At 38.0% G+C, this 57,671-nt stretch carries 56 protein-coding genes and 1 pseudogene (1 of these 57 running past the window's edge); 41 read left to right on the top strand and 16 right to left on the bottom strand.

Features of this window, described 5'->3' with window-relative positions:
* The 3 genes in view from CYP51_RS04965 to CYP51_RS04955 are tightly spaced (at most 11 nt apart) and all read right to left on the bottom strand, a layout consistent with a single transcriptional unit that may run on beyond the window.
* On the bottom strand, positions 1–390 hold the 5' portion of the coding sequence (locus tag CYP51_RS04965) for a molybdate transport repressor (protein ID WP_087576576.1). 72 nt of this gene lie to the left of the window's left edge; 390 of the gene's 462 nt are visible here — the first part of the coding sequence; it begins with the start codon at positions 388–390; its stop codon lies beyond the left edge, outside the window.
* Positions 391–401: 11 nt separating this feature from the next.
* Positions 402–836, bottom strand: coding sequence for a molybdopterin synthase catalytic subunit (locus tag CYP51_RS04960; RefSeq protein ID WP_103624601.1), 435 nt, complete (start codon positions 834–836; stop codon positions 402–404).
* Between the two features lies 1 nt (position 837).
* Positions 838–1,059, bottom strand: a complete 222-nt coding sequence (locus CYP51_RS04955; protein WP_087578320.1) for a MoaD/ThiS family protein — start codon at positions 1,057–1,059, stop codon at positions 838–840.
* Positions 1,060–1,142: 83 nt separating this feature from the next.
* Between CYP51_RS04955 and nspC the strand changes: the two genes are divergently transcribed.
* Entirely contained in the window at positions 1,143–2,282 is a 1,140-nt protein-coding gene (nspC, locus tag CYP51_RS04950; RefSeq protein ID WP_103624600.1) for a carboxynorspermidine decarboxylase, read from the top strand.
* Between the two features lie 78 nt (positions 2,283–2,360).
* On the opposite strand, the gene CYP51_RS04945 is transcribed toward nspC, so the two are convergent.
* A complete protein-coding gene (locus tag CYP51_RS04945) occupies positions 2,361–2,957 on the bottom strand; it encodes a DJ-1/PfpI family protein (protein WP_103624599.1) in 597 nt (198 codons plus the stop codon).
* A gap of 341 nt (positions 2,958–3,298) precedes the next feature.
* On the opposite strand from CYP51_RS04945, the gene CYP51_RS04940 reads away from it, so the two are divergent.
* From CYP51_RS04940 to CYP51_RS04900, 9 genes are all read left to right on the top strand, one after another.
* Positions 3,299–4,246, top strand: coding sequence for a formate dehydrogenase subunit gamma (locus tag CYP51_RS04940; protein WP_103624598.1), 948 nt, complete (start codon positions 3,299–3,301; stop codon positions 4,244–4,246).
* Positions 4,247–4,397: 151 nt separating this feature from the next.
* Positions 4,398–4,997 carry a sulfurtransferase-like selenium metabolism protein YedF gene (yedF, locus tag CYP51_RS04935; protein WP_103624597.1) on the top strand — a complete coding sequence of 200 codons (600 nt, stop codon included), beginning with the start codon at positions 4,398–4,400 and terminating at the stop codon, positions 4,995–4,997.
* On the top strand, positions 4,994–6,016 hold the full coding sequence (selD, locus tag CYP51_RS04930) for a selenide, water dikinase SelD (RefSeq protein WP_440588230.1): 1,023 nt from the start codon (positions 4,994–4,996) through the stop codon (positions 6,014–6,016). Before yedF ends, selD begins: the two co-directional genes overlap by 4 nt.
* Positions 6,017–6,107: 91 nt before the next feature.
* The gene (locus CYP51_RS04925) at positions 6,108–6,737 is read left to right on the top strand and encodes an NAD(P)H-dependent oxidoreductase (protein ID WP_103624596.1); all 630 of its coding nucleotides are present in this window, start codon (positions 6,108–6,110) and stop codon (positions 6,735–6,737) included.
* Between the two features lie 146 nt (positions 6,738–6,883).
* Positions 6,884–10,978, top strand: a complete 4,095-nt coding sequence (locus tag CYP51_RS04920; RefSeq protein WP_103624595.1) for a diguanylate cyclase domain-containing protein — start codon at positions 6,884–6,886, stop codon at positions 10,976–10,978.
* Positions 10,978–11,844 (top strand): ATP phosphoribosyltransferase regulatory subunit, encoded by an 867-nt coding sequence (locus CYP51_RS04915; protein WP_103624594.1) that lies wholly within the window; start codon positions 10,978–10,980, stop codon positions 11,842–11,844. Before CYP51_RS04920 ends, CYP51_RS04915 begins: the two co-directional genes overlap by 1 nt.
* Positions 11,845–11,846: 2 nt before the next feature.
* On the top strand, positions 11,847–13,097 hold the full coding sequence (locus CYP51_RS04910; protein ID WP_084041659.1) for an adenylosuccinate synthase: 1,251 nt from the start codon (positions 11,847–11,849) through the stop codon (positions 13,095–13,097).
* Positions 13,094–13,516 carry a flagellar export protein FliJ gene (locus tag CYP51_RS04905; RefSeq protein ID WP_103624593.1) on the top strand — a complete coding sequence of 141 codons (423 nt, stop codon included), beginning with the start codon at positions 13,094–13,096 and terminating at the stop codon, positions 13,514–13,516. The genes CYP51_RS04910 and CYP51_RS04905 overlap by 4 nt, the downstream gene beginning before the upstream one ends.
* The gene (locus CYP51_RS04900) at positions 13,516–14,079 is read left to right on the top strand and encodes a MotE family protein (protein WP_103588842.1); all 564 of its coding nucleotides are present in this window, start codon (positions 13,516–13,518) and stop codon (positions 14,077–14,079) included. The genes CYP51_RS04905 and CYP51_RS04900 overlap by 1 nt, the downstream gene beginning before the upstream one ends.
* 118 nt (positions 14,080–14,197) lie before the next feature.
* Here CYP51_RS04900 and CYP51_RS04895 read toward each other — a convergent pair whose 3' ends face one another.
* Entirely contained in the window at positions 14,198–15,199 is a 1,002-nt protein-coding gene (locus CYP51_RS04895; RefSeq protein ID WP_103624592.1) for a TerC/Alx family metal homeostasis membrane protein, read from the bottom strand.
* 17 nt (positions 15,200–15,216) lie between these two features.
* Entirely contained in the window at positions 15,217–16,416 is a 1,200-nt protein-coding gene (locus CYP51_RS04890) for a molybdopterin molybdotransferase MoeA (RefSeq protein ID WP_103624591.1), read from the bottom strand.
* Between the two features lie 135 nt (positions 16,417–16,551).
* Here CYP51_RS04890 and yedE point away from each other — a divergent pair, with 135 nt between their 5' ends.
* The 4 genes from yedE (at position 16,552) to CYP51_RS09895 (ending at position 20,001) form a co-directional block, all read left to right on the top strand.
* A complete protein-coding gene (gene yedE, locus CYP51_RS04885; RefSeq protein ID WP_103624590.1) occupies positions 16,552–17,610 on the top strand; it encodes a YedE family putative selenium transporter in 1,059 nt (352 codons plus the stop codon).
* A gap of 293 nt (positions 17,611–17,903) precedes the next feature.
* Complete coding sequence (locus tag CYP51_RS09905; protein ID WP_219809032.1) at positions 17,904–18,923, top strand: TonB-dependent receptor plug domain-containing protein; 1,020 nt, start codon at positions 17,904–17,906, stop codon at positions 18,921–18,923.
* A gap of 6 nt (positions 18,924–18,929) precedes the next feature.
* Entirely contained in the window at positions 18,930–19,745 is an 816-nt protein-coding gene (locus tag CYP51_RS09900) for a TonB-dependent receptor domain-containing protein (protein ID WP_219809033.1), read from the top strand.
* Positions 19,723–20,001 carry a TonB-dependent receptor domain-containing protein gene (locus tag CYP51_RS09895; RefSeq protein ID WP_219809031.1) on the top strand — a complete coding sequence of 93 codons (279 nt, stop codon included), beginning with the start codon at positions 19,723–19,725 and terminating at the stop codon, positions 19,999–20,001. The genes CYP51_RS09900 and CYP51_RS09895 overlap by 23 nt, the downstream gene beginning before the upstream one ends.
* An 89-nt stretch (positions 20,002–20,090) precedes the next feature.
* On the opposite strand, the gene CYP51_RS04875 is transcribed toward CYP51_RS09895, so the two are convergent.
* Complete coding sequence (locus tag CYP51_RS04875) at positions 20,091–20,921, bottom strand: peptidylprolyl isomerase (protein ID WP_103592840.1); 831 nt, start codon at positions 20,919–20,921, stop codon at positions 20,091–20,093.
* Positions 20,922–20,991: 70 nt separating this feature from the next.
* On the opposite strand from CYP51_RS04875, the gene gltX reads away from it, so the two are divergent.
* From gltX to CYP51_RS04845, 6 genes are all read left to right on the top strand, one after another.
* Positions 20,992–22,371: a glutamate--tRNA ligase gene (gltX, locus tag CYP51_RS04870; RefSeq protein WP_103624612.1), complete on the top strand. Its 1,380-nt coding sequence runs from the start codon at positions 20,992–20,994 to the stop codon at positions 22,369–22,371.
* Complete coding sequence (locus CYP51_RS04865) at positions 22,368–23,621, top strand: malic enzyme-like NAD(P)-binding protein (RefSeq protein WP_103624589.1); 1,254 nt, start codon at positions 22,368–22,370, stop codon at positions 23,619–23,621. The genes gltX and CYP51_RS04865 overlap by 4 nt, the downstream gene beginning before the upstream one ends.
* A gap of 90 nt (positions 23,622–23,711) precedes the next feature.
* On the top strand, positions 23,712–24,338 hold the full coding sequence (upp, locus tag CYP51_RS04860; RefSeq protein WP_004317747.1) for a uracil phosphoribosyltransferase: 627 nt from the start codon (positions 23,712–23,714) through the stop codon (positions 24,336–24,338).
* 9 nt (positions 24,339–24,347) lie between these two features.
* On the top strand, positions 24,348–24,854 hold the full coding sequence (locus CYP51_RS04855; protein WP_103624588.1) for a ribonuclease domain-containing protein: 507 nt from the start codon (positions 24,348–24,350) through the stop codon (positions 24,852–24,854).
* Positions 24,851–25,123, top strand: coding sequence for a barstar family protein (locus tag CYP51_RS04850; protein WP_103624587.1), 273 nt, complete (start codon positions 24,851–24,853; stop codon positions 25,121–25,123). Before CYP51_RS04855 ends, CYP51_RS04850 begins: the two co-directional genes overlap by 4 nt.
* On the top strand, positions 25,120–25,809 hold the full coding sequence (locus tag CYP51_RS04845) for an MqnA/MqnD/SBP family protein (protein WP_103624586.1): 690 nt from the start codon (positions 25,120–25,122) through the stop codon (positions 25,807–25,809). Before CYP51_RS04850 ends, CYP51_RS04845 begins: the two co-directional genes overlap by 4 nt.
* Before the next feature lie 31 nt (positions 25,810–25,840).
* Here CYP51_RS04845 and CYP51_RS04840 read toward each other — a convergent pair whose 3' ends face one another.
* The 3 genes from CYP51_RS04840 to CYP51_RS04830 form a co-directional block, all read right to left on the bottom strand.
* On the bottom strand, positions 25,841–26,473 hold the full coding sequence (locus CYP51_RS04840) for a DUF6803 family protein (protein WP_072593896.1): 633 nt from the start codon (positions 26,471–26,473) through the stop codon (positions 25,841–25,843).
* A 125-nt stretch (positions 26,474–26,598) separates the two neighbouring features.
* Complete coding sequence (locus CYP51_RS04835; protein WP_103583328.1) at positions 26,599–27,312, bottom strand: TorD/DmsD family molecular chaperone; 714 nt, start codon at positions 27,310–27,312, stop codon at positions 26,599–26,601.
* Positions 27,305–28,978: a 4Fe-4S binding protein gene (locus CYP51_RS04830; RefSeq protein ID WP_103624585.1), complete on the bottom strand. Its 1,674-nt coding sequence runs from the start codon at positions 28,976–28,978 to the stop codon at positions 27,305–27,307. Before CYP51_RS04830 ends, CYP51_RS04835 begins: the two co-directional genes overlap by 8 nt.
* Before the next feature lie 154 nt (positions 28,979–29,132).
* On the opposite strand from CYP51_RS04830, the gene selA reads away from it, so the two are divergent.
* The 16 genes and pseudogenes from selA to CYP51_RS04750 all read left to right on the top strand — a co-directional run bounded on the left by selA (position 29,133) and on the right by CYP51_RS04750 (position 46,782).
* Entirely contained in the window at positions 29,133–30,458 is a 1,326-nt protein-coding gene (gene selA / locus CYP51_RS04825) for an L-seryl-tRNA(Sec) selenium transferase (RefSeq protein WP_103624584.1), read from the top strand.
* Positions 30,455–32,275, top strand: a complete 1,821-nt coding sequence (selB, locus tag CYP51_RS04820) for a selenocysteine-specific translation elongation factor (protein ID WP_103624583.1) — start codon at positions 30,455–30,457, stop codon at positions 32,273–32,275. Before selA ends, selB begins: the two co-directional genes overlap by 4 nt.
* A 53-nt stretch (positions 32,276–32,328) precedes the next feature.
* Positions 32,329–33,069 carry a thioredoxin domain-containing protein gene (locus CYP51_RS04815; RefSeq protein WP_103624582.1) on the top strand — a complete coding sequence of 247 codons (741 nt, stop codon included), beginning with the start codon at positions 32,329–32,331 and terminating at the stop codon, positions 33,067–33,069.
* Between the two features lie 302 nt (positions 33,070–33,371).
* Complete coding sequence (locus tag CYP51_RS04810; RefSeq protein WP_009294906.1) at positions 33,372–33,578, top strand: twin-arginine translocation signal domain-containing protein; 207 nt, start codon at positions 33,372–33,374, stop codon at positions 33,576–33,578.
* An 11-nt stretch (positions 33,579–33,589) separates the two neighbouring features.
* Positions 33,590–33,850, top strand: a pseudogene (locus tag CYP51_RS10245) (hypothetical protein); the annotation flags it as partial.
* Positions 33,833–36,565, top strand: coding sequence for a formate dehydrogenase subunit alpha (locus tag CYP51_RS04800; RefSeq protein ID WP_258032793.1), 2,733 nt, complete (start codon positions 33,833–33,835; stop codon positions 36,563–36,565). The pseudogene CYP51_RS10245 and the gene CYP51_RS04800, both read left to right, overlap by 18 nt.
* Positions 36,566–36,576: 11 nt before the next feature.
* Positions 36,577–37,137: a formate dehydrogenase FDH3 subunit beta gene (gene fdh3B / locus CYP51_RS04795; RefSeq protein WP_103624579.1), complete on the top strand. Its 561-nt coding sequence runs from the start codon at positions 36,577–36,579 to the stop codon at positions 37,135–37,137.
* Between the two features lie 272 nt (positions 37,138–37,409).
* Positions 37,410–39,353 carry an FTR1 family iron permease gene (locus CYP51_RS04790; protein WP_103624578.1) on the top strand — a complete coding sequence of 648 codons (1,944 nt, stop codon included), beginning with the start codon at positions 37,410–37,412 and terminating at the stop codon, positions 39,351–39,353.
* Positions 39,354–39,373: 20 nt separating this feature from the next.
* Positions 39,374–39,895 (top strand): iron transporter, encoded by a 522-nt coding sequence (locus CYP51_RS04785; protein ID WP_009294901.1) that lies wholly within the window; start codon positions 39,374–39,376, stop codon positions 39,893–39,895.
* A gap of 51 nt (positions 39,896–39,946) precedes the next feature.
* Complete coding sequence (locus CYP51_RS04780; protein ID WP_103624577.1) at positions 39,947–41,326, top strand: Fe-S-containing protein; 1,380 nt, start codon at positions 39,947–39,949, stop codon at positions 41,324–41,326.
* Complete coding sequence (locus CYP51_RS04775; protein ID WP_103624576.1) at positions 41,323–42,615, top strand: ABC transporter permease; 1,293 nt, start codon at positions 41,323–41,325, stop codon at positions 42,613–42,615. The genes CYP51_RS04780 and CYP51_RS04775 overlap by 4 nt, the downstream gene beginning before the upstream one ends.
* On the top strand, positions 42,602–43,744 hold the full coding sequence (locus CYP51_RS04770; protein WP_103624575.1) for an ABC transporter permease: 1,143 nt from the start codon (positions 42,602–42,604) through the stop codon (positions 43,742–43,744). The genes CYP51_RS04775 and CYP51_RS04770 overlap by 14 nt, the downstream gene beginning before the upstream one ends.
* A gap of 1 nt (position 43,745) precedes the next feature.
* Positions 43,746–44,435 (top strand): ABC transporter ATP-binding protein, encoded by a 690-nt coding sequence (locus CYP51_RS04765; protein WP_054196145.1) that lies wholly within the window; start codon positions 43,746–43,748, stop codon positions 44,433–44,435.
* Positions 44,425–44,919, top strand: coding sequence for a TlpA family protein disulfide reductase (locus CYP51_RS04760; RefSeq protein ID WP_021090806.1), 495 nt, complete (start codon positions 44,425–44,427; stop codon positions 44,917–44,919). Before CYP51_RS04765 ends, CYP51_RS04760 begins: the two co-directional genes overlap by 11 nt.
* An 8-nt stretch (positions 44,920–44,927) precedes the next feature.
* A complete protein-coding gene (locus CYP51_RS04755) occupies positions 44,928–45,515 on the top strand; it encodes a hypothetical protein (protein WP_103624574.1) in 588 nt (195 codons plus the stop codon).
* A 19-nt stretch (positions 45,516–45,534) separates the two neighbouring features.
* Positions 45,535–46,782, top strand: coding sequence for a DUF2920 family protein (locus CYP51_RS04750; RefSeq protein ID WP_103624573.1), 1,248 nt, complete (start codon positions 45,535–45,537; stop codon positions 46,780–46,782).
* Positions 46,783–46,815: 33 nt separating this feature from the next.
* Here the strand turns inward: CYP51_RS04750 and CYP51_RS04745 are convergent, their stop codons facing one another.
* The 6 genes from CYP51_RS04745 to der all read right to left on the bottom strand — a co-directional run bounded on the left by CYP51_RS04745 (position 46,816) and on the right by der (position 54,151).
* On the bottom strand, positions 46,816–49,188 hold the full coding sequence (locus tag CYP51_RS04745; protein ID WP_103624572.1) for a tetratricopeptide repeat protein: 2,373 nt from the start codon (positions 49,186–49,188) through the stop codon (positions 46,816–46,818).
* Positions 49,188–50,432, bottom strand: a complete 1,245-nt coding sequence (serS, locus tag CYP51_RS04740; protein WP_103624571.1) for a serine--tRNA ligase — start codon at positions 50,430–50,432, stop codon at positions 49,188–49,190. The genes CYP51_RS04745 and serS overlap by 1 nt, the downstream gene beginning before the upstream one ends.
* 9 nt (positions 50,433–50,441) lie before the next feature.
* Positions 50,442–50,882, bottom strand: coding sequence for a hypothetical protein (locus CYP51_RS04735; protein WP_021090475.1), 441 nt, complete (start codon positions 50,880–50,882; stop codon positions 50,442–50,444).
* A gap of 12 nt (positions 50,883–50,894) precedes the next feature.
* Positions 50,895–51,857: a tryptophan--tRNA ligase gene (trpS, locus tag CYP51_RS04730; RefSeq protein ID WP_103624570.1), complete on the bottom strand. Its 963-nt coding sequence runs from the start codon at positions 51,855–51,857 to the stop codon at positions 50,895–50,897.
* Positions 51,858–52,260: 403 nt separating this feature from the next.
* Positions 52,261–52,782: a shikimate kinase gene (locus CYP51_RS04725; RefSeq protein WP_103624569.1), complete on the bottom strand. Its 522-nt coding sequence runs from the start codon at positions 52,780–52,782 to the stop codon at positions 52,261–52,263.
* Entirely contained in the window at positions 52,763–54,151 is a 1,389-nt protein-coding gene (gene der / locus CYP51_RS04720; RefSeq protein ID WP_103624568.1) for a ribosome biogenesis GTPase Der, read from the bottom strand. Before der ends, CYP51_RS04725 begins: the two co-directional genes overlap by 20 nt.
* 152 nt (positions 54,152–54,303) lie before the next feature.
* Between der and CYP51_RS04715 the strand changes: the two genes are divergently transcribed.
* The 5 genes from CYP51_RS04715 to CYP51_RS04695 form a co-directional block, all read left to right on the top strand.
* Positions 54,304–55,194, top strand: a complete 891-nt coding sequence (locus CYP51_RS04715; protein WP_072593874.1) for a DMT family transporter — start codon at positions 54,304–54,306, stop codon at positions 55,192–55,194.
* 10 nt (positions 55,195–55,204) lie between these two features.
* Complete coding sequence (gene kdsA, locus CYP51_RS04710) at positions 55,205–56,011, top strand: 3-deoxy-8-phosphooctulonate synthase (RefSeq protein ID WP_103624567.1); 807 nt, start codon at positions 55,205–55,207, stop codon at positions 56,009–56,011.
* Positions 56,001–56,330 (top strand): DMT family transporter, encoded by a 330-nt coding sequence (locus CYP51_RS04705; protein ID WP_103624566.1) that lies wholly within the window; start codon positions 56,001–56,003, stop codon positions 56,328–56,330. Before kdsA ends, CYP51_RS04705 begins: the two co-directional genes overlap by 11 nt.
* On the top strand, positions 56,327–56,650 hold the full coding sequence (locus CYP51_RS04700; RefSeq protein ID WP_103624565.1) for a DMT family transporter: 324 nt from the start codon (positions 56,327–56,329) through the stop codon (positions 56,648–56,650). Before CYP51_RS04705 ends, CYP51_RS04700 begins: the two co-directional genes overlap by 4 nt.
* A 12-nt stretch (positions 56,651–56,662) precedes the next feature.
* The coding region (locus CYP51_RS04695; RefSeq protein WP_219809030.1) for a hypothetical protein at positions 56,663–57,671 on the top strand (1,009 nt) is incomplete at its 3' end.

Below are 57,671 nucleotides of genomic sequence, written 5' to 3'. Positions count from 1 at the left end.
AAAAATGATGATCAAATCATCACCTAGTGGTTGCACTAATCCAAAGCAAGCATCTCTATCAAGACGGTTTTTCTTAAATTTCACGCTCAAAGTTTCAACTTTTTTCTTATCGCCAAAGCTCTTAATGGCGATCTCGTCGATATCCTTAAAGTAAAATTTTATGCTTTTTGAGCCTTTTGTGATGATAAATCCATCATCTTCAATACGTAAAAAGTTGTTTTGAAAAATTTTTCTAACACAAAAGAACGCTGAGAGAGCGCCAATGATGATGCCAAAGAGAGACGCTGTGCCAAGAGCTAGATAAAAGTAGCCAATGATGCTAAATATAAAAAGTCCAAGCCCAAAGGCTAGCGCCCAAAATACATCTTTTTTACTCTCTTTTGTTATCATCATTTTTCCTTTTAAGCTAAAATTCCAGCACCATTTATCGCTTGGCTGCGCTCTTTTGCATAAATTCTCTCGCCGTTTATGACGTCATATTTCCAGATCGGCGCATTGGCCTTAAAGTCCTCGACAAATTCGTTTATAAGCCTTAGCGCAACCTTTCTTTGAGGGCTCACAACGCCTGCAACATAAGAGCTCGTATGCACTGCCACATCGCCCTTTGAGTGAGCAAAAAGTACGTAGGCATTTTCTTTTTTGGCTCGCTCCTGCCAAGCATCTAGCCATTTTTTAAGGATCGGCTCATAAATATCAAAGCTAAGCGCCGAAATTCCGCCCTCTTCTCTTACTATGCCTACAAAAGTGATGAGCGCGCCGTAGTTTTTATCCTTAAACCTATCATACCACTCGTTTGTGATGCTTTGAACGTCCAAGCTTCCATTATAAATTTGCATCTTAGCCCCCACAAACTGGCGGCAAAATAGAAATTTTATCGCCTGATTTAAGAGCGAAATTTATATCACTTACGATCTCGTCATTTACGGCAACCGCACAGATATTTAGCCATTTTTTAAGCTCTTCTTTCTGGCTTAAAGCCGCTTTTACTTCGCCTAGATTTTTTGCTTCTACTTTTATATTTTCAAGCCCGATAGGCCCAAGAAATTCGATCTCTATCACGTTTTATCCTTTGAGATTTTTGCTGATTTTACTTAAAAATAAATTTAGATATACTTATTTAAAAATTTAAAAAGCGAGCAAAAATGAACGAAATTTTAAAGAGCATAAAAACTCCAGCTTACGTCTGCGAAGAGGCAAAAGTGCGTAAAAATTTAGAGCTTTTAAAATATGTCAAAGAGCAAAGTGGAGCTAAAATTTTAGTCGCACTTAAGGGCTTTGCATTTAGCGGAGTGATGGATATGGTTGGCTCTTATCTTGATGGTGCGACTTGCAGTGGGCTTTATGAGGCAAAATTTGCAAGTGAATACGTAAAAGGCGAGATTCATACTTATAGTCCAGCCTTTAAGGATGAGGATTTCGATGAAATTTTAAAAATTTCAAAGCACATTACATTTAACTCTTTTGCGCAGTGGCAAAAATTTAAGGGTATTGCCCTAGAAAATGGTATCATCTGCGGCCTGCGCGTAAATCCTGAAGTCTCACTAGCCCCAACTGACAGCTATAATCCATGCGGCAAATTTAGCAGGCTTGGCATCACAAGAGAAAATTTTAAGCCAGAGCTTCTTGATGGCATAAGTGGGCTTCATTTTCACGCACTTTGCGAGGAGAGTGCGAGTAGCTTACAAACCGTGTTAGAGGCATTTGAAGAGAAATTTGGGGAGTTTATACCAAAGATGAAGTGGATAAATATGGGCGGAGGACATCACGTCACGAGGGCTGATTACGACGTGGAGCTACTTATAAATATCATCAAACGCTTCCGCGAGAAATATGGTGTAGAAGTATATCTAGAGCCTGGTGAGGCTGTGGGCTGGCAGACTGGCTTTTTGATAAGTAGTGTGCTTGACATCGTGCATAACGAAAAAGATATCGCTATCCTTGACACATCAGCCGAGGCACACATGCCAGATACCGTGCTTATGCCTTACCGTCCAGCTGTTAGAGGCGAGAGTAAAAATGGCAAATTTGCTTATAGATTTGGCGGCAATACCTGCCTAGCTGGCGATATAGTAGGGCTTGAAGCGGGCGATGCGGAGTATAAATTTGATAGCGAGCTAAAAATCGATGACCGAGTCATCTTTGAAGATCAAATTCACTACACTATCGTAAAAAATACGACATTTAACGGCATAAAACTGCCAGATCTACTGCTTTTAAAAGAAAATGGCGAGATAAAGATGATTAGAGAGCTAGACTACGAAGAGTATAGGCGTAGAAACTAATAGCTGGTGTTGCGGCTAGTTTCTGGCTGCTAAATACTAAAAGCTCATTTGTATTTATATCTATAAAATTTTTACAGATTAGTATCCATAAATTTTGGCAAATTTGTCTATCTTTGCACTCTTTTGCCAGTTGTATTCGGTTTCATTTGCGATATTTTGAGCTAATTCTTTACCGAAATGATCACTTATGAAGCCAAAAGCCATGTCCATGCCAGCGGCTACACCTGAGGCGGTGTAGAATTTACCATCTTTTACCCACCTGGCGTGTGATTGCCATTTTACGGCATCACGGCACTGTTTTACCCATTCAAACGACTTTTTATTTGATGTGGCTTTTAGCCCATCAAGTACTCCAGTGCAAGCTAGCAAAGCTGAGCCAGTGCAGACACTAAGGCAAAATTTTGAAGCCAAAACACACTCTTTAAGATGTGATATAAACTCGTTGTCTTTTACTAAAATCCTTATGCCCTGACCACCAGGTACCAGCAAAATACTATTTTTTGGTAAAGTGACCAGCTTTTTTGTTTTTACTTCAAAGCCTTGCTTACTTTTTATTGCTTTACCATTAAACGATACAAAATTTAGATTTATTCCAGGTACTCTTGCTAAAAACTCTACAGGACCCATGAGATCAAGTGTCTCGTAATCATCAAAAAGAAGACAAAATAGATTCATCGCTCTGCCTTTTGGATAGAAATTTCAAAAATACTTTGATATTTTAGTTTAAATTTTTAAGAAATAAAGGGGAAAATATAAATTTTGAAAGAATTTTTATCTAAAAAATTGAGATAACTGAAAATTGTTTTTAAAATTTAGATAATAAATTTTTAGGTATATTCTAGTAAAAAATTAACAAAACTTAAATATATTTTATCAAATTATTAGTAATTTTTTTTACTAAGGTTTACTTGTGATTAGCTCTGATATAATAGCAGCTAAAACAGCATAACTATGTGATTTTAGCATATTTAACTAAAAGCTCAAATCATTAAGTTTTATGCAAATAAAGGAATAAAATGACGAGAATTCTTACTCTACTTTTTACATTGTCTGTTGCGGCAATGGCCATTGAGGGACCAACTGGCGTCAATCAATTTGACAGCACCATTTGGGCAGCACAGAGGATAGAAAATATCAAGCCTTATGAGCATAGCTGGGGGCCGATATTTACTTTTATCCAAGGTAATGATTATTTTGCAATAGCAGCACTTTCTATCATTTTGGCTGTTATTGGAGCATTTGCATTACACTTTTTAATCATTGGACCAAAACATTTTAGTCATGATGGTAAAAAGGTATTTGCTTTTTCATTGATCATACGTATAGCTCATGGTTTGGCAGCTATCTCATGGATCATTTTAGTGCCAACTGGTATCATCATTATGTGGGGTGCAGAGCTTGGCGGTGGAACATTTGTGCGTTTCTGTAGATACTTGCACGATACGGCAACTGTTATCTTTGCTGTTTCTGTGCTTCCTATGTTATTTACCTGGACAAAGAGAATGCTTCCGGCAATTTATGATATCAGATGGATGATGATAGTTGGTGGCTATTTATCAAAGAAAAAGAGACCTGTTCCGGCTGGTAAATTTAATGCTGGTCAAAAAGCATGGTACTGGATCGCTATCCCTGGTGGTATCGTTATGATAATTACTGGTGCGATTATGTATTTCTTAGACTTCAAAGAGCCAGCAGTTGCTTCTTGGTTTGGTCTTACACAAATTGATCTTTTAAGATACAGCGTAATTATCCATAACTGTCTTGGCATCGCATGTGCAGTATTTTTCTTGGTTCATATTTATATGGCAGCTATTGCTATTCATGGTGCTATTTGGTCGATGATTACTGGATATAAAGAGGAAGAAGAAGTTTATGTTCTTCATCACTACTGGTATCAAGAGCTCGTTAGAGAGAATAAAATTCCAGTATCTGATTATGAAAAGTCTTATACAAATTTAAAATAATTAACTTTACTCTGACCTTGCTAGTAAGCGGGGTCAAAGCTCTCTTTTATCTCAAATTTATACATTAAAATTTTTAAAATAATTAATATTTTTTTGGCTATAATCCAAACTAGTTTCAAGGTTTGAAATACTAATAGCAAAAGGAAAAATCATGACAACAATTGATTGTAGAAATTTAGAGTGCCCAAAACCAGTCATAATGACAAAAAATGCACTTGATAGTTTAAGTGAAGGCGAAAGCTTAGAAATTTTGGTAAATGCACTAGCCCCAAAAGAAAATATTTCAAGATTTTTAAAAAATCAAAATATAAACTTTAGCCTCGAAAGCAATGGCAACGAAACTAAAATTTTAGCTACAAAAGGTAAAAATGCGCTTGAGCTTACAAATTTTGATGAGTTTGTCTGCGACATAACACCAAAAAATAATAAAGTACTCTATCTAAATGAAGAGCGCGCGGGAAGTGGCGAAGTTGGCATAAATTTACTATCAAAATTCCTAGGAGCTTTTCTTCAAGTTGAGAAAAAACCAAAGATAATAATCTGCGTAAATAACGCTGTAAAGATGACAACAAATCGCTCACATCCAAGCTTTAAGCCGCTTAAAGATCTTGAAGCTGCTGGTGTTAAAATTTTAAGCTGCGGAAGCTGCTTGGAGGCTTATAAGCTAGTAAGCGATCTTGCGATTGGCGAAATTTCAAATGCTTATGAGATCATCGACATACTCTCAACTTACGAGCAAATCAAATTATGATCTATCACGACAAAAAGCTTACGCAGTTCGTTAGAGCCGCTGGTTGAGCTGCTAAGCTTGACCCGTCGGGTCTAAACAAAACGATTAGTAGTTTAAATTTATCTCATCCAAATCTGCTCTCAAGCACCAATTCTAATGAGGATGCGAGTGTCTTTAAAATTTCAAGTGATCTTGCACTTGTTCAAACTCTTGATTTTATAACGCCTGTGGTAAATGATCCTTTTATTTACGGTCAAATCGCTGCTGCAAATAGCCTAAGCGACGTCTTTGCAATGGGTGGTGAGGTGATAAATGCTCTAAATATCGTGGGTTTTGATAGCTGCAACTTGGCACCTGAAATTTTAGGTGAAATTTTGCAAGGCGGAGCCGATAAAGTAAAAGAGTGTGGTGGCATTATTGTTGGCGGGCATACGATCGAGACACAGCAGATGTATTATGGGCTTAGCGTCACTGGAAGGGTTCATCCTGATAAATTTTGGGCAAATAATACTGCCATAAATGGCAATGTTTTGATACTTACAAAGCCCCTTGGAAGCGGCATTTTAAGCACAGCAATAAAGGCTGATTTATTAAGCATGGAGCAGATAAAAGAGGCTGCAACTATCATGGCACAGCTAAATTTTTATGCATTAAAGGCACTTGATGACATCAAAGTCTACGGCGCTACTGATGTGACTGGATTTGGCTTTTTGGGACATTTAAGCGAAATGCTAAATGAAAAGATCAGTTTTGAAATTTATGAAAAAAACGTGCCAATCATTGCAAGCGCAAAGGAATTTGCAGATATGGGCATTATTCCAGAAGGAAGCTATAAAAACCGCGAATTTGCAAAGCATTTTGTAGATAAAGAAGCTGACATTTTACTATTTGACGCACAAACTTCAGGCGGACTTTTGCTTGCAGTTGGTGAAAAGGACGCGATGCTTGCAGTAAAGCGTTTAAAAGAAGTGGGTTATGAAAGCTCAGCTATCGTTGGCTCTGCGGTGCCAAAGAGTGAGTTTGGTATATTTTTAAGATAAATTTTTAAATAGCATGCTGTCTCATTGCGTTAGTAAAATCTTTTAATTTACTTAACCATTCTATAATTTCAAAAACTACAAAGGAGAGATGATGAATTATCTTGAAATTTTAAAATTTCGTCATGCTTGCAAAGTTTTTGACGAGAGCAAAAAAATCAGTGCTGGAGAGTTTGATTTTATACTAGAGGCTGGTAGACTAAGCCCTAGTTCAACTGGCCTTGAGCAGTGGGATATCTTAGTCGTTCAAAATAAAGAGCTTAGAGAAAAAATAAAAGCTCTTTCATGGAATCAAGCGCAAATCACATCTTGCTCGCATTTAGTTGTCGTTTTAGCTAAGATCAAAGAGGTAAAATTTGGAAGTGCATACGTTAATAAAATGATCGCTAGAAATACCAATAAAGATCCTGAAGCCATTGCTGCAAGGCAAAAATTTTACCATGACTTTTTGCTTGCAAATTTTAAAAATGATGATGAGCTAACATTTCAGTGGTCACATGAACAATGCATGATAATCGCCACAAATATGATGAATGCAGCTGCAAGTTTGGGCATTGATAGTTGCCCGATAGAAGGCTTTGATAGACATGCTTTAAATGAACTTTTAGGGCTTGATGAGAGCTTTCAAAGAGTGGCTATCATGGTTCCATTTGGCTACCGCCTAAATCCACAACCAAAAAAACTTCGCAGAGAAATTTCTGATATCGTTACTTGGATTTGTTAAGATATTTGAGCCAAATTTTAAATAAATTTTTGGCTCAATTTTAAATAAATCAATAAATTCTAAATAAATACTTACCTTTATAAACCCAAATCAAGTAAAAATGGGATAAAATCAGAGCCAAAACCTAAACTAACGAGGTGTCTATCGTGCTTGAGAAACAAAAAACCAGCCTTCAAATAGTAAAAATGTTTTATACAAAGTCTATTTTACTTTTACTCTCATTTATATTTTTAGCATTATTTGTAGTTTGTGCTGGTACGAACGATATAAAGTATGATCTTAGCTCAACTAATTCAAATATAAAATCATCAATCTCAAATAGCTTTTTTATAATAAAAAATGATCTATTTTTAAAATCAAAAATGGTTGAAGCAGGTCTTAGTGATATGCTATTTGATAAAAATTCAACAAAAAACGATCTTTATGTAGCTTTTTACGTTTTTGATAAAAATAGAAATTTACTCTATTCAAAGAGATTTTTAGGTGCTGATGACATGGCCGAAAAGGATCTATCGTGGCTTAGTTTAAACGAGGCAGATGCTGGGAAATTTACAGTATCAGATCGAGTCTATAAAAATAATCGTTTTAAAGATATTTATGCATCTTATGGACTAAAAAATGGAGGCAGTATTTTAGTTCAAATTGATATAAAATTTTTGCAAAGCTACACCAATGTAGATTACGATGATAAAAGTAAAACTTATGCTTATCTGGTAGATAAATATGGAAATTTATCAAGAGATGAGTTTTATAAAAAATTTGATGAATCGATGTTTTTACCTTATGTGAGTCTTGGCGATGAGTTTAAAGAGGATAAAATAATATTTTCTTTAAGCCATATGAGCTTTTATCTCATAAGCTATATGACAGAGTATAAAATTTTTGTTATTACCGCTTCAACGAAGCATTTTCATATCTTTATGCAGTTTGTGTTATTTTGGCTATCGATCTTTTGTTTTATATCTTCTTTGATTTTATGGGTTAGAGATGTGAAATTTATAAAAAATAGAATAATGCCAGCTTTAAAAGAGGTAAGAGATACTTTATATGGCAATGAATATGAGATAAGACGAAGCCTTAATGTAACAGAATTTGAAGATATAAAAAATGGAATAAACAAGCTAAAGATAGAAACCAAAAAAGCAACTGATGGGCTAGAAGAATACAAAAGTAGATTTGGCTATATTTTTGAGCAAAGCTTTTTGAAAATAGTAGTTTATGATGCTTATAGCGGCGATATTATTGATGCTAGTAATGCATTTTTATCTTCCGTTGGCTACACAAAAGATGAGATTATAGAGCTAAATTTAAATGATTTAATAGATGGTGATTTTGCATTGTTTATGCAAATGAAACAAGACGCTCAAAATAGCGATATGAGTTTTAAAATCAAGCTAAGAACAAAAGATGGCGGCACTAAAGAGGGATTTTTACAAGAGTCGCAGATCGAGCTAAGAGATTCTAGGCTAAATTTTATGCTTATACACGAGCTTGACGATGGAAAATTTACGAAAAAGGATAACGAAGCAATAAATGATTATTCGTTTTTATCGCCAAATGTAATAGCAGAAGCATTAAGTAGCGATCCATTTTCTATCGTAAGAAGTACGCAAAATATCGATAATGTCTTTAAAGTCCCACAAGATAATAAGCTTATAAATTTAAAAAATCTAATAAGCCCTGAAAGTTTAGATGAGTTTGCTGTAAATGTTTCTAATGAATCTAAAAAATTCTTTGAAAATGGCGGCAAAAATAGCGAAATCAATCTCGTAGCCAATATGCAAACAAATGAAAACAACAAAACGCCATTTAAGATAAAAGTAAAATTTATAGATAATGGTGCTGATAAAGAGCAAAAAATCATCTACTTTTTTAATGACTTAAGTGATATAGCAAAGTTACAAGAAAAATATGATGCTGAATTAAAATATTTTCAAAGCATACTTTGGGCAAGCCAAGCGCTTGTCTTTTCATGGGATAAAAAAAGCGACACGCTTTATATCCCAAATGCTATTGCCAAGTCGCTCGGATATGCATTAAATGGGGATATGAGTATAAATTTTGAACGTGCGAAAACTATATTTGTAGATGAATTTGTAAGCTTTAAGGACTTTTTTGATCTTATAAAAAAAGATGAAGTATATGATGGCGAAGTGCGTTTTTATAGGGCTGATAAAGAGATTATTTATGTGAGGATTAGAGCAAAAGCAATAGCTTTTTATGATGGTGAAGCAAGCGTCATAAAGGGCACAATGCAAGATCTTAGTGTGCAAAATAGCTTTTTTTCTTATCAAGACCTTTTAGCAAAAATTTTCTCATACGCAAAAGAGCAAATTATTATGCTTGATGATGAGTTTAGAATCATAGATGCTAATGACGCTTTTTTCGATACGCTTGACATTTCTAGAGATAAAAATTTTATAGAGAAAATTTACTCAAAAGATATAATAAATTTTAAAAACGGACTAAAAGATATTAAAGATGAAATTTTAAATTCACTTAAAATAACTGGCTTTTGGCAAGGTCTTATTCATGATGTTCGAAGCAGAAATAGACTCGAAGTCATAAGTATAAGCAAGCTTTTAAACGCGTTTGGCGATCAAGAGGGATATATTTTATTAGCTTCAAGCGCAAATGATGATTGCTACAATAAAGAGTACCTCGAATTTATCGCGTATCACGATACGCTAACTGGGCTGCCAAATAGATTTTTGCTTTTTAATAAGCTAGAAAATCTACTAAAACAAGCGAAAAAAAGTTTAAAAGTAGCAGCCTTTTATGTCGATTTCGATAATTTTAAATCGATAAATGACGGATACGGACATCAAGTAGGCGATAAAATCCTAATAGAAATTTCAAAAAAAATAGATGAAATTTTCCCAAAACAAGGGATATTTGCAAGAATAGGCGGGGACGAGTTTATAGGTGCTATGCCTTATGAAAATTTGGGAGAAATTTACGAAACTGCTGAGAACATCTTAAGAGTGGGTCAGGGTAAAATTTCTATTGATGATGATGAGAAAAAACTTAGCGTAAGTATTGGTATTAGTTTAAGTAGCGATGCACTTAGCGTTGATGATCTAATTGAAAGAGCTGATTGGGCTATGTATCAAGCAAAGCTTAATGGAAAAAATAAATATTATGTATTTAATTCTAAAAAAGATACATATTTTAAAAATGAATATAGAGATGACTCAAAGATCATTGAAGCTATCGATGCTGGCGAGATGTTCTTACTATATCAGCCTGAGATTGATATAAAAAGCGGGGAAGTTAGCAGCTTTGAGGCATTTATTAGATGGAAAAATGGCGATAAGATATTAAGGCCATCAGACTTTTTGCCGCTTGCAAAAGGCTCAAAAGCAGTTGTTGCTATCGCATTATTTACACTAAAAGATGCTTTAAAAGCTAGGGCTGTATGGCTAAAAGAGGGAATAAATGCAAAAGTTAGAGTAAATTTATGCATTAAAAAGCTAATGACCTCTGAGTTTTTTGAGAAATTTAAAAAGCTTTTAGAAGATGAGCAACTAGACGCTAATGGGCTAATCATAGATATCGTTGACTCTGCAAGTGGCGTAAATTTAGATGATGTTGTTAGATATATCGATGCTTATAAGGAGCTAGGCGTTAGCTTTTCGCTTGATGATTTTGCGTCTTATTCGGGCTCAGTAGAAGCGTTAGGTATGTTAAAAACAAACAGATTTAATATAGATAAAAGATTTTGCAAACAAATTTTTGACTCAGTAGAAGCGCTAAAGACCATACGCATGATAAAGTATGTATCAGATACATTTGATTTTGATGTCATGATAAAAAATTTAGAAGATAAAAGCATGCTTGAAATTTTTGTCGGATTTGGCTTTAGTAGATTTCAAGGACGGCTTTTTGCGCCAGAGCTTAGCCTGGATGATGTGCTCAAATTTAAATTTGCTCTATCATCTCCGCTAAATGTAAGAAATTTTCAAGATGATGAGAACTACAATATGCTTTGCAAAATAGTAGGCGTAAAAGAGCTTATGACTCGTTTGATAAATTTACTTAAATGCGATGAAAAAATAAGCGAAAAATTAAAAAGCAAAATAGCAAATCAAGTAGATGATATCAGAATAATAAATAAAAAATTAGCTGAAATTTTAGATACGATCCTTGTAAAAATAGACAAAGAGAACGTAATAAATTTAGCTAATGAGGCAATTTTATTATGCGATGATGATCTAAATTTGAGTGGAGCGAATAAATAATGAATGAAAATGCTTTAAATGTTTATGAGCATGAAATCCCAAATGGAAGCAAGCTATACTTTGCCAGTAGCGCAAAGCTAAAGAGGCAGATCGAGCAAAAAGCTAGTGAAATTTTAGAAAATGAAGGCTTTAGCGAGATCGTAACACCATTTTTCTCATATCACCAGCATTTAAGTGTAGATGCGACAAATCTTTTGCGTTTTAGCGATAGCCTAAATCACGAAATAAGTCTAAGAGCTGATAGTACGGTAGATACTGTAAGGATCGTGCTTAGAAGGCTAAAGGCAAACGAATCAAAAAGATGGTTTTATATCCAGCCAGTCTTTCGCTATCCAAGTCAAGAAATTTATCAAATCGGAGCCGAGCTAATCGGTGAAAATGATGTTTTAAAAAGTATAAATATCGTAGCAAAGCTTCTTAATGAGCTAAAAATGGATACATTTTTGCAAGTGAGCAATATACAAATTCCAAGAGTGATTTGTGAAATTTTAAGCGTGCCTATTGAAATTTTTGAAAATGGACAAATGGAGAAAATTTTATCTCAAAATGTTCCATGGCTAAGCGCTCTTGCTCTTTTAAAGTCAGTTGATGAACTGGATGAAGTGATTAAAATTTCTCCAAGCAAACTAAAAGAACCGCTTGAAAATTTGAGAAATTTAGCTAGCGCTTTAGAATATAAAAATTTAAGAATAGTTCCGCTATATTACTCGAAAATGAGATATTACGATAGTTTATTTTTTAGATTTTTAAGAAATAACAGCATAATAGCAAGTGGCGGCAGCTACGAAATAGACGGAAAAATAAATAGTGGTTTTGCTATTTATACAGATGCATTGATAGAAGAAAAAATTAATTTAAGGAAGTAAGAATGAGAAAGGCTGATTTAGTAGTTGGAGTTCAATGGGGTGATGAGGGTAAAGGCAAGATAGTTGATATGCTAGGACTAAACTATGACATGATCTGTCGCTCACAGGGCGGCCATAATGCCGGCCATACGATCTGGGTTGATGGCGTTAGATATGCTTTGCACCTTGTTCCAAGTGGAATTTTGCATAAAAATATCATAAATATCATTGGTAATGGTGTTGTTGTTTGCCCAGAGGTATTAATCACTGAAATGGCACAGTTTGAAAATTTGGAGGGAAGGCTTTATATTAGCGATAAAGCACATTTAAATCTAAGCTACCATAGTCAAATCGATCAAGCAAAAGAGAGACTAAAAGGCGAAAAGGCTATCGGAACTACTGGCAAAGGCATCGGACCAACATACGCAGACAAGATAAGCAGAAGCGGCCACAGGGTAGGCGAACTACTTGAGCCAGAGCGTTTGTGCGATGCTTTGATGCATGATTTTGAGACAAACAAATGTGTATTTGACGCACTTGGTGTAAAAATTCCCAATGAGAATGAATTACTTGAAGAGCTAAAAAGATATAAAGAGGTTTTAGCTCCATTTATCGCAAATACTACAAACCTAGTGTGGAAGGCACTTGATGAAAATAAAAAGGTATTGCTTGAAGGCGCTCAAGGCACGCTTTTAGATATCGACCATGGCACATATCCATACGTAACTAGCTCAAATACCATAAGTGCAGGTGCTTGCACAGGTCTTGGACTAAATCCAAAAGAAATCGGTGAAGTAATAGGTGTCATAAAGGCCTATACGACTCGTGTTGGCTTTGGCCCTTTCCCAACAGAAGATAAAGGCACGAGTGGCGATAAGATGTGCGATATCGGTAAGGAATTTGGCACAACAACAGGTCGCCGCAGACGTTGTGGCTGGTTTGATGCTGTGAGTGTAAAATATGCTTCAAGGCTTGACGGTGTCGATACTTATGCGCTTATGAAGCTTGATGTACTTGATGGATTTGAAGTGGTAAAAATTTGCAAAGCTTATCAATATAATGGTGAAACTATCGATTATATGCCGACAGATCTTGAAAATGCAACTCCTATCTATGAAGAACTTGCAGGCTGGGATAGCGTAAAAGGTATAAGCAAATATGAAGATCTGCCAGCAAACGCAAGAGCTTATATCGAGCGAATAGAAGAGCTAACTGGCGTAAAGATCGGATACATCTCAACAAGCCCTGAAAGAAGCGATACGATCATTAGATGAAAAGCAAATTTACCTCTATCGTCCGCGTAAAAAAACAAGAGATGGATAAGGTGGAGGCAAAGCTTGCCGTTGCCAGGCTTAATGTAAGAAATTTTGAAGAAAATTTAGTGCATTTAAGAGCAAGGCTTGAGGAGTTTTGCTTGCCAAAAAGTGGCAATATAAGCGAGTTAAAGGAAAATTTAGAGTTTATAAAGATAGCAAGGCAAGAGTTAAATGCCTGCAAAGAGAGCCTTGAGATAGCTAAAAAAGAGGTTTCGCATTACGAACATAAATATAAAAATGCAAATTTAGAGTACGAAAAGATGAAATATCTAGAAAAAGAAGAGTTTAAAAAAGAGATAAAACGCATACAAAAAGCCGAAGCGCTTGCGCTTGATGAGTTTGCGGTGATGAAATTTACAACTAAGAGTGAGTTGTAATGAGAGCGGTTTTATTATTCTTAACTATTTTAAATTTTGCATTTTGTTTTGAAGTACCAGTTGATTGTACGCAAATTTTTGAAGCTAGAAAAGAAGAAATTTCAAAGGAACTTGAGATCATAGATGAACAGCGCCAAGCTTTAGAGGTATTTCGCGCAAGCTCAGCAGCAGCCTATGAAGAAAATAATAAAAAGCTTGCCAAAAAAGAAGCTGATCTAAATGCGACAATGAAAGTGATCGAGCAAAAACGCAAAGAGATCGATGAAGTGGTCGCCAAAAATGAGAAAATTTTAAAAGAACTTCGCACAATGACTAGTGATAAAGTCAATGAGTCGTATTCTAAGATGAAAGATGGCGCGGCAGCTGAGGTGCTCTCTAAAATGCCTAGATCAAACGCAGCCACCATACTTTATGCTCTTGATGCCAAAAAGATATCAACCATCATGGCGAAAATGGATCCAAAAGTAGCATCTGAGATCACCACTTTGCTTCAAAAAGGGCCACCATTTGCTGATGAAAAAGGTGATATGCCAACTCCAGCCGGTAGCATAAATATTCAGTAATAAATTTTTGCACAAGCAAGTAAAATTTAAAGAATTTAGACATCAAACATAAAGTGCTATGCTTATAAATTTTTAATTTTAAGCTTGCCTAACTTTAGCTTGTATACTTTTGTGGTAGCTATTTTTTAACCAAACTTGCTACGACCCCAACTCCAAGGATGGTTAGAATGATAAAAAGGCTAATTTGTGCAGAAATTTCAAAACCGATATGAAAGATATGAGCAGTCGCATTTACAGCTAGCTTTGCTGCGATAAAAAATAAAAGCACGATCACAGAAATTTCTAAATACTTTAAAAAATTTTTGAGTGCTTCAAGCACAAAATAAAGCGTTCTTAGCCCAAGTATTGCAAATATCATCGCTGAATAAACAATCACAGGATCTTTACTCACAGCAATGACAGCCGGAACGCTATCAAAAGCAAATATCACATCGCTTAGCTCAATTACGCAAAGACACAAGAATAATGGTGTTGCTATCCAAGTGGCTTTTAGCCTTAAAATTTGATCGTTAAGAGTAGTTTTTTGACTATCTGAAATTTGATTAGAAATTTCGCTAAATTTAACAAAAAAACTATGTCCAAAAAGCTGTGGTAAAACCGGAAAGAAGCGGTAAACCGCCCTATAAGCTATGTGGTTTGAATAATCTTTTATATCCTCATCACACTTATCTTTTTTTATCATCATTACGGCACTATATGCGACTATTGCCGCAAATATTAGCTCCATCCAAGGAGAGATGGCAAAAAGCATCGTACCTACGGCTACAAAGATGAGCCTAAATATCATAGCTCCTATAACGCCAAAATAAAGCACTCTGTGTCGGTAAATTTCAGGTATCTTAAACCATGAAAAAATCGCCATCATCACAAAAAGATTATCTACTGAGAGCGACTTTTCTAGCGCATATCCTGCAAAATAAAGACTTGCTATTTCACTGCCTCGCTCAAAATATAAATATATGCCAAAAAGTACCGAAACTCCTATCCAAAAAATAGACCAAATACCAGCTTGTTTTAGTGAAATTTTCTCATCATGTTTATGAGCAAAAAGATCTACTCCAAAGGCAAGTGATGCCATTATAAGAAAAACTATAATTGTTTGAATTTCTAATGCGTTCAACTTTTATCCTTAAAATTTTAACAAGGCATCATCAATACTTCTACTATCTCGCCTTTTTTGAGAAATTCTTTATCCATTGGGATCATTAAAAGTGCGGCTTTGTTTGTTAAATTATTTACGATTGCTGAGCTACCAAGCTTTTTGCCATCTAAATTTACAAAAATTTTGCCCTCACGGTTTTCTAAATTTACAGCTGTAAATTCTAGAAACGGCGAGCGTTTTTTATAGTCTTCGTCCATTATCGCCGTGATCTTTGGCTCTTCTTGACCAAACCACGCATTTATTAGGACCCTCACGTAAAGCACACACATAACCATTGCCGAGTACGGAAATCCTGGCAGTGCAAAGATATATTTATCGCCTGACTTTGCCACTCTGATATGACGACCCGGTTTTATGGCAGCACCTTCGATGATAAGGCTAAAATTTTCATTTAAAGCGCCTTTTACAAAGTCATAGTCCCCCATACTTATGCCACCAGTCGTCACTAATATATCAGCTGATTTTAGTGCGTTTATGATCGATTTTTCGACAAGCTCGGCCTTGTCTTTTACGATCTCGCAAAGGATCGGCTCTGCACCCATTTTGCGTATCTGCATAGCGATGCCTACGTGATTTGAGCTGTGAATTTGTGCTGGATTTTCTAATGGCTCGCCAAGGTCTTTTATCTCGCTACCAGTTGCAAGTATCGCCACTCTTGGACGCATAAAGACGCTTATGTGAAATACACCAAGCTCAGCAAGAAGTGCTATCTCGGCGTAGGTTAGACGAGTGCCTTTTTTTATTAAAATTTCACCTTTTTTGTAGCTTTCTCCTACTTCGCGCACAGCAAAACCCTTTGGCACGCTTTTTTTGATGAGTATTTTTGATCCGACAACCTCGACATTTTCTACTGGCACAAGAGTATCAGTACCTTCGCTCATTAGTGAGCCAGTGAAAGTTTTTACACATTTACTACCCTCTATGACTAGTCCTTTGTCGCTTCCAGCGGGCAGGTCTGTGATGAGTTCAAGCTCGCTTAGGCCATCTTTAAAGGCAAAAGCGTATCCGTCCATCGCTGAAACTGGCTTTGCTGGGTAATTTTCAGCGGCTGTCACGTCGTAGGCGATATTTCTATCAAGTGCATCTGTGATGGCTACTTTTTCGACCTTTTCCCACGCATTTATTGTATCTTTTAGAATTTTTAGGCTATCTGCGTAACTCATAAAATCTTTCATTTTTATCCTTTTTATGAAATTTTTGCATATTTTATCTACTTTGCTCTTAAAAAAATTAATCTTTGTTTTATTTAATGATTATTAAAATGTCGTTTAAGAAATCAGTTTGATTTTACCCTATACATAGGAATATTCATGAATAAAACAGTGCTTTACATCATTGCAGGTGCAAGCTTAGGCATTCTTGGCCCAGTGCTTGTTTATTTTGGCAACCCAGCAAATATGGGCGTTTGTGCGGCTTGCTTTTTAAGAGATAGCGTAGGTGCTTTTGGCTTTCATCAAGCCAAAGTGGTACAGTATCTAAGACCTGAAATTTTAGGGCTTATCATCGGAGGCTTCTTAGCAAGCTTGCTTTGGAGCAGAAATTTTACTCCAGTATCTGGCAGTGCAGCATTTTCTAGGTTTTTCTTAGGTGTGTTTGCGATGATTGGCTGCCTTATCTTTTTGGGCTGCCCATGGAGAGCGTTTTTGCGCCTTGGAGGCGGAGATATGACCGCTATTGCTGGGCTTGTCGGTCTATTTGCCGGCGTTTTTGTTGGACGATTTTTCAAGAAAAATGGTTACGTTATACCTGAAAATGATGCCACTACAAAACCAGTTGCCTTTTTACCATTAATCATTGCTGTTTTACTTTTAGCGGCCCTTGTTTTTGGTTTAAAGCTTGGCGATAACGGTGCATTATTTAGCTCAGAAAAAGGTCCAGGCTCACAGCATGCAAATATCCTTATCTCGCTTATTTGTGCTATTGTTATTGGTATTTTTATGCAAAGAAGCAAATTTTGTTCGGTTGGTGCTATAAGTAAAGTTTTCGAGCGTGATTTTTCGATGTTTTACGGTATTGTATCGGTTGTTGTTTTTGCTAGCATTACAAATTTAGTGTTAAATCAATACAAATTTGGCTTTGAAGCTCAACCTATCGCTCATAATGACGTCCTTTGGAATTTCCTTGGCATGAGCTTAGCTGGTCTTTGCTTTAGCCTAAGTTATGGCTGCCCAGGCAAACATTTAGTGCAAATGGGAGCTGGAAATTTAAGCTCAGCTGTATTTGTTTTAGGCATGGGAGCAGGCGCTGCGATAAGCCATAACTTCATACTTGCAAGCTCAGGAGCTGGCATCACTCCTTATGCTCCATATGCCGTAGCGATCGGCTTTATCTATGCTATTTATGTCGGGGTTTTTACTAAAAAAGCATAATATAAATTTGGCTGCCTTTGCAGTCAAATTTACTCACTTTTTATATCTATCACCTCATCAAAAAGTCCAAAAAGCTCGCGTTGATGAGTGATCATTAAAATACTAGCCTTAATCTTAAAATTTTTTAGCGACAATAGTAATGCATTTTGTTTTAAGATATGGCAAACGATAATTCTAAATCGAACTAAAATTTTAACAATGAATTGATAAAATTAATAAACATCAATATAAAGTAAATATTTTAAGCTATTTTGATATAGAATATCGATTTTAATTTTATCTAAAGGAATTCTATGAAGTTTAGTATACTTGCTTCATCACTGATCTTTAGCTCGCTGTGGGCTTTAGATACAAATAACAGTGATTATTCAGTTGTTTTACCAACTATCGAGGTGGAAGGTATCTCGGAGCAAAATACCCTAAAAGGTTATATCGCGTATGATAGTGCGGATATCAATAGAAATGGACTCAGTAACAAAGAGACGCCACAAACTATCGAAAATATAGATATACAAAAGAATAGAAACTACGGCACAAATGATCTTTCAAGTATCCTAGAAGGAAATGCTGGTATTGATGCAGGCTATGATATGAGAGGCGAGAGCATCAAGATAAGAGGCTTTAGTGTTGATGGTGGCGATATATATAGAGATGGCGTTAGAGACTCTGGTCAGATAAGACGCAGTACAGCAAATGTTGAGAGAGTTGAAATTTTAAAAGGGCCAGCTTCGATCTTATATGGAAGAAGTGATGGCGGCGCAGTTGTAAATCTAGTTAGTAAGAAGGCAAATTTTATGCCTGTTTATAAGCTCTCAGGCAGGGTTGGCAGCTGGAGTAGATATGGCGGTGGTATAGATATAAACCATGTAGTAAATAATCAACTAGCCGCAAGACTAACGACTGATATGGAGCGTGGAAAGTCATGGAGAGAGGGCGTAAAATATAAAAATTTTATGGTAAGCCCAAGCGTTGTCGTGACAAATGATGGCGGAATGGTTAGCTTTGAGGCACAATATACATATGATAATGCTTGGCTTGTACCTGATAGAATGCCAACAAAAAGTGTCTATGACAAACTTGGCATAGACTATACAAAGGGATTTTCTCACGATGGAGACTTTGTTGAAGATAAGCTTCATTTCTTTCGTACCGAGCTAAATGCACAACTAGTCAAGGATATAAATTTAAAATGGGTTTTTGGCTATAGAAAAGCTAGTCAAAATTTTGACCATTATTTTAGTGGTACCACCATTCCTGGAAATAGACTAAAGCAAAACTATGCTAAACAGCAAACTGATAATGACACGCTCTAAAATGCTATAACACTTACAAAAGAGCTTGAATTTACAAGATTTAAACATAATCTTACTTTTGGATACGATAATAGTGTAGAAACTCGCCATCCAAGGCTTTGGTATGACAAAGCAAAAAATGTAACCATAAATCCATACGCATCAAGATCAAGTTGGGGTAGTGTGGGCTACATGCCGCTTACGACTGACAACAAACACAAAGCTATAAATAATGGAGTATTTTTAGAAGATCTAATAAGCTTAGATGATAAATATAGGTTGCTTCTTGGTGGCAGGTTTGACTTTTATAAGTTTAAAACAAGAAATATTGCAGATATGACAAATAGCTACAAAGGGCACTCTTTTAGTCCAAGAGTTGGCTTACTGTGGGACTTTTTGCCAGAACATACCGCATACGCTTCATACTCAAAGAGCTTTGCGCCTTATGGTGGTCGTGGAAATATAGGTATAAGTACAGACAATACGTCAATGCTTGATCTAAAACCACAAAATAACGAGCAATACGAAATCGGCTTAAAAAGCACATGGGCTGATAATAAATTTAGCTCAAACCTAGCTATATTTCAGATCGAGCATAATAATATAAGATATAGACCAGATCCTACAAATGATCCATATACTTGGGCACAGCGTGGTAAAGAGCGAAGCCGTGGTATAGAGCTAAATATCTTGGGTAAGGTTTATGAAAATTTATATCTAAGAAGCTCTCTTGGATATATGAGAGCCATTATCGCAAGTGATAAATCAAATCCATTAAACGAAAGACTTAGTCTAAATAATACAACCAACTGGCAGGGCAATGTTTTTTTTAAGATATGCTAAAAACGACAAATGGTATGTCGAAAGTGGCGTAACAGGATACTCTAAACGATATAGCTACCGCACAAGTAATGGTAGAGCCATAGACGAACATCTTCCTGGTTTTGCTAGATTTGATGCAAGTGCTGGATATAACTTTAACGAACACGCTCAAATAACACTAGCGATAAATAATATCTTAAATAAAAAATACTGGCGTTCTGATTCAAGACCGGGCGACGAGAGATCGTTCATGATAAATATGCATTATACGTTTTAACTAAATTTACACCGCTATCTTTGGCGGTGTAATCTTTTGTCATGTGAAATTTGGAGAAATTTAGCCACCAAAGATGGCTAAATTTGAAGTTATCTTAAAATTTGAATCTTTGCTTTTGCGCGGAGTTTATCAAAATAATCAGCCATAAGTTTTTCTTGCTCGCCTTGATAAAGCTCGTTTATAACATTATCTTTAACATCTGCAAAGCTTGGAGTGTATGAGCCTATTTTCTCTTTTACATAAAACATATCAAAACTATCAGCACCTTGTAGTATTTGGGTAAATTCGCCATTATTTGTGCCAGCTATGATGGCAGCTAGTCTTGGATCTATGCTTTGATAGTCTAAACTTAGCTCTTGCGTTTGCACACTATTAAGTAGTGATGGACTTGTTTTTTGAGCTTCTAGTTCTTCGGGATTTTTTGCCCTATAAAGGACTACTTTAGCAGTGCTAAAGACCTTAAATTTATCAGGATTAGCATCAAAATACATCTTTGCTTTTTGCTCATTTACATTTTTGCCAGCTTCAGCCAAGATACTTTTATAAAGCTTTTCTTGAAGCATCTTTTTTTCTATGTTATTTTTAAACTCCAAAAAGTCCATGCCTTGAGCTTGGATAGAGCTTCTAAACTGCGAATTTGTCATGCCATTTTGCTTTGCGATCGATTCGATTCTATCGTTTAGCTCAAATGGCGTTACACTAATGTTTAAATTTTTTATCTGAGCATCTTCGAGTCTATCTCTTATGAGTAAATTTAAAGCATCTTGTTCACTAGCTCTTAGCTGCTCTTTTAAGCTATAAACTTCATAAAGTGTGATGGGTTCGTTCTCTACAATAGCTGCGATACCGTTTATCATCTGAGCCGAATATAAATTTAAAGCACTTAGCATGCCAGCAGCCAAAAAGAGCAATTTTTTCATAATAAAACCTTTATTTAAGTATTTAGTAAATATAATTTTGGGCAATTATAACATAAAAATAAGGCACAAAATGATAGTTACTAGATTTGCTCCGTCGCCTACTGGATACCTACATATAGGCGGACTTAGGACAGCCCTTTATAATTATTTATACGCAAGAGCTAATAATGGAAAATTTTTACTTCGCATCGAAGATACTGACCTAAAACGAAACTCTGAAGAGGCCACGCAAGCCATAAAAGAAGCATTTGCTTGGTGTAAGCTAGACCACGACGGCGAAGTAACATATCAATCAAAAAGATTTGATCTTTACAAAGAGTATGTTAAAAAGCTACTTGATGAGGGCAAGGCATATAAATGCTACATGAGCAAGGACGAGCTTGAAGAGCTTAGAGCTAGTCAAGAGGCAAGAAAAGAGCGTCCAAAATATGATAATAGATATAGAGATTTTACTGGCACGCCTCCAGCCGGCATCGAGCCAGTCATCCGTATAAAAGCCCCATTAAGTGGCGAAATCGTCATACATGATGGCATAAAGGGCGAGGTTAAATTTAAGGTTGAAGATATCTTAGACGACTTCATCATCGCAAGAAGTGACGGCACACCAACATATAACTTCACAGTTGTGATAGACGATGCGCTAATGGGCGTCACAGACGTTATTCGCGGCGATGACCACCTCTCAAATACCCCAAAACAGATCGTTCTTTACGAGGCACTTGGCTTTAAGGTGCCAAAATTTTATCACGTCGCTATGATAAACGGCGAGGACGGCAAAAAGCTTAGCAAAAGACACGGCGCAACTGACGTTATGGAGTATAAAAAGATGGGCTACTTGCCTGAAGCGCTCTTAAATTTCCTTGTTCGTCTTGGCTGGAGCCACGGTGATGATGAGATTTTTACTATCGAGGATATGCTTAAATACTTCAATCCAAACGATATCAACAAAAGCTCAAGCACCTATAACGCTCAAAAGCTTGACTGGCTAAATTCTCACTATATAAAAACTTTGCCTTACGAGAGGCTAGCGCATGATATGCTTGAATTTGGCGTGGATTTTAAGGCTTTGGTAAAGGGCGAGCTACTGCTAAATTCGCTCCGTGAGAGATCAAAGACACTAATCGAAATGGCAAATAGCGCAAATGCGATCATCAACGCTCCAAAAAGCTACGATGAGAAAGCTTGGGCTAAATTTATAAATGAAAATAGCAAAGAAATTTTGGCGAAATTTGCTCAAATTTTAGACCGCGACCTTGACGCAAATGGCTACGAGGAGCTAACTAATAAATTTTTAGAGCAAAATGGCTTAAAACTAAAAGACCTAGCTCAAGCCCTAAGGATAGCACTAACTGGCTCAAGCGTGAGCCCAAGTATCTTTGAAGTGCTTGAAGTAGTAGGCAGTAACGAGATCAAAAACAGAATACAAAATTTATTAAAGGAAGAGAAATGACACATGTAACTAAAGAAGAGGCACTAAACTACCACATCGGCGGTAAGATCGAGATCAGGGTAAAGACACCTTGCGAGACTTCAAGAGACCTTTCAATGGCCTATACACCAGGCGTTGCTGAACCTTGTAAAGAGATAAATGCAGACACTGAACTAGCTTATAAATATACAAATAAAGCAAATTTAGTAGCTGTCATCACCGATGGCACGGCTGTTCTTGGACTTGGCGACATCGGCGCTATCGCTGGTAAGCCAGTTATGGAGGGCAAGGCGGTGCTATTTAAGAAATTTGCAAACGTTGATGCCTTTGACATCGAGCTAGACGAGCACGATCCTGATAAGATCGTTGAGATTTGCAAGGCTCTAGCTCCGACATTTGGCGGTATAAATTTAGAAGATATCCGCGCTCCAAAGTGCTTTGAGATCGAAAGAAAGCTTCAAGAAGCAGTCGATATCCCTGTAATGCACGATGATCAGCACGGCACAGCGATGATAACAAGCGCTGGCATTATAAATGCGATGGAAATTTCTGGCAAAGATATATCTAAGATAAAGATCGTAGTTAGCGGCGCAGGTGCAGCTGGCATCGCTTGCGCAAAGATGTATAAAGCACTTGGTGCAAAACACATCGTGATGATAGATAGCAAAGGCGTCATCCACTCAAAAAGAACAGATATAACTCCAGAAAAGGTTGAATTTGCGCTTGAGACTGAGGATAGGACTTTGGCTGATGCGATGAAAGGCGCTGATATGTTTTTAGGTCTTTCTAAGCCTGGCGTTGTGACAAAAGAGATGGTTGCGTCGATGAACAAAGAGCCTATCATATTTGCTTTGGCAAACCCAGTGCCTGAAATCTTCCCAGAGGACGTCGTAGCTGTAAGAGATGACGTTATGATGGGCACAGGCAGAAGCGACTATCCTAACCAAGTAAATAACGTTTTGGGCTTTCCATTTATCTTTAGAGGCGCACTTGATGTTAGAGCTAAAAAGATCACTGAAAATATGAAAATGGCTGCAGCTAAAGCGCTTGCGCAGCTTGCAAAAGAGCCAGTGCCAGCTGAAGTTTTAAAGGCAAGTGGCGTTAGCGAGCTAAAATTTGGCAAAGAGTACATCATCCCAAAACCATTTGACAAGCGCGTGCTAACAGCGGTCGCTCCAGCAGTTGCAAAAGCTGCAGTTGAAGATGGAGTAGCGAGAGTAAAAGATTTTGATGTTGAGGCTTACAAAGCCAAACTTGCAAAAGGTTTTTAATCAAATTTAGCCCAAATTTTGGGCTAAATTCTTCTCTTGGCATTTTGTAAAAGACAAACCTTGTAAAAACAGTAAATTTAAGGACAAAAAATGCAAAACGTGAAGCTCATCTCACACCCATTGATCGAGCATAAATTAACAATCTTACGTGATAAAAACACCCAGCCTTTTCAGTTTCGCATGCTAGTTGATGAGATCAGCTACCTTATGATCTTTGAAGCGACTAGAAATTTAAAGGTAAAAGATGTCAAAGTCCAAACACCAGTTGCGGTGGCAGACGCAAAGAGGCTTACTACAAAAGTGATGATATGCCCTATTTTAAGGGCTGCTCTTGGCATGCTTGATAGCGTCTTTACCATCATACCAGATGCGAGCGTTGGCTTTTTGGGCTTTCAGCGAAACGAAGAGACAGCGCAGGCTGAGTTTTTTTATGCAAAGCTTCCAAAAGACGCAAAAGAGCGCATGGCTATCATCATCGACCCTATGTTTGCGACTGGCGGCACGGCGATAGACGCGGTTAAGTTCTTGCGTGAAAAGGGCGTTAAAGAGATCAAATTTATCTCTATCATCGCTGCACCTGAGGGGCTAAAGAGATTTAGTGAAATTTACCCAGACGTTGAGGTCTATACGGCATCGATCGATGAGAAACTAAATGAGAAAAACTACATCGTTCCAGGCCTTGGTGACGCTGGCGATAGAGTTTTTAACACTCTTTAAGGGCTAAATTTGAACAAAAGACTTTTGCCAGCTCTAGTCGCCTTTGTCATTGCTATCATCGTTGGCACCTTCTTCTTTTCAAAAGAGGGCGGCGAGGCAAACAAAAACGCTCAAATTTTACTTGAGCAGCTTAATAAAGAGGGACAAAAGAGCCAGAGCCTCGCAGAAAACGGCTCATACACCTCAAAAGATGAGGTCGCACTTTATATCTATAAATTTAACAAGCTACCAAAGAATTTCATAACCAAAAAAGAGGCACTCGAACTTGGCTGGGACGCAAAAAGCGGAAATTTATGGCAGATAAGCGGCGGCAAAAGCATTGGCGGAGATAGATTTTCAAACAGAGAAAAGAGGCTACCTGAGGCTGATGGCAGAAAGTGGTTTGAGTGCGATGTAAATTATAATGGTGGCAGGCGCGACGCTGAGAGAATTTTATACTCAAACGACGGGCTTATCTACTACACGCCCGATCACTACGAGCATTTTTACCTGCTTTATGAGAAGAGGATGCAATGAAAAGCGTGATCTTAGATGCCAAAAAGATGGCTGAAAAAGAGAAGATGCATGAGTATTTTGCTAAGAAATTTGACCTGCCAGAGTACTACGGCAAAAATTTAGACGCGCTCTTTGACTGCCTTTGTGAGATAAATGAGCCAACGCTTATAAAGCTAAAAAACGAAAATGTTTTAGATGGTGCCATAAAAGAGAGCTTAACCCAGCTATTTAGCGACGTTTGCAACGAAAATGAGCTAGTTAAATTTAAGCTTGTAAAAGATGAAAAATGATATTTGGAAAGATTGATTATCTAAATTTACTCCCATTTCACGTATTTTTAAAATCAGCCCCACTAAGCTCTCAGATAAAAAAGGCGATCGAGTTTAAAAAGGGCGTGCCAAGCAAGCTAAATAGAGCCCTAAATGCCAGAAAGATCGATGCTGCAGTTATCTCAAGCATAGCAAGCAAAAAGGCAAATTTAAAGAAGCTAAATTTTGGAATAGTCGCCAAAAAAGATGTAAAAAGCGTGCTTGTTCGCAAAAACTCAGCCCCAAAGCCAGATCCTGCCTCAGCTAGCTCAAACGCCCTAGCCAAGGTGCTTAAACTAAATGGAGAGGTGATCATAGGCGACAGGGCGCTAAAGGCATACTTAAGCGAGGGCAAAGAGTGCTTTTATGACCTTGGTAAAATTTGGTATGAAAAGACAAATTTGCCATTTGTTTTTGGTAGATTTTCTTACGTAAAAAATGGCTCGTTTTACAAAAAACTGGTCGCAAAATTTTTGCAAAAAAATGTAAAGATCCCAAACTATATCTTGGCTAAGTACGCTAAAAGTCGCGACATAAGCGAGCAAGATATCAAGTGGTATTTGAAATTTATAAGCTACAAAATGGGCCCAAAAGAGCAAAAATCACTCAGAAAATTTTTTAAGGAAAATAGACTATTAAAAGTAGCAAAAAGAATTAAATTTTTATAGCTTCTTAGCAGCTGCCAAGAAGCTATAAAATTTAGTGATGCATGTGCATATTAGTTGAGTTATCATCACTCATATTTTGCATCATCATATTCATATGCATCTCACCCATATTTTGCATCATCTTGTGGTGATCGTGCATTGGCATATCTGCTGGCATGTTCATTGGCATATTCATATGCATACCCATCTCACCGTTTTCAGCCTTGTAGCCAGTTATGGTAGGATCAACCATGCCAAATATCATTGCGACGTGTGCGACGATCAAGGCAAATATGAGTAGGAAAAAGTGAAGCTTTAGCTTTGCCTTTTCGCTTGCGTTTTTGTAGATCAAATTTAGCTCTAAAAGCGCGATGCCAAGAAGTGGTATGACGCTGATGAGATATGAGTAGACAGCGATGACATCGGCATATCCACGCCATTTTATACTTGGATAAATTTTTGCCATAAAATAGATCACAAGAGCTGTAAAATAGACCCCAAGCACTATGCCAGCAAATTTGCCAACAGCCTTATAGCCAGCATTTTTACCGCTATCCATGTGATACATAGTGAGAAACTCCATCGCCACTAAAAGCTCCGTAAGCCCCACAGGTATCACCATGAAGAGGATTAGATTGTAAGGTTGATTGAGCGATAAAAGCTCCATGTAGTGTGTCATTACCATTGTAAGTCCTTTGTAAAAAATTTAAAGAAGATTAACGCCAAATTGCTAATAATTATAAAATATCAAGATAACAAATTTAAGCGGATGTTAAATTTACTCCTAGCTTGGCTAAGAGTAAATTTAAGCTAGTCTTTAAACTCGTGTGAGATGACTGGAGAAAATTCTTCCCAATGAAGTTTGGTTTTAATAGTTGGCATCTTGCTTTGATAAGGCTCTTTTTTAAGCGCAGCAACCGCGACGCTATCGCCTTGTGGCTTGGCTGGTGCTTCTAGGCTTAAAACGGCTCTTTCAAGCTCGATGAAGTCTTTTAAGATGAGCGCATAGGAGCGGAAGAAATTTGCATTTTTATGAGCCAAAAGTAGCGAGCCAAACTCATCTATAAATAAATTTAAAGTCTCGCCAAAGAGCTTGTCACTGATATTTTTCGCGCCGTTAAATTCATCACTTAAAAATGTTGCCATCGCTAAAAATATAAAGCCAACATAGTCCTCGCTATCCTTGCAAAGTTCCTTATCACGCCTATATGGGCTAAGCTTTAGGCAGTGTATCACCCTAAGTCTAGCCGCGCCGTTATCTCTACCCTCTTCATAAAATGAGGCGCTTAAAGGGATATTTGTAAAGCCAAAAAGAACGTCATTTTGCTCGCTTGTAAGCTCATCAAAGCTAAATTTATCTAAATTTGCAAACGCCTCTGCGCTTTGCTTGCTCAAAGGATTTTGCGCTAGGTAGCTAAGCTGCTCCTTCCACCTAGCAAATCCATCATCACTGGTGTGAAAAAAGAGTGGATATGCCAAAAATTCGTAAAAATATGACCTTGCTTTTATGATGTTTTTATCCATTTAATAAATCCTCTTTCATCGCATTTAGCTGGGCTTGCACCATGATCTTTGCCTTGCAGTCAGCGCAGCAGTAAAGTGACTTGATCTTGGCTCTGTCGTTGCCAAAACGTGGCTGCATGATCGATGCGATCTTCTCGACCGCCTTTTTAGTCGCAAACTCTTTTCCGCATTCCACGCAGGCAAATAGCTCGTCATGCGCAAGCTCGCTATAAACGAAAAATTCAGGCTTAAGAGCGATCTTGCCGACCTCAAGTGAGATGGTGTTCTTCTCAGCGCAGCTTAGCTCGCAGTAGCCGCAGGCGGTGCAAACGCTTGGGTTAAATAAAATCGAATTCGTCTTTTTATCAGCCACCAAAGCACTTACGTTACAAGCTCCAACACAGCTAAGGCAGAGCGTACAGGTGTCAGCATTTATCGTGACTTCGCCATATCTTATCATCTCGCCGCTTTTTATGACGCCAAGATCACTCTCTCCTACGATAAACTCAAGCCTTTTGGCAAAAATTTCTCTCTTTGGCAGCGCGTATTCTGCCATTGAGTGCTGTGAGCCATCAATTAGTTTAGCCTTTTTAAGCGCATTTTCAAGGCTAGCCTTGTCTTTTGCGTGGTAGATCGCACTCTCTTTAAATTTAAGCTCATAAATTTGATTTAATATGCTAATAGCGTCTTTTTCGCCCTTGCCAAGGCTCTTGCTATATAAAATCACACTCGAGCCACTCTCTTGCAAAAGTGTCAAAAAGTGCGTTTGGCTTAAGAAGTGGGCGGCTGAGATGGCAAAAGGTAGGACATTTTCTGGTAGGCTCACGCTTAGCTCATCTAGGCTCATCTCCTCAGGCACGATAAGAGGGATCTTGCCTTTATAAAGCTTTGCCACAGCGGCAAATGAGCTTTGTGGCATTAGCGTGTAGTCGAGTGCGCCGCTAGGGCAGACGCTGATGCAGTTTCCGCAGTTTGTGCAGTCGATCGCTGAAAAGATAAGGTGCTTTGTCGCGTCCTCTTTTAAGATAGCAACCGTTGGGCAAACCTCGGCACAGCGACCGCAAATTTCAGTCCTGCGCTCGTGATACTGACAGATTGATGAGTCGTATTGAGTAAAGCTTTTGTATCTAAATTTTGGGCTTTTTGCATTTAAAATTTCAACCACTTTTTCATCTTTTAGCCCTGAAATTTCGTAGCAGCCGCTTTGTTTTAGCATATAGTCCCTTGCGTTTTCAACCAAGAAAAAGTCGCAATCAACCTCAAATTCGTCATTTGCTCTAAGCACCAAAACGCTTAGCTCGCCAGCTGCGCCGTATATAAATTTAACTTCAAAATGCGTAAGCTCGATCACTTTGTAGCCATTTTCTTTTAGTAAATTTGATAGCTCTGCTCGGCCTGAGTTGCTTACTATCACAACATTTTTGCCGACCTCTTTTTCGTAATCCACATCCTTTGCCATATCAAAGGCGCTCGCCCTTGCTTCGTAGAGTAAAAGGGTATTTTTGGCTTTTTCTAAGACACTTGCGGCGGTATTTTTAAGATAGAAATTTATCTCAGGTGCGATGATGTTTGCTTTTAGCTTTGGAGAGTTTGAGACTAGATAGTCGCCATTTTCGTTGTTGATCTCTATCTGCTCGTTTAGCATCAAGGCATCGTCAAAATCGTTATAAAAGCCAAATTCTTTCATTGTTTCTCCTATTATCAAAAACGGGCTTATTCTAATATTAATGGGATTAATAGACTCTGAAATTTATATCCTCTTTTTTTGCTCTAAGTTTTAATTTATAATATTTTTATGTTAAAATCACGCCTTGGTAAAACTAACTTACTAGGAGCGCAAATTGAACGATTTAAGAAATATCCCACAAGTTGATAAGATCATAAAAAACGAAGCATTTTCAGGATTTGATATAAATTTAGTCACATTGCTTGCGAGGCAAATTTTAAATGAAGTTAGAGCTAAAATTTTAAATAAAAATGCAAATTTTGCGTTGCAAGAAATAATAGATTTAATCCTAAATGAATATCATAATTTTAATGAATCAAGCCTTCAAAGAGTGCTAAATTTAACCGGTGTGACCATTCACACAAATCTTGCTAGAAGTGTAATAGATAAAGAAATTTTAAACCGAGCGACGCCTGTTATTACAGGATATTCTAACCTTGAATACAACCTAGAAACGGGTAGTCGTGGCAACAGATATGACTATATCGGCTCGCTGATTGCTAGAGCTTTTGGCTTTGAAGATGCCATCGTCGTAAATAATAACGCAAGCGCTGTGTTTTTAGTGGTAAACACCTTTGCAAAGGGCAGAGAAGTGATCGTTAGCAGAGGCGAGCTAGTCGAGATCGGCGGTAGCTTTAGAGTGCCAGAGGTGATGGCAAATGCAGGCTGCTTTTTGAAAGAGGTTGGCACGACAAACAAAACTAAGCTAAAAGACTACGAAGAGGCAATTAGCGAAAATACGGCGATGCTTGTAAAGGTTCATCGCTCAAATTTTGACATCGTGGGCTTTAGCGAAGAGGTTACAGCAAATAAACTAAGTAAATTGGCGTGTGAGCAAAATTTAATAGACTATTTTGATCTTGGTAGTGGTTTTTACGGAAATTTACCATTTAACCTTGACAAAAATGAGCCAGACTTAAAGCATTTAAAAGATGTTTCGCTAGTTAGCTTTAGCGGTGATAAGCTCCTTGGTACGGTGCAGTGTGGCATCATTGTCGGTAAAAAAGAGCTTATAGCAAAACTTAGGAAGAACCAGCTTTTAAGAATGCTTCGTGTTGATAAGGTGATCATCTCGCTTTTGGCTGAGAGCATGAAAGCTTATCTAAACAAAGAATTTGAGCTAATCACAACGCAAAAACTGCTTCACAAAAGTGTAAAAGAGCTTGAAAATTTAGCAAATTTTATAAATAAAAATTTAAAAACGTCATTAGAAATCATTCGCACACAAACCTTTGTAGGAGGTGGGGCGATGCCAAACAAAAAGATCCCAAGCGTGGCTTTGGCGGTTAGCGGAGATGCAGTTTTAAATGAGCAAAAATTTAGACAAAAAAAGGTGATCGGCCGCATAGAAAATGATAAATTTATGCTTGATCTAAGATCGCTTTTGGATGATGATGTAGAGACACTAATAAAAATAATAAATGAAACGGAAGAAAAATGAGTTTAATAATAGGAACAGCAGGGCATATCGACCACGGAAAAACCGCACTTATAAAGGAGCTAAACGGCTTTGAGGGGGATAATCTTGAAGAGGAGAAAAAGCGTGGCATAACGATCGATCTAAGCTTTTCAAATTTAAGTAAAAATGATGAAAATATCGCCTTTATCGACGTGCCTGGGCATGAAAATCTCATAAAAACGATGATAAGTGGCGCGTATGGCTTTGATGCGTGTTTATTTATGGTGGCAGCAAATGACGGCCTTATGCCTCAAAGCTTGGAGCACCTTGAAATTTTAAATCTTCTTGGTGTGAAGTCTTTGATCGTGGCACTTACTAAGTGTGACCTCGTAGATGAAGCGACTATAAATTTAAGAAAAAAAGAGATAACAGATGAAATTTCTAAATTTAAAAACCTACAAATTTTAGAAATTTTTACCGTTAGTATAAAGGATAAGGCAAGCATCGATGAGCTTAGAAACTACCTCTTTACGCTAAGAGCTAAAAAACGCGATGAAGACGGCGTTTTTAGATACTACATTGATAGGGTTTTTAGCCTAAAAGGTATCGGAAATGTCGTAACTGGCACCGTGATAGAGGGAAGCGTTAGCAAAAACGAGAAGCTTTTTAACTATGACGCTGGCAAAGAGGTGCTAGTAAGAAGCGTGCAAAGCCATGATGAATTTGTGGAAAAAGCAGGTGTGAGTAGCCGAGCGGCATTAAATTTGACAGGCGTGGAGCTTAATGAGCTAAAAAAGGGACAGCTGCTTAGCAAAAAAGGCTTCTTTAGGGGATTTAGAGAGGTTGATGCGGTCGTAACTGCTAAAAATCTCATTCACTCGCAAAGCGTAACCTTTTGCGTAGGAGCTAAAAATGTGCCTGCAAAGGTGCTAATCCTTAGCCAAAAAGATGATAGTTACTTTGTTACCTTTAAATTTCAAAGCGATATGTTTTTGAAATTTGACGAGGCATTTGTGCTTATCTCAGATGCACACGTGATAGGCGGTGGCAGAGTGCTAAATCCTGTGCTTGAGCCACTAAAAAAAGCTGGCAAAATTCTCTTTTTGGCTGCACTTTTAAAGCATGATTTTGTAGAAGCTTTTTCTATCTTAAAAGAGGCTCACAAAAATGGCTTTGGCATCATCTCTTCTTATCAAAGATTTGGTTTGAGTCACGAAGAGGCCGTAGATGTGGCTAAAAAAGTCTCAAACGTCTTTGTCGATGAAAAAGCTTTAAATATCTACGATCTAAGCGCGATTGAGCGGATAAAATCTGTGGTTAAATTTATGATAGAGAAAAATGAATTTGCCGTTTTCTCAGCTCAAAGTATAAGCCTAAAGCTTGCTTGGGCTAGTCAAAATTTGGCTCAAAAAGCACTTGATGAGCTTGAAAGTATAAACTTAATCTCTAAAAATGATGGCGTCTATACAAAAAAAGGCGTTGATATAAGCAAACTAAAAGTAAGGCTTGAAGAGAAAATTTATGAAATTTTAGAAAGCGGAAAGCTAGCTCCAACAGCACCTTATAATATATATGATGAGCTAGAAATAGATAGGTTAAGTGGTGATAATGCCCTTAAAAAGCTAACTGCAATGGGCAGAGTTGTAAGGCTGGAGCATAATCTTTTTATCACTAGAAATTCGCTAAAAATAGCACTTGATAAGCTAAGAGAGATCATCAAAAATCAAGGTTTTGTAAATGTCACAAACGCCAAGGATGCACTAAATTTAAGTAGAAAATATGTAATCGCTTATCTTGAGCAACTTGACCTTGAGAGTGACATAATGAAGCAAGGAAATGATAGAGTCTTTCGTGGTTAGTATTCATTTACAAAAAGCAAATATAATCCGCCAAATTTTTAAAAAGGAAAAAAATGAAAAAAGTGGTTTTAGCCTCAATAATAGCGGCAACTAGCCTAATGGCAGCAAGCGATAAGCAAATAGAAGATTTTTACTCAGAAGTTTTTAAAAATCAAAATATCGATGATGTTAATGTAAAAGTCGTAGAACGCACTAAAATTTTAGATGATATAGAAAAAGTAAGCTTAAAATTTAGCAAAGGAGATATGTCTCAAGAAGATGTGACTTTTGTTAAGGGCGATCTTATGTTTCCTGATGTTGTAAATTTAAAGGAGCAAAAGTCTTATTTGGCTGAAGAAAAAAAGGTAATCGCAGAAAAAGCAGCACTTGATTTAGTAAAATCACTAGCTAAAATTTATAAAAATGAAGACAAGGCAAATGTTATAACTCTTGGCAATGATAGCAAAAAGCCAACTCTTATCATGTTTTCAGATCCTGAATGCCCATATTGTAGAGCCGAGCTAGCAAAGATCGAAACGACATTAAAAGACAATAACGTTGAAATCATCCTAACTCCAGTGCATGAACTATCATCTTTGCAAAAAAGTGCTTTGATCTATAAAGATATAAAAAATGCAAAAAGTGATAGCGATAAGGTTAAAATTTTAAGAAAGTATTTTTCTGAAGATTATAACGTGGATGAAAAAAATGTTAGCAAAGAAGAGAGCGACAAGATCGATACTTTACGTAAAAAATATTTCTCAGCTGGCGTTAGATCAGTGCCATTTATAATAAATAAAAGTGATTTAAAATAATCTTTTCTAGGGAGCTCTCCCTAGAATTTATACTTTAAATTAGCCTTTCTCTCAAAATTCATAAAAGTTAAAATATTAAATATATTTTCTTATATTTTTAACAATAACTTAACATATTTAATTAAAGCTTTATATTTACTTTGATTATCTTGCAATTATGCTAAATTTGCAGAGTTTAAATCTAGGCTATAAAAAGCCCTGAAATAGGCCTTGCAATATTTTAGAATTTCTAAAGTTGCAAATCATCAAGACCAATCAAACCAAATTCTCAAATTTTTAAGTTTGAGAGCTAAGGAGAAAAAATGCAAGGATCAAGAAGAGATTTTCTAAAAAAATCTCTAAAAGTCGGTGCTGCCGGCGGTGTACTAGCAGTCTCAGCCGTAGCAAAAGTGACTAGTGACGACTTAGCCCCTGATGACAATGGTGTCGTCGTTGGCAAGTCAAACAAAAAAGAGGTGCTTTATAAAAAAAGCAAGAACTGGGAAACCTACTATAAAATCGCTTACTAAGGGAGAAAACCATGAGTGATGCACGTATAGGAAGACGTTCATTTTTAAAGCTAGCCGCACTTGGTGCTGGAAGCACAATGGCTTTTGGAGAAAATGAAACGATAAGAAAAGCAAGTGATGAGGAGATAAAAAATCCTTTCCCTGGCTCAAAAAAGGTTAGAACGATTTGTTCTATTTGCTCAGCAGGCTGTGGTATCGAGGCTGAGGTAAAAGATGGTGTTTGGGTTCGTCAAGATATGGCGATGCATCATCCGATATCTCAGGGCTCACACTGCTCAAAAGGTATCGATCAGATCGACCTTACACACAGCAAACAACGTATTAAATATCCTATGAAAAAAGTTGATGGTAAATGGCAAAGAATTTCATGGGATCAAGCTGTAAATGAGATCGGCGATAAGATGCTTCAGATCCGCAAAGAAGATGGCCCTGATAGTGTTGTTTTCTTAGGATCTGCGAAATTTAACAACGAGCAAGCATATTACTTTAGAAAATTTGCTGCGTTTTGGGGCACAAACAGTAACGACCACGTAGCAAGAATTTGACATAGCGCAACAGTCGCCGGTGTGGCGAATACTTGGGGTTATGGCGCGATGACAAACCACTTTGGAGATATGGCTGCAAATTCAAAATGTATATTTATAATAGGTGCAAATCCCGCTGTGGCAAATCCAGTTGGCGGTATGAAGCACACTTTGCAAGCAAAAGATAGAAACAACGCAAAGGTGATCGTAGCTGATCCAAACTTTACAAAATCAGCCGCTCATGCTGATCTATACCTAAGACAAAGATCAGGCACTGATATAGCACTTGTTTATGGACTTATCCACATCATCTTAAAAAATGGCTGGGAAGATAAAGAATTTATAAAAAATAGAACTTACGGCATCGATGAGATAGCAAAAGAGGCTGAGCACTGGACACCAGAGGTCACATCTGACGTTACAGGCGTGCCAGTTGATAAGCTGATAGAGGCTGCAAATATCCTAGCTCACACAAAACCAGGCACGGTGATCTGGGCACTTGGTATCACACAGCACTCAGTTGGTAGCTCAAATACGAGAATTTTACCTATTTTGCAACTAATCCTAGGCAACATGGGCAAACCAGGTGGCGGCTGTAACATCATCCGTGGTCACGACAACGTTCAAGGCTCAACCGATATGTGTAACCTCTCAGATAGCTTGCCGATGTATTACGGACTAACTGACGCGGCTTGGAAGTACTACTGCCAAGGCTGGGGCGTTGATTATGACGAGTTTGTAAAACGCTTTGCAGTCTCAACCAAAGAGCCAAAACAAGGCGGCACACCAGTTAAAAACACTGTTTTTGAAGAGTATTACTACCACGATCCTAAAAATCCAGAGGATAGAAACTGGAGAAATGAAAAAGGCTGGTCACTTTCAAAATGGTGGCAAGGCGTCTTAAAAGAGGAAAATACCTTTAGCAGTGGCGCGTTAAGAGTTCTTTGGGTTCAAGGAACTGGCCTTACATCTATGGCGCACCTAGCTAAAATTCAAGAAGCGGCTTCAAAACTAGATATGATCGTAGTTGCTGAGCCATTTGTAAATGAAATTTCTATCCTTTCAGATAGAAAAGATGGCGTTTATATCTTGCCAGTGGCAACTGCCTTTGAAAACGAAGGTCACCTAAACGCTACAAACCGCTCAGGTCAGTGGAGAACAAAAGTCGTTGATCCACTTTATGAGAGCAAGGGCGATCACGAAGTAATGTTTGCATTTGCTAAGAAATTTGGCTTTTACGATGAATATGTAAAAGGCATGAAGATGGCTGTTGTAGATAGAGAGCTAAAACAAGTTAAAGATGACTTTGTATGGCCAGATGATGCGACAAATGAGATAGCAAGGGTTGGAAATTCTATCGGCTATGGCGGCAGAACTGCTGAGATGTTTAGACGTCACCAAGCAAACTGGGATAAATTTGACCCAGATACGCTAATAGGTCTTGGTGGCGAAGTAAAAGGCGAGTACTACGGCAAGCCATGGCCAGCATGGGATGATAAACACCCTGGCACACCGATACTTTACGATATGAGCAAGCCTTACGCAGAGGGTGGCTCTGGCTTTAGAAACCGCTTTGGACTAGAGCATAACGGCGTTAGCCAGCTAGCTAGCGAAGAGAGTACACTTGTTGGCTCAGCTATAAAAGGTGGCTACCCACAAATCACAAAAGAGAATATAGAAAAAGTCTTAGGCATAACTCTAACTGAAGAAGAGAAAGCTAAGATGGGACCAAGCTGGAGCATGGATTATAGTGGTATTATCTTTGAAAAATGCCGTGAAAAAGGCGTAGTGCCGTATGGTAACGCAAGGGCTAGAGCTATCGTTTGGGAATTTCTTGATCCTATCCCAAAACATAGAGAGCCTATCCACTCGCCACGCTGGGATCTTGTCCAAAAGTATCCGACATTTGATGATCAGGCTAGAAATTTCCGTGTTTCTACAAGATTTAAGTCAGAGCAACAAGCAAAAGACTGGTCAAAAGAGTTCCCTATCGTGTTTAGTACTCAGCGCGTCGTAAACCTAAGTGGTGCTGGTATGATTGAAAGAACGAGTAAATATCTCTCAGCTATTACACCTGAGATGTTTGCTAACGTTCACCCTGAGCTTGCTCTAAAACACGGAATAAAAGACCGCGACATGATGTGGATCCACAGTCCACAAGGTACAAAGATTAAAGTAAGATGTTATCACAGCTATATGGTAACTCCAGATAGAATTTGTATGCCTTACAACTTTGCTGGTGTTATGCAAGGTGTTGATCTTTCAGATCGCTATCCAGAGGGCACTAAACCTTATGTTATCGGCGAGAGCTCCAACACGATCACAAACTACGGATTTGACCCTGTTACTCAAATATCAGAGTTTAACGCGGGCCTATGTCGCATAGAAAGGGCTGAAGAAGATAAATTTGCAAAATCGTTTTTCCATGAGTATGGCGAGAGAGACGCCACTGGTAAAGAGTAAGGAGAGATAAAATGGCAAGAATGAAATTTTTCGTAGATACTAATAGATGTATTAGTTGTTATGGGTGTCAAGTAGCTTGCTCTTCTGCTCATGAGCTTCCGGTGGGAATTTATAGAAGAAAGGTCATTACACTTCATGATGGTATAGAGGGTAAAGAGGTCTCAACTACCATCGCATGTCAACACTGTACTGATGCACCTTGTGAGCAAGTTTGTCCAGTAGATTGCTTCTATATTAGAGCTGATGGTATCGTGCTTCACGATAAAGATAAATGCATAGGCTGTGGATACTGCCTATATGCTTGTCCATTTGGTGCACCACAGTTCCCTAAAGATGGAGCATTTGGCGTAAAAGGTGTAATGGATAAATGTACTATGTGTGCAGGTGGTCCAGAGCCAACAAACTCACACGAAGAGAGAGAGCTTTATGGCCAAAATAGAATGGCTGAAGGCAAAGTGCCTATGTGTGCGGCAGTTTGTGCTACAAATGCACTTTTAGTTGGTGATGCAGCCGATGTGTCAAATGTATACCGCAAACGCGTTATGCTAAGAAATACAGGACTAAAAGTCTGATGTTTAAAGGAGGGCACTTTGCTCTCCTTTAAATTTTTTATAGTTCATATAAATTTTTAAACTATATTTGCAATTTTAAAATTTCATTTATTACTCTTTTTATAAAGCTATTCTTACATTTTTAACACAAATTTTTAGATTCACGTTAGATAAATTTCTAAAAATTATTTATTATTTCAATTTGGACTATTTTATGATAATCGTTTTTATTTTAATCAAAGTAAAAGATTGATAATATTCCAGCAAAATATATTTTACAGGTGGTTTAATTAATGAGTAAATTTATCAAATTTATGCTTATTATGTTGTTGCCAGTTTGGCTAATGGCAAGAAACGAAGACTACGAGCAAGTAGCTGCTCAGATAAAAGAGTCTTTGCAAAAAGTGATGACTGAGTATAAAGCTGGCAATGTCGAGCAAGCCGTAGCCGACACTCAAAATGCTTATTTTGGTCTGTTTGAAGATGTCGAAGCTGGCATCAGAATAAATTTAGGTCAGAAAAAAGCTTACTCTATGGAGAAGCAGTTTGGCGAGATCAGAAAGGCGATAAAAGCTGGCGAAGCACCAGATGATGTGCAAAAAAGAATAGATCAGATAAATAGCGAAATCGCTGAAGTTTTGCCAGTTATTTTAAATGGACATAAGCTTGTTGGTGAGTACTCAGACAGCCCAGCACAAGCTGCTGCAAGTGGCTATGACACTTCTAAATTTATCCCTGAGTGGAAGGTGGCATTTGAAAATTTATCAGCTGCTCTAGATAAAGCTATAGCAAGCTACGAGGGCGATAAACAAGATGATGCTAAAAATTCTATCCAAGATGCTAAATTTAATGATTATAGAAACACTCAACTTGAAATCGCCGTTCGCCAATATATAGAAAATGGCAAAAGCATAGATGCTGACATCCAAAGAAAGATGGGTGAAGCGATCAGTGGCATCACAAATGGCATAAGCAAAGATGACTTTAAAGCAAAGCTAGAAGAGATCAAAAAGTTAGCTTATGATGCCGTTGCAAAACTTCCAGCTGAAACAGTAAAACTAGCAAAAGTTGATATGAGCAGTGCAGTATCTAGCGATAGCAGCGAAGATAGTGGCACAGACTACACTCAAACTGTTAAAAACATAAATGACAAAATTCAAGCAGCCATCGCGCTTTACAAAGGTGGCAATAGTGCTAAAGCTATGGGCGATATCCAAGACATCTACTTTGATGAGTTTGAAGGTAGCGGCATGGAGAACAAAGTAGGTGCGATAGATGTAAATTTAAAAACAGCTATCGAAGCTACATTTGGTAACCTTGTAGCCCTTATGAAATCAGGTGCAGACGAAAAAACACTTGAAGAGAGTGCAAGCAAGATGTCATCTCAGCTAGCAGCTGCACTTGAGAAAACTAGCGGTTCAAGCTCACCTTGGACGCTATTTATCTGGGCACTAACTATCATCTTAAGAGAGGGTTTTGAGGCTCTTATCATCGTTGCAGCCGTCGTTGCATATCTTGTAAAAACTGGCAATGCAAAATCTATGGGTAAGGTAGTATATAGCTCAGTTGGCGTGGCTGTCATCTTAAGCTTTGTTATGGCGTGGATCATGAACGTCATCTTTGGCGAGGCAGCAGGTCAAAAAAGAGAGCTTATGGAAGGCATCACAATGCTTGTTGCAGTGGGACTTCTATTTTATGTTGGTTTCTGGCTTCTTTCAAATGCTGGCGCTAAAAAATGGAACGACTACATCAAATCACATGTATCTGAGTCTATCTCAAGTGGCTCAAGTACAGCGCTTTGGTGGACTGTATTTTTAGCAGTATTTAGAGAGGGTGCTGAAACTGTACTATTTTATCAGGCACTTATTTTTGGAGCTAAAGATTCAGCTGGTTACTCGATGATTGCAGCTGGCTTTGTGATAGGACTTGTCGTTCTTTTAATAGTCTATTTCTTATTTAAAATTTTTGCTGTTAAAATTCCTATTAAACCATTTTTTATATTTACGTCAGCTATTATCTTTTATATGTCGATCGTCTTTGTTGGCAAGGGTGTTGGCGAACTAGTTGAAGGTAAAATTTTCATCCCAACTATCATAAAAGGACTTAGCTTCCCTGACTGGATGAGAGACTGGCTAGGACTTCAGCCATATTACGAGAGCTTAGTGCCTCAAATCATTATGGTGCTTGCCCTAATTATAGGCATCGTTATTATGAAATCAAAACAAAATAAAAACTAATCTTATTAAAAGGAGAGGAAATGAATAAAATTCTTAGTTCAGCTCTAGCACTTAGCCTAGCAGCTGGTTTTGCACTTGCTGGAGAGCACCCAATCGGCGAGCCTGTAGAGGCTAATGGTATGGAGATAGCTGCTGTTTATCTTGAGCCAATCGACATGGAGCCAAAAGGCGTTGATCTAGCTCCAAGCTTAGCTGATCTTCACCTAGAAGCTGACATCCACGCTGTAAAAGGCAACAAAAACGGCTTTGGCGAAGGCGAGTGGATCCCATATCTAAAGATCAACTATGAGCTAAAAAACCTTGATAATGGTAAAACTAAAAAAGGTACATTTATGCCAATGGTTGCAAGCGATGGCCCACACTACGGCGCTAACGTAAAAATGGATACAGGTGTTGGTAACTATGAGCTTAAATTCCACATCGACAATCCAGAAAAACAAGGCTTTGGTCGCCACGCTGACAAAGAGACTGGTGTTGGTAAATGGTTTGAGCCTTTCACAACAACTTATAAATTTCAATGGACAGGTGGTCCTGTTAAATAGTCACTTTGGGGCGTTCTCGCCCCTTTTTAAAAATTCTCATAGGGTTTAGTTATGTCAATTTACTTCTATCAGGTCTTTTTAGCCCTCCTTGGATTTACGCTTTTTGCTGCCTTAAATAACAATGGCAAAAGTTTAAAAACGATCTTTTTACCGTCATTTCTTGGCGTTGTTGCTGGTGTGCTTATCTTTAAAGCTGCTCGTCATGCGCTTGTTGATGATCAGTTTAAAATTTTCATAGATTCTGTGACACTAGTTTTTTTACTAATTAGCATTTTATGGATATTTTTCGAGCTTAAGATAGCAAAAATCGTAACGTTTTCTATTTTAGGCATCGGCTTTGGCTTTGGCTATAGCTCAAGTAGCGCTTTGTTCCCGTTATTTGGTGGCGAACTGCTTGACACGCTTTCAGTCATAAGCTTCTTTTTGATGATCTTTGCGATGATCTTGATACTATTTTTATTTTTCTTCATTTCAAATTTAAAAGCAAGCATACCATCATCAATAGCTAAAATTTTAGCTCTTATCACATTAGTATTTTTACTAGTTGATAGAAGCTCACAAACTGCACTTGAGCTTTTACGTGCAGGCGCTTTAAAGATAAGTAGCGAGCTAAATTCTCACATTTTATCTATCAGCGCAAAAGGCATCTATGTCACAGAATTTAGTGCCTATTTTTATATAGCAGTGATCCTTCTTTTATGCATCATCGCGCTTTGCTTTGTGCCAAAGAGTATCGATAAAAGCACGTTTGGCTCTATCAAATACCGCTTTACAAAAGCCATTAGAGAAAATGTCTTCGACAATGCAAAATTTGCATTTTGCAGCGTTTTAATAGCGCTTGGATTTTCACTTTATTTTGATCTTTACGCATCTCGCCCACCTCAAATTTCAGAGCCACTCTTGGTTGAGCCAGTGGGAGATAAATTTATATTTGATGTTGATATGTTAAAAGATAATGAACTTCACAGATTTGCCTACATCACAGATGAGGGTAAGCAGATAAGATTTTTCTTGCTAAACCGTTTTAGCGACCGCCCATCTCCAGTCATCGTATTTGACTCGTGCATGATCTGCGGCGACATGGGCTATATCAAGAAAGGAAACGATCTTATCTGCATCTCTTGTAACGTCAGAATTTTCTTGCCGTCAGTTGGTAAAGAGGGTGGTTGTAACCCGATCCCTATGGCATTTACCTTTGATGGTAAAAATATCATAGTTGATTACAAAACGATCGTCGCAGGGGCAAACTACTTTAGCAAGGTCGTCGAAAAGATGGTGCTTGACCCAGTTAGTCGCAAAAAGGTGAGCAATCTTGATTCAAGATCATATTTATACTACGGACGCACATATTTCTTTGAGAGCAACGAAACTCAGGCGAAATTTGAAGCAAATCCAGAAAAATATGTAGAAACAAATGGAACGTTAAAATGAAAAATATGCAACTAAGAATGATAAAAAGCTCGATCACGGGCTCAAAGGTGCAAAAGACGATGGCGTTTATCACCATCTTGCTAGCTGCTCTTTTGATAGCTTGCATGCTAAATATCACGCTAAAAATCGGCGATCAAGTGGCAAGCGAGCTTAGAGGTTATGGCTCAAATATCGTCGTTTTACCACGCGGTGAGAGCCTAAGCATCGAGATCGAGGGTAAAAATTTCACCCCACTAAAATCACAAAATTTACTCCCAGAAGTGGATATCTACAAGATAAAAGAGATCTTTTGGAGAAATAACATCGTTGCTTTTGCTCCGTTTTTAGAGACAAAGGTAAAAGACGCTAAAGGCGATGAGTTTAGCTTTGAGGGGACATATTTTGATAAAAATATCGGACTAAAAGATGAGCCAGAATTTAGCACAGGCGTTAAGAGCTTGTATGGATTTTGGGGTGTTGAGGGCGCTTGGCCAAAAGATGAGAGCATGGATGAAATTTTAGTAGGAGATGAGCTTGCAAAGGCTAAAAATTTAAAAGTCGGCGACAAGCTTAGCCTTGTGGGCAAAAACGGCACAAAAGAGGTTAGCGTGGTCGGCATCTTAAAAGGGGCAAGCGATGAGGCACATAAGCTAATAGGCTCGCTCAAACTTGCTGGCGATCTCTCAGGTCACGCTGGCTCATACACAAAAGCTGAGGTCTCAGCCATGACGATCCCAGAAAACGACCTATCGCTAAAGGCTAGAAGAAATTTAGACAACCTTGATAGCGCAGAGTACGATAAATGGTACTGCTCAGCTTATGCAGGATCGATCGCATTTCAGATAGAAGAAAATTTACCAAACGTTAGCGCAAAAGCAAGCCTTCAAGTAAGCGACGCTGAGAGTAATATCGTAAAGAAAATTCAAAGCCTAATGGGTATCGTTAGTATCATCGCTCTTGTGGTTTCAGCTATCGGTATAACATCGCTAATGACAAGTGAAATTTACCGCCGTAAAAAAGAGATCGGCCTTTTAAAAGCCATAGGCGCAAGTAACTTTGAAATTTACGCCCTTTTTGCTAGCGAGAGCCTTGTGGTTGCCTTTTTTGCAGGCATCACGGGAGCATTTTTAGGATACGCGTTAAGCTACGTGATGTCTTACATCATCTTCTCTCACGGCATAGGCATAGCATGGATCGTGCTGCCAATTAGCGTGGCATTTGCCTTACTCATCTCAGTCGTTGGCTCGCTAATGCCAATGAGAAACGTCATAAATTTACTACCTGCGGAGGTGCTATATGACCGCAAATAGCAAATTCTTTTACAATACAATTTATAAAAGTTTAAAAAACGGCTCATCAAGAGTGATGGTCATCGTGATCTCTATCTTACTTGGAGCATGCGTGTGTGCTGCGTTTGTCAATGTCTATCTTGATATCGACTCAAAGGTCTCACGCGAGCTAAAAACTTATGGTGCAAATATGATCTTTGCTCCAAAAGATATGGCGACAAGTGATGATATGAGTGAAAAAACTTACAATGAAATGATCGCTAAAGTGCCAAAAGATAAGCTTCTTGGTGAGAGTGGATATCTCTTTACTCAGGCAAATATTGGTCCAACAAATGCCATCGTCATGGGGACAAAATTTAGCAATCTAAAAAAGGTTAAGCCGTTTTTGGATGTTAGAGATGGAACGATGATAAATGTCGATTTTGACGATAAAAACGTGCTAATAGGCGTTGATCTTGCTCGTCAGGCTGGCTTTAAAGCAGGCGATGATATAGAAATTCGTGCCATTGGCTCAAATGAGAGTATAAATGTAAAGATAAAAGGCGTAGTCGCAAGTGGCGACAAAGAGGATGCGCTTTTGATCACGTCACTATCTTTGGCTCAAAAAATTTCAAATAAAGCTGGCAAAATAAACTATGCTGAAGCTGTTGTGCTTGGTAACTTTGATGAGATAACATCGCTAGCAAAGACTATAAGCAATGAAGAAATAGCTGCAAAACCAGTGGCAAAGGTCTCAAAGTCTGAGGGCTATATTTTGGAGAAAATAAAGCTATTAATGGCACTTGTTAGCCTTGTTATTTTGCTCATTACTTCAATGTGCGTAAACACAACGCTTAGTGCTATCTTGCTCTCTCGCTCAAAGGAGATCGCACTTCTAAGAGCCATAGGTGCAAGCAAAAAAGATGTATTAAAGCTATTTGGCTTTGAGACATTTGTGACAGCGCTCATCTCAGCATTAGTTGGTGCATTTTTAGGATATTTACTAGCTCAAATTTTAGGTTATGCGATATTTGATTCTAGTATTGATTTTAGAATTTTAAGCATCCCAGTAGCTGTGATAATATCGCTTTTATTTGCAGCGATCGCAGCATTTTATCCGATCAAACGGGCACTTAATAATAAAATGGCAGATACATTAAGAGGAGAATGATATGCAAAATGCACTAGAATTAAAAAATATTTGTAAAATTTTTGGCGATGTTAAAGCACTTGATGATATAAATTTTGAGGTTAAAAAAGGCGAGTGGGTCAGCGTCATGGGGCCAAGTGGTAGTGGTAAGAGCACGCTTGTAAATATCCTTTCACTAATGGATACTCCAAGTAGTGGTACTTATATGCTTGGTGGCGATGATGCGAGCAATCTAAATGCTGATGATACACTTAAATTTAGACGTGAAAAGATCGGTCTTATTTTTCAGCAGTTTCACTTAGTGCCATATCTTAGCGCACTTGAAAATGTGATGATTGCTCAGTACTATCACAGCTCAGTTGATGAAGAGGATGCTAAAAAGGCGCTTGAGGCAGTTGGTCTTTCTCACAGGCTCACACACAGACCAAGTCAGCTAAGTGGTGGTGAGCAACAACGCCTTTGTATCGCACGCTCGCTCATAAACGATCCTGAAATTTTAATAGCAGATGAGCCAACTGGTAACCTTGATGAAGCAAATGAAAGAGTTATACTTGATCTATTTTGCAAGCTAAGAAAAGACGGCAAGACGATACTTCTAGTAACTCACAACCCTGATCTTGGCGAGTATGGCGATAAGATCGTCTATCTAAGACATGGTAAGCTAGAGAAAATTCGCACTATTGAAAACCCAAAGGTGCCAAATGAGATATAAAATTTTATTTTTATGTCTAGTCTCAGCCCTAGTTATGGGCTGCGTCAAGCAGTATGAGAAGCATCACATTACGCTAAATGACTCAAGCGGCATTGATACGCAGTTTTTTCCAACAGAAAAGAGGCTAAAGATAGGCGATAAGCCATATATGCTATTTTTCTTTGGTACGGACTGCGGAGTGTGCAAGGCCGCTATACCTGATCTAAATACACTTGAAAAAGAGTATGGTAAAGAGGTTCAATTCATTGGTGTTTTAGGACCTAGTAAAGGCTTTGATAAAGATATTGAGCTTTTAAAAGAGCACAACATCACCTTTAAAACTACGAGCGATAAAGTTTCAGTTGATTACTTTAGTAAGGCAGTTGGTGGTGTCATGGGCGTGCCAGTTATCTATTTTTTTGATAAAGATGGTAAGATGCGATCAAAATTTATCGGTCTTACACCAAAAAGCGTACTTGAAAGTGCTATAAGATCGCTCTTGTAGGAGTGAATATGAAAAATTTCTTTTTGTTTGTCTTAGCGGTATTTTTTGTTGGATGTGCTAACAGCACTCCAAATATCTCGGTCAAAACGAGCGAGCCTATATTTTTTACGCTTAATGAAGCAAACAAAAGCGTCTATGTAAATTTTAAAAATAGTGCGACCGGACAAGATGTAAATGCTGAAATTTTAAGCGAGTTTACAAAGGCTGGCTTTAGAAACGAGCCAAATATCAAAAACGCTGACTTCATCATCCTTGGCGATGTGCAAAGCTTTTCTAGGATAATCAAAAGAGATCCTAGATTTTCGATGGGAATGGGGTATGGCTTTGGCAGACCAAGCTTTGGCTTTGGCTACTCGATGTTTTTCCCATTTGGCTATTACGACGATGATGACTTTAGTACAAATAGCTATACTTATCACATGCAAGTAAGCGTGCTAGTGCGTCCAAAAAATGGTGGCGAAAAGGCGACAAATATCTCGCTTATGCAAACTGGCAATGTCTATTCGCCAAGCTATATTTGGCCATTTTTTAAAGAACGTCTAGCAAAACAGATCGTTAGCTTTTTTTATAATGTCTCGCAAAATAGGATAAATTAGTAAATTTAAAAGGATTTAAATGCTAGTTGATGGAAGCTATGAAATTTCATCTTGCGATGATATTGAACTTGGTATAAAAAGAAGCTCTCCTCTCTCCTTTTATTCCTGTTATAACGATGCCAAGGAAGCAAAAGCCCTTTTGGTGATTATCCCTGGGCTTGGAGAAGACTCTGACCTTGGATATAGAGCTAATCTTATTCGGACTATGGCAGAGACTTATGATGTTGCATGCATTAGTGTGGATTATCACTGCATAGGCAACCGCCCACAGCTTGGGGCGAAATTTGGGCTTGATGATATAGATCGATCAATATTAATAAGGGAGCTAGCAAAGATTGGTATAACATTACCTATTGATTTAAAAATAGTTAATAATTATGATAAAACTTGTGTTTTGCTTAAAAGCCTTAGCGAAGAGATTACTATGCAAAAAGAGAGTGGAGTCTTGCCATGTGATTTTAGCTTAGATATTAGCATGACTATGATGCCAATAAAAAACGAATATCAAAATTTTGGTCTTATGCAAGCACTAGACGTGCTAAATGCTCTACTTTATACAAAAAAATATATAAATAATGGTAAGTTTGAGTATCTACCAGTCATAATGGTAGGTAGCTCACATGGTGGATATTTGGCACACATGTGTGCTAAGATTGCTCCATGGCTAGTTGATGCCGTGATAGATAATAGCTCTTATGCTATATTTTTGTGGCGACTTATTGGTTTTGGTAAAGAGATTGACTTTACTAGATTTGCTGGCTTTGGCACTAGAGTTTTATATAAAAATTTAAATCTTTACTTCTGTGATAAAACTTATTGGACTCTTAATAAAAGTTCACCGTATTATTTTAGTGACGCAAGAGAAGAGATAAGAAACATCCTAAATTTAGATCATTTAAATGTTCAAAGCAGCTATAAAAAGCCAATTTACGTGAGCTATCACTGTATTTTCGATAAAGAAATAGCTCCAGCAAAGGATAAAATCGAGCTTTACGAGGCTCTTAAGAAGCTTAAATTTAACGCAACACTACATATGATAAAAGATGAGAGTGAGGTTGATGGCAAATTTATAAAGTCTCTAACGCATGGGATGGGGATGTCTTATAAACTACTTTTACAAAAAGAGCTTCCCAGTATGATGGAGAAAATTTTATCTCAAAAAAATAAAAAGAGCAGCAAGAGTATTGAGTATAAATGCGGTGATACGATCTATAAATTTAGTGAAGTCTTAGATCAAATAAATCTTGAAATTTTAGATATTGCTTAGTATTTAACTAGGCTCATAAAGACCTAGTTTTTATCAGTCATTATCTATCTCAAAGTCATAAAATTCGCTTTCATACTCAACATTTCCTATTTTGCTGTATTGTATAAGAGCTGCTTTTATATTATCTATCTGCTGATACATTAGGCCAAGAGCTATTCTATTTTCGATAGCACTAGCATCATTTAGTTTTGTTAGCTCTAAAAGTGCGATTGCGTTTGATACTTTTCCAGCTCCTGTCGCAGCCACAGATGCTAAAAACAATGTGCTAGCGTCATTTACTTTAAACTCATCGATTGCTTGATTATAAAGTTTATAGCTCTCATCAAAGTCGTTTGTAAAGATATCGACATAGGCTAGAGTTTGGATTAAATTTATATTCTTTGGAGCATTTTTTAGCTCAGCTCTTAACTTATCACGCTCTCTTGTAAGTAGGCCCGAAATTTGAAGTAGCTTGATGTATTGCTTTTTGATGATATCAGCACCTTGATAGAAAGCGTTTGAATCAAGCTGCTTGCCATTAAAGTGAATTTGTATCGCTTTTGCATACTCTTTGACATTTTGCTCTTTGTTTTTCGAGATAAAATTTAAGATATTTGCAATAATATCATTTGGCAAAATTTTTAGTAGCTCATCAGCTTTCTTTGCCATTAGCTCGTCATTGTTTGTTACTTTTGCGATGATGATATCAAAGGCTAAATTTAGCATTGTCTGCTCTTTTGGCTCTTCAAGCCATCTTATCATCGCACTTTGGTTGCCACTAACCAGGCTTAAAAGCGAGGCATATAAATTTACAGGCTTTAAACTCTTATCGTTTTCTAAATTTTCACCGATCTCCTCGATGAGTTTTGGATTTAAATTTCTATTTATATCTAGACAAATCGCCCCAAAAATACCTGCAAGATGGTTATTTACGTCCTGGTGATAGCTTGCTATGAAGTGTTTTGCAGCAAGGCTAAAATTTCCAAGCTGAGCGTAGCTTAGGGCGAGGTTGTATTGCAAGATAGAGTGATTTGGATAAGTACTGGCTAGCTCTTCAAACTCTTTATTTGCTTCTTTTAAGCGGTAGCTTAGCGCTTTTGCGATAGCTTCGCTAAGTTTTGCATTTACTTTTGAAGCAGCTGCACTTTGGCTAAAATAGTCATTTGCCGCTGAGGTGTCATCTAAAAAGACGCTAACGCCGCCTTTTCTTATCTGCTCGATGCTCTGTTTCGCGTCAAAAACCTTGTAAGGTGCGAAGTAAAAAAGGGTCTCATAGCGCCTTGTTCTATCAAAAAACATATCATCACTAAAGTGTGCCTGAGCTAGGCTGACATCAAAAAGATCAGGCTTTAGTATCGTTTTTATCTTGTAAATTTTGCTTGGCAAAGAAGCATTGTAGTCGTAAACATCTTTGATAAATGCAGCTGCGTCGCCGTAGTCAGCAGTTTTTAAATCAATTAGCGCCTCAGTCATCTTGATAAGATCGATATTTGGCGTGTTTTTAGAAGCTTTTGTTAAATAATCCCTTGCCTTGTCGTATTTGCCAAGTCTTGCATAGAGCTGTGCTAGCGTGAAGTCGGCTTTAAATGCCTTTTGGCTCTCAAGCTTAGCTATTGCTCTCTCATCATCTCCAAGAAGTGATAAAATTTTTGCGCTTAAATATGCATATTCGTTTTTATAATCTGTAGTATTTGGATGAGAAAGTGCTTGAAGCGCCTCGTAATAGTTGCCTTTATAATAATTTATAAGTGCGTAGTAATAGCTATAAAGTGGCGAGTTGTTTTCATACTGCAAAAATGAGTCAGCAAGTCCTATATAGTAGTTAAAATTTTTGGTGCTATTTAGCTCGAGTGAGCAAACGGCTGCGTTTATCGCACTAACCGCCGTGTTTTCTCTATCGGCTATAGCTTTATTAAAAGATACGATCGCCTCATCACATCTTTCTTGTTTCATCTGCGAAACACCGAGGTTGTAGTTTGAAAGTGACTGGTTATAAACAGCTACGTTTTCATAAATTTTTAGAGCCTCAAATTTATTACCACGCTCGTAGAGCTGATTGGCTTTATTTATCATTTCATCTATCTTTGAAGCGCCAAAATTTTGAGTTTGGTAGTTATTTTCTATATTTTTTACGATACTTGCAGTATCTATGTTCTCTTTTTTGTCTTTCTTTAGCAAGATAACTAGCAAAACCACTATCAAGATGATAAGTACTAGAGCGACCACACCTGCTATTATAAAGAGCTTTTTATTGCTCTTTTTTACAGGGATTGGCTCTGGGATGCTCTCGTCTTGCAGCACACCCTCACTTGCTATACTCTCAAGCGAGACGATCTCTTCAGGTGCCTCGGCTTTTACCTCTTCAGGCACTTCTTGCTCTGTTTGCTCGCCAGGTGGTTTTAAAACTACAACCTCTTCTTCAGCCACTACATATACCTTTTAAGAACTTCTGGAATTTCGATAGTACCATCTGCTTTTTGGTAGTTTTCCATGATGGCAATAAGAGTCCTACCAACAGCTAGACTCGAGCCATTTAGCGTATTTACAAGCATATTTTTCTTACCATCTTTAAAGCGAATTTTTGCACGCCTTGCTTGAAAATCGCGAGTATTGGAAATAGAGCTAATCTCTCTATATTTACCTTGACCAGGTAGCCAAACCTCAAGGTCTATCGTCTTTGCCGCGCTAAAGCCAAGATCACCACTGCAAAGAAGCATATGACGGTGAGGAAGTCCAAGACTAGTTAGTAGATCGCTCGCGCACGCTACCATCTCATTTAGCACGTCTTCGCTTTGATCAGGCTTTGTGATACTTACTAGCTCGACCTTTTCAAACTGATGCTGGCGGATCATGCCTCTAGTATCACGTCCTGCCGAGCCAGCCTCTTGGCGGAAGCATGCTGAGTAGCAAGTCATCTTTATAGGAAGCTGCTCAGCTTCAATGATCGTGTCATTGTATAAATTTGTCACAGGCACTTCGCTGGTTGGGATGAGGTAGAGGTCCTCGTCGCGTACTTTGTAAAGGTCTTCTTCAAATTTAGGCAGCTGACCAGTACCAAAAAGTGTGTTTGAGCTTACTAGATAAGGGACATTTACAAGCTCGAAGCCACGTGAGCTGTTAAAGTCGATCATGTAATTAACAAGCGCTCTACTAAGTCTTGCTCCCATGCCGCGAAGTACAGTAAAGCGAGATCCTGAGAGCTTTGCACCCCTTTCAAAGTCAAGCCAACCAAGGCTCTCACCTAGCTCCCAGTGCTCTTTTGGTGTAAAGCTAAATTTAGTTGGCTCAAGTACCGTTTTTATGCAGACATTATCATCCTCGTCCTTACCAAATGGTACGTCATCATCGGTGATATTTGGCACGTTAAATGAAATTTGCTCAAGCTTTTCTTCATATTGTTTAACGATATCATCAGCATCAGAAAGTGCAGCTTTGTTTAAATTTAGCTCATTTTTAAGCTCGCTTACATCTTCGCCAGCTCTTGCCTTTATGCCAAGCTCTTTACTCTTTGCGTTTTGGATCGCTTGGAAATTTTCAAGTGCTTTGCGCTTTTGTTTTAGTTCGTTAAAAGTTTGTAAAAGCTCGTCAAGTAGCCCAGCTTTTACATTTTTTCCCTCAAGTTTTTTTACAAATTCATCGTAATTTGTCTCGAGTAGTTTTAAATTTATCATTCCGTATCCTTAAACCATAAACATAACTTTTGCAAAAAGTACGATAAAAACTGCTGCTGTTAGCGCAAATGGGTGAATGTTGCCAAGTGGGCTAGGGCGTTTAAATATAAATTTGCAGCTCAAATTTGTTATAACAGCGGCTACGATTAGCATCGCTAAGAAAAATTTGATCATAAAAATGATTTGTAAATTTGTCTCAAAGTATCCTCCAGCCTTTGATCCGACCCAGTTACTCATCATCATGCCTCCAGTTAATACCAAAAGCAAGATACAAAGTGGCATTATCTTAATAGCAACTGAACCGATAGCTTGTTTTGCCTTTTGAGCAAGCTCAGGTGGCATTTTTTTACAAGCTGCCTTAAAAATGATTACATCAAAAAAGAGGTAACCAACAAAGATAATTGCACAGAAAAGATGAACTATCTGTGCGTATGGATATAAATTTTGCATATTTTTCCTTTATTAATAAATTCCGACTGCTTCACGAACTTTTTTTATCGTTGTTTGAGCAACATTACTTGCCTTTTTGGCTCCTATTTCTAAAATTCCAGACACTTCGTCAGGATTATTTTGATAATGCTCAAATTTTTCTCTTGCATCTTTAAAATAGTCCCAAATAAGCTCATTTAGATAAGCTTTAAAGTGCCCATGACCCTCGCCACCACGCTCATATCTAGCTTGAAGCTCTTTTTGCCCACTCTCGTCTAAAAAAAGTTTGGCGATATTATAGACGTTGCAGTTTTGCCACTGTTTTGGCTCTTCAAGTGGTGTGCCGTCTGTCACGATGCTAGAAATTTGCTTTTTAAGCGTTTTAGCATTGGCAAAGATGTCGATTGTATTGCCGTAGCTTTTGCTCATCTTTTCGCCATTTGTGCCAGGCACAGTGGCTACATTTTCATCGATCTTTGCCTCAGGCAATGTAAAAATTTCTCCATGCTCGTTGTTAAATTTTATCGCGATATCACGAGCGATTTCTACGTGCTGGATCTGGTCTTTGCCCACGGGTACGATTTGCGCATTATAAAGCAAAATGTCAGCTGCCATTAAAACTGGATAGCTAAAGAGTCCGTGGTGTGAGCTAAGGCCTTTTGCGACCTTGTCTTTGTAGCTGTGCGCGCGCTCAAGAAGCCCCATAGGTGTGTGCTGACTTAGCACCCAGTAAAGCTCAAGCACGTCTTTAACGTCACTTTGCACCCAAAATATGCTTTTATTTGGATCGATCCCAAGTGCCAAAAATGCACACGCAGCCTCAAAAGTGTTTTGCTTTAGTGCTTTGGCCTCGCTAAGGCTCGTCATCGCATGGTAGTTTGCTATAAACATAAACATCTCATTTTGCTCTTGCATATCAACCATCTGCTTTATCGAGGCAAAGTAGTTGCCAAGGTGTAGTTTGCCGGAGGGTTGGAGGCCGGTTAATACTCTCATCTTATCCTTTCAATTTTTGGCTTTTTCTCGTGAGCGCTTTTGATAGTTGTGTAGAAATTTTAAGCTTTCGGCAGACTATGTGTCTAGCCTCGGCTTAAAATTTCTACACAACTATCAAAATCATCTCACGATACTTCGCCAAAAATACTTTTTAAATTTTAACGTTACATTAGAGTTTTTGTATCTAATCTAATCTTAAAATTTAGCTTGGCAGGCTAAAGTCTAGTCTTGATTAAAATTTGACTGCACAATATTTAAATTTTCCCCAAACACTTTGCCAAAATTTCTAACTACAAAACGTTAAATTTAGCTCAAACATTTCAAATTTTAACACCACGCCAGATAGCCATCCAGTCTGATCTTGAAATTTATCATTGCAAGCAGCACTCATGCCACTTTACAACTAAATTTTTAAAAGCATCCTTATCTCTTTTACGATTTGCTTTGGAGTTTTACCCTCGACTTCAACGATGTAATCAGCCTTTTTCTCATAAAGCTCCTCTCGCTCCAGATGTAACGCCTCGGCTCTTTTTAGATCACTTAAAAGTGGACGTTTGGCGAGCTTTTTCTCGCTATTTTTGCTATTTTTTAGCCTTTGCATGATCGCACCAAAACTAGCTTTTAGATAGATCACGGTACCAATTTTTTTTAAATTTTTAACCTTCGCAAAGCCTCCACCTGTTGAGATAATCGCATTTTTAACATTTGTGGCTAGAAATTTAGCTAGATCCTTTTCAAGCTGTCTAAAATGCTCCTCTCCGTACTCTTCAAAAATAGCTTTTATCTTCATATTTTGAGAGCTCTCTAGTAGGTCGTCGCAGTCAAGATTCATCGTCTTTAAAGCTTTGCTTAGCGCCCTTGCGGTCGTGCCTTTGCCAACGCCCATAAATCCTATCAAAACGATATTATTGTTCTTTGTTTTCATCACTCTCTCCACGTTTTTTAGGGATTAGCACGATAGGTACGCCAGCTAGACTAAAGCTCTCTCTAAGCTTATTTGTTAAATAGCGTTTGTAGCTAAAGTGCAGGCATTTTGGGCGGTTCATTATGAGCGCTATCATGATGGGTGCAGTCTTAAACTGTACTGCGTAGTAGATTTTCACGACCCTGCCTTTATCTCGTGGCAGCGGGTGCGCTTTGGTCGCTTCGCCGATCACTTCATTTAGCTTTGAAGTTTGGATTTTTTGAGTGTAGTTTTTATAAATTTCAACTATGAGCGGGTAAATTTTATGCACTCTTTTGCCACCAAGTGCTGAAACACTAATGATCGGCGCGTATGCTAGAAATTTAAATCTATCCTTTATCTCTTTACAGAGTTCGTCAAATTCTTCGCTACTTTTATCCCATTTGTTTAGCACGATGATGACGCCGAGCTCAAATTTAGAGGCGATGCCAGCGATACGCTCGTCAAGCTCAGTTAATGGCTCAGAGCTATCAAGCACTAGTAGCGCTACGTCCGTCTCTTCTAAAATTTTCTCAGTTCTATTTAACGCGTATCTCTCGATGCCTTCGATCTTGCCACGCTTTCTAATACCTGCAGTATCAACAAACTCAAAAACTCTGCCATCATGCTCGTAAATTTCATTAACTGGGTCGATCGTAGTGCCTGCGACATCGCTTACAACGGCGCGACTCTCTTTTACAAGTGCGTTTAAAAGTGAGCTTTTGCCGACATTTACGCGACCTATTATGCCAACTCTTATGTTTTTGCTCTCATAGTCTATCTCGTCGCTTAGCTCGCCCTCGTCGTTATAGTTTTCTAAAAAATCATCAAAATCTTCGCTCGTATCGGCCTTTATCTGCACTTTGTTTTCTAAGTGCTTTGCTAGCCACATACTTAGCTCATCAATACCGGTGTTGTGGCTTACGGAAATTCCAAAGGAATTTTTCGCACCAAAGCTTATAAATTCCCACTCTCTTTGCTCATCTTTTTTGCTGTCTATTTTATTGATGACTAGAGCGATTGGTAAATTTAGCTTGCTAAGCTCGTAAAAAATGGCTCTATCCTCGTCATCTGGCATCATTTTGCCATCGACCATGTATAAAATGGCGTCTGAATTTTTAGCCTCTGCCAAGGTCTTTGCTTTTACATTTTTAAAAAGCTCGCTACTATCATCAAGGCCACCACTATCGATTAAAATGCACTCTTTACCCTCAACCTCTATCTTAGCTTTGTTCGTATCTCTTGTCGTGCCACTAACATCGCTTGTTATAGCGATACGACGACCAGCTAAGCGGTTAAAAAGTGAGCTTTTGCCGACATTTGGCTTGCCTACTAATATTACTTTTTGCAAATTTTGTCCTTTTCGTGATGGATGATTATACAAATTTTTGACTTATATAAAGTATAAAAATTTGCTTAAAAGCGCCAAAATAAAAGAAAAAATCAACCAAAATTTAAGCCACTTTTCATTAAAATGGCTACTTTAAATTTAAAGGTCTTGTGATGTTAAAAAGGTTTTATATTTCGCATCTTGGCATTTTTTATATGCTCTTTGCTTGCTTTATGTTTGCCGTTACTGGTGCATTTGCAAAGTATCTTAGCAAAGATATGCCATCTATCGAAGTTGTATTTTTTAGAAATTTAATAGGCCTTTTCATAGTTATTTATGCCATTTATAGATTTCCATTTAAACAAGCTGGTGGACACTTTTTTTTGCTAATGTTTCGTGGCTTTGTAGGCACAGTGGCACTTTTTGCTTTTTTTTATAATGTCGCTCATGTAAATTTGGCCACAGCTTTTACATTTCAAAAGACAAATCCAATCTTTACGGCTATCCTTGCAGCCTTTATTTTCAAAGAGCGTCTAAGCTCACTTGGCTGGTTTGCTGTATTTTTGGGATTTGGTGGAATTTTGCTTGTTATCCAGCCAAATTTAGGCATAAGCAAGACTGATATTATCGGCGTTTGGAGCGGTCTTGGTGCGGCGATTGCATACACGAGCGTTAAGGAGCTAAACAAGAGCTACGGCACAAATGTTATCGTGCTAAGTTTTATGCTTTGGGGCTCGTTTTTGCCACTTATTTGCATGGGTTTGGCAGAATTTTTCACCTACGAGCCACTTGATTTTTTGTTTTCAAAATTTAGCATGCCAAGCTGGTATAACGTTGTTTTTATCTTACTAATGGGACTTAGTGGATATTTTTTTCAGTCGTACATGACAAAGGCGTTTGCGGTTGGCAAAAAGGCTGGAGTGATCGCTGCGGTTAGCTACGCAGACGTTATTTTCACGCTTATAATTGGCTATTTTATGGGCGATGTATTGCCAAATCAAACGGCACTTTTAGGTATCTTACTAGTAATAGTGAGTGGAATTTTAGTTGTGAAAGAAAAATAAAGGAGAAAAAATGATACTAATAGCAGGGCCTTGCGTCATCGAGAGCGAGCAGCTTGTTTTCGAGGTGGCAAAAAGGCTAGTTAAATTTAACGAAGATAAGCGGATAGATTTTTATTTCAAATCAAGCTTTGACAAGGCAAATCGCACGAGTATAAGCTCGTTTCGCGGGCCTGGACTTGAAAAAGGGTGCGAAATTTTAGCTAAGGTCAAAAAGGAATTCGGTTTTAAAATTTTAACCGATATCCACGAGAGCTACCAGGCCGCACCCGTAGGCGAAGTAGCCGACGTGCTGCAAATCCCTGCATTTTTGTGCCGCCAGACCGATCTGCTCGTGGCCGCGGCTAAGACAAAAGCGGTCGTAAATATCAAAAAAGGGCAGTTTTTAGCGGCGTCTGCGATGAAACACTCGGTCAAAAAAGTGTTAGAAACGCGCGGCGTAAAGGGCGAGGGATATGAGGTCGCAAAGGCAAATGGCGTCTGGCTAACGGAGCGAGGTAGCACATTTGGATATGGAAATTTGGTCGTAGATATGCGAAATTTGGTGCTGATGAGGGAGTTTGCGCCGGTGATTTTCGACGCGACCCACAGCGTACAAATGCCAAGCGCTCTTGGCGAAAAAAGCGGCGGTGACGCGAAATTTGTGCCATATCTAGCGCGAGCTGCGGCGGCTGCGGGTGTAGACGGATTTTTCTACGAGACGCACGTAAATCCTTGCGAGGCGCTTTGCGACGGGCCGAATATGCTAAATTTGGACGAGTTAGACGCAAATATCGCTCAAATTTTTAAGATAAAAGACGCCCTAGGCGATGCAAACTAAGGGCTTTTTGTGGGTGTTAGGCGGCGCGGTCGCCGAGTGCGGCTGGGCGTACGGGCTAAAACACGCCCAAAACGCCGTAGGATTCGCGCTTACCGCCGCGTTAGTCTGCGTTAGCTTCGTATCGTTTATAAAGGCTTTAAAATACATCCCCGTTAGCGTCGCATATACCGTATTCGTGGGACTTGGAGCGTTTTTTATTGTGGTCGCCGAAAGCGTTAGCGAATACACCTCAAGCGGCCAGGCGCCCGATCCCTTGCGGCTATTTTTTATAGCGACGCTAGTTGCCGGCGTGTTAGGGCTAAAAAGGCTAAAATCTTGATGCACGTTTTAGCTCTTTTAGCAGCTGGGTGCTGCGAGGTCTCGGGCGTGTTTTTTCTAACCAAATTTCAAAAAAGCTTCGGCGTGAAAAAGGCGGCGAATTTTTTGATTTTGGTCGCAAATTTCGCCATTTCGCTCTGGCTTCTTAGCTACGCGATGCAGGCGATGGCGATGTCTGTGGCTTACGCGATTTGGACCGGTATCGGAGCGGTCGGAGCCGTGGGCGTCGGAGTGGTTTTTAACGGCGAAAAAATGAGCGCGCAAAAGGCGTTTTATCTATCGTTAATAACGCTAAGCGCGGTAATGTTAAAAATAATCTAAGGAGCTAAGATTGTGAAAATATTGGATCAAATAAAATTTATTGATGAAAATATTTGTGAAAACATAGATAAAAATTTAATATTAAACGATCGTGGTTTTCTGTCGCAAAATATTCTTTCTCAACTTAGAAATTTAGTAGAGCATTGTTCAATGTATATAAATCTACGTCTTAACGGATTAGATGATAACATAAGCCTAGAGGAAGCTAAAGAAAAAATACCATCAATACCAAATAAAATAGGCGATATGAACAACGAGTTTAGATTTATAAAAAAATTTCATAACTTACTTCAGGTATCAGAATCTCACTACGCGCATGATAAAAATAACTCAGAGCGGTTGATGTTAAAATATTATGAATACATGTTGCGCTTAAAAAAACTTTGTATAAAAACATTAGATTTAAAAATACTTAGTAATTTACATAAATTTCCTTTGGAGTTGGATAAAAACTTAGATGAATATTATGAAAAAATATTATCAAAGTTAAACCAAATAGGAGATTTTAGATTAAAAAATCAAGAAGTTATAAAAAATAGATATTATGTATGGAAGGTTAAACCGATTTTTATAAAAGAAGAGATGTTTTACGAGATTACTTTGACCAACGCTACGGATAATGTTAGTAAATTTAGTCGCATAGTGGCTTTTAGTAAAGTTTTAATAAATGATAATTATGCAATAAAAGCAGTACTCGATAAAACCAATATATTTATTCAAAATAAGAGTATGCCTATTTTTATTATCTCTGAGATGGAAACATCAATAAGGCCTTGTGAATTTGATAATTTTGCTAGAATTTTTGGTGAAAGACAAAAATTTGGTTTAACTACTGAAGTCGAACGTATAAATGAATATATGACTAAAAACAATTATAATTTAGTTGATATTATAAATTTCTCAAGTGCTAACTATGAAGCCTTTATACAAGAGATAAAGGCTAGAAATATTCAAATACATTTTTTAGAAGTTTTAGATAAGTGTAGAAAAATTTGTTTAAGCAGCAAAAGCGGATCTAACA

The sequence above is a fragment of the Campylobacter concisus genome (genome assembly GCF_002912895.1).
GTDB lineage: Bacteria > Campylobacterota > Campylobacteria > Campylobacterales > Campylobacteraceae > Campylobacter_A > Campylobacter_A concisus_G.
Note: the sequence above shows the minus strand (reverse complement) of the source record. Positions and strands in the feature narration are given on the sequence as shown.

Bases quoted from the DNA above. Each gene is read 5' to 3' on its own strand.
- CYP51_RS04960 (WP_103624601.1), bottom strand. From the start codon at position 836: ATGCAAATTTATAATGGAAGCTTGGACGTTCAAAGCATCACAAACGAG.
- nspC (WP_103624600.1), top strand. From the start codon at position 1,143: ATGAACGAAATTTTAAAGAGCATAAAAACTCCAGCTTACGTCTGCGAA.
- CYP51_RS04945 (WP_103624599.1), bottom strand. From the start codon at position 2,957: ATGAATCTATTTTGTCTTCTTTTTGATGATTACGAGACACTTGATCTC.
- CYP51_RS04940 (WP_103624598.1), top strand. From the start codon at position 3,299: ATGACGAGAATTCTTACTCTACTTTTTACATTGTCTGTTGCGGCAATG.
- yedF (WP_103624597.1), top strand. From the start codon at position 4,398: ATGACAACAATTGATTGTAGAAATTTAGAGTGCCCAAAACCAGTCATA.
- CYP51_RS04925 (WP_103624596.1), top strand. From the start codon at position 6,108: ATGAATTATCTTGAAATTTTAAAATTTCGTCATGCTTGCAAAGTTTTT.
- CYP51_RS04915 (WP_103624594.1), top strand. From the start codon at position 10,978: ATGAATGAAAATGCTTTAAATGTTTATGAGCATGAAATCCCAAATGGA.
- CYP51_RS04910 (WP_084041659.1), top strand. From the start codon at position 11,847: ATGAGAAAGGCTGATTTAGTAGTTGGAGTTCAATGGGGTGATGAGGGT.
- CYP51_RS04905 (WP_103624593.1), top strand. From the start codon at position 13,094: ATGAAAAGCAAATTTACCTCTATCGTCCGCGTAAAAAAACAAGAGATG.
- CYP51_RS04900 (WP_103588842.1), top strand. From the start codon at position 13,516: ATGAGAGCGGTTTTATTATTCTTAACTATTTTAAATTTTGCATTTTGT.
- CYP51_RS04890 (WP_103624591.1), bottom strand. From the start codon at position 16,416: ATGAAAGATTTTATGAGTTACGCAGATAGCCTAAAAATTCTAAAAGAT.
- yedE (WP_103624590.1), top strand. From the start codon at position 16,552: ATGAATAAAACAGTGCTTTACATCATTGCAGGTGCAAGCTTAGGCATT.
- CYP51_RS09905 (WP_219809032.1), top strand. From the start codon at position 17,904: ATGAAGTTTAGTATACTTGCTTCATCACTGATCTTTAGCTCGCTGTGG.
- CYP51_RS09895 (WP_219809031.1), top strand. From the start codon at position 19,723: ATGTTTTTTTTAAGATATGCTAAAAACGACAAATGGTATGTCGAAAGT.
- CYP51_RS04875 (WP_103592840.1), bottom strand. From the start codon at position 20,921: ATGAAAAAATTGCTCTTTTTGGCTGCTGGCATGCTAAGTGCTTTAAAT.
- gltX (WP_103624612.1), top strand. From the start codon at position 20,992: ATGATAGTTACTAGATTTGCTCCGTCGCCTACTGGATACCTACATATA.
- CYP51_RS04865 (WP_103624589.1), top strand. From the start codon at position 22,368: ATGACACATGTAACTAAAGAAGAGGCACTAAACTACCACATCGGCGGT.
- upp (WP_004317747.1), top strand. From the start codon at position 23,712: ATGCAAAACGTGAAGCTCATCTCACACCCATTGATCGAGCATAAATTA.
- CYP51_RS04850 (WP_103624587.1), top strand. From the start codon at position 24,851: ATGAAAAGCGTGATCTTAGATGCCAAAAAGATGGCTGAAAAAGAGAAG.
- CYP51_RS04845 (WP_103624586.1), top strand. From the start codon at position 25,120: ATGATATTTGGAAAGATTGATTATCTAAATTTACTCCCATTTCACGTA.
- CYP51_RS04840 (WP_072593896.1), bottom strand. From the start codon at position 26,473: ATGGTAATGACACACTACATGGAGCTTTTATCGCTCAATCAACCTTAC.
- CYP51_RS04835 (WP_103583328.1), bottom strand. From the start codon at position 27,312: ATGGATAAAAACATCATAAAAGCAAGGTCATATTTTTACGAATTTTTG.
- CYP51_RS04830 (WP_103624585.1), bottom strand. From the start codon at position 28,978: ATGAAAGAATTTGGCTTTTATAACGATTTTGACGATGCCTTGATGCTA.
- selB (WP_103624583.1), top strand. From the start codon at position 30,455: ATGAGTTTAATAATAGGAACAGCAGGGCATATCGACCACGGAAAAACC.
- CYP51_RS04815 (WP_103624582.1), top strand. From the start codon at position 32,329: ATGAAAAAAGTGGTTTTAGCCTCAATAATAGCGGCAACTAGCCTAATG.
- CYP51_RS04810 (WP_009294906.1), top strand. From the start codon at position 33,372: ATGCAAGGATCAAGAAGAGATTTTCTAAAAAAATCTCTAAAAGTCGGT.
- fdh3B (WP_103624579.1), top strand. From the start codon at position 36,577: ATGGCAAGAATGAAATTTTTCGTAGATACTAATAGATGTATTAGTTGT.
- CYP51_RS04790 (WP_103624578.1), top strand. From the start codon at position 37,410: ATGAGTAAATTTATCAAATTTATGCTTATTATGTTGTTGCCAGTTTGG.
- CYP51_RS04785 (WP_009294901.1), top strand. From the start codon at position 39,374: ATGAATAAAATTCTTAGTTCAGCTCTAGCACTTAGCCTAGCAGCTGGT.
- CYP51_RS04780 (WP_103624577.1), top strand. From the start codon at position 39,947: ATGTCAATTTACTTCTATCAGGTCTTTTTAGCCCTCCTTGGATTTACG.
- CYP51_RS04775 (WP_103624576.1), top strand. From the start codon at position 41,323: ATGAAAAATATGCAACTAAGAATGATAAAAAGCTCGATCACGGGCTCA.
- CYP51_RS04770 (WP_103624575.1), top strand. From the start codon at position 42,602: ATGACCGCAAATAGCAAATTCTTTTACAATACAATTTATAAAAGTTTA.
- CYP51_RS04765 (WP_054196145.1), top strand. From the start codon at position 43,746: ATGCAAAATGCACTAGAATTAAAAAATATTTGTAAAATTTTTGGCGAT.
- CYP51_RS04760 (WP_021090806.1), top strand. From the start codon at position 44,425: ATGAGATATAAAATTTTATTTTTATGTCTAGTCTCAGCCCTAGTTATG.
- CYP51_RS04755 (WP_103624574.1), top strand. From the start codon at position 44,928: ATGAAAAATTTCTTTTTGTTTGTCTTAGCGGTATTTTTTGTTGGATGT.
- CYP51_RS04750 (WP_103624573.1), top strand. From the start codon at position 45,535: ATGCTAGTTGATGGAAGCTATGAAATTTCATCTTGCGATGATATTGAA.
- serS (WP_103624571.1), bottom strand. From the start codon at position 50,432: ATGATAAATTTAAAACTACTCGAGACAAATTACGATGAATTTGTAAAA.
- CYP51_RS04735 (WP_021090475.1), bottom strand. From the start codon at position 50,882: ATGCAAAATTTATATCCATACGCACAGATAGTTCATCTTTTCTGTGCA.
- trpS (WP_103624570.1), bottom strand. From the start codon at position 51,857: ATGAGAGTATTAACCGGCCTCCAACCCTCCGGCAAACTACACCTTGGC.
- CYP51_RS04725 (WP_103624569.1), bottom strand. From the start codon at position 52,782: ATGAAAACAAAGAACAATAATATCGTTTTGATAGGATTTATGGGCGTT.
- CYP51_RS04715 (WP_072593874.1), top strand. From the start codon at position 54,304: ATGTTAAAAAGGTTTTATATTTCGCATCTTGGCATTTTTTATATGCTC.
- kdsA (WP_103624567.1), top strand. From the start codon at position 55,205: ATGATACTAATAGCAGGGCCTTGCGTCATCGAGAGCGAGCAGCTTGTT.
- CYP51_RS04705 (WP_103624566.1), top strand. From the start codon at position 56,001: ATGCAAACTAAGGGCTTTTTGTGGGTGTTAGGCGGCGCGGTCGCCGAG.